Below are 57,671 nucleotides of genomic sequence, written 5' to 3' on the forward strand. Positions count from 1 at the left end.
GAAGTTGAAGCGCAGGTCGAAGGCAGGACTGCCGAGCCGCTCGAACACCACGCGCCGGATCAGGCAGTTGCCGCAGCCATAGATCACCGGGACCGGGCCGCTCGCAAGATAGGCCGGCGCGAATGCCGGATGGCGCTTGAGCCCGCCCTTGTGCTTGTCGTCGAAGTCAGGCCACACCGGCCCGCCGATGATGTCGGCGCCGGAGGTCTCGGCCGCCTGCACCATCCGCTCCAGCCAATCCGGCGCGGCGACCTCGTCGTCGTCGATCATCAGGAAATTCCTGGCGTTCGGGAAGGTCTCGAGCGCGGTCTCGAACGCCGCGTTGATCGCCTGGCAATTGCCCTGCCGGGGCTCGACGATGCAGATGCCGCTGAGACGCCCGGAGTTGAGGAATTCGGCCGCAACCGGCGCGCTTTCGCATCGTGCGGCATCGTTCTCGACCACGACGACCGCGAAGCCGCGTTCGGTGCGCTGCGCCGCGACGGATGCCAGCGTCAGCCGCAGGTGCTTCGGTCGGCGGAAGCTCGGAATGCAGATGACGGTTTCGACGGAGCAATCTAGCGCGGGCGAGGCAGTGACCCAGGCGCGTTCCACGGCGGCAAGCTCTGTCGACATCTCGATGCCCTCCTGGCAATCGCGATCCGCAAAGCGCGCATCATCCCGGCACGGATCGGAATGGGACATCGCCGTCCCAAAGTGACCGACACTGGCGGCAATACGGTCGCGGATCGAACGTTACGGCGACCTCATGGCAAAATCCGCTCCACAAGCGAGGCGCGTTACCGCGACTTCGTCACAAGGTTAATTTGAAGTCTAATGAAGCAATTTACGCGAGGAGACGGCCGCGCGAGAGCCATGGCTCGCGATCGCGGCTACGCCGTTAGCGAGTCCTTATGGTTAAGGGCGCGACGCGCGGGCGAGGCGCGCTTCAAGTCTCCGGCTGGCATCCAATTTGCTGATGAACCTATAAGTCGTCCATCGATCCGACCGCGGCAACGATAACAACCATCTGAGGTTCACCTTGAAAGCGCTCGACCTCGTCTCGCTCGGCACCAAGCATGTACGCAACGCCCTCTCGGAAGAGCTCTATCTGCGTACCGGACGCGACGTCACGCGCCCGGCCGCGATCTTCGCGGAGGTGGTCGAACGCTGCAATTACAAGTGCCGCTATTGCGACTACTGGCGCCGCCCGAACTATCGCGACGAGATGTCGATCGACGAATGGCAGCGCGCGCTCGCAAGCTTGAGGGAATTCATCGGCGCCTATCACGTCGAGTTCGCCGGTGGCGAGCCCTATATCAAGAAGGGCTTTCTCGATCTCTTGCGGTTCTGCCGCGACAACGACATCCATTGGGGCGTCACCACCAATGGCGGCGCCTATCTCAACAAGAAGATCGTCGCGCAAACCGTTGCGGCGCGACCGTTCAACATCAACATCTCGATCGATTCCACGGACCCCACCATCCACAATTATTCGCGCGGCGTCGAAAACTCCCTGAGCGACATCGTGCAGGGCATCCGCAATGTCGCCGAGCAGCGTCGCGCCGAAGGTCTGGACTTCCCGATCATCATCAAGCCGGTCGTGCACAAGCTCAACTTCCGTCGCCTGCCCGAGATGGTCGACTGGATCCAGCAGATCGGCGCCACCGCGCTGAGCTTCCAGCCGGTCGAGCAGGGCACGCAGGAGGTCGAGGACGAGCTGTGGATCGGCGAGAGCGAGATGGACGATCTCATCAAGGTCCGCGACGAGTTGCTGCGCCTGAAGCGCGCGGGCGCGCCGATCCTCAACGGCGAGGCCGTGCTGCGGGCCTGGCCGAACCATTTCCGCCGCGAGAAGGCGCCGAAGGAAGTGATGCCGTGCCGGGTCGGCATGCGGAACTACTTCATTCGTTCCGACGGCCGCCTCGAAGTGTGCTGGTTCTTCAAGCCGATCGGCAACGTCCGAACCCAGACCGCACGCGAGATCTGGTACAGCGAGGAAGCGCGGGCCCGCCGCAAGGAAACCATCGCGTGCGACAAGCTCTGCCTATTCACCTGCCTCGCCCAGCGCACCCTACAGGACAAGCTGAAGATGGGCCTGACGCTGCTGACCAACACCAAGGCAGCCTGACGCCGCAAGAGAGAAACAACAAAGCCCGATCGGTCCAGCGGACGGATCGGGCTCTTGCTTGAGCGGATGAACGCAGCCGGTCAGCCCGCAAACAATTTCCGAAACAGGCTGGCGGATTCCGGAAACTGGCCGTTGTCGATCTGCGTCGGCCACAGGCCATCGACATCGAAATAGGCCGCATAGGCGATGGCGGCCTGATTGGCGGCGAACCAGTCGTGCATCTGCTGCACGAAACTGGCGTTGTCGCCGGAATGGCCGACGCCCCATTCCGGATAGCTCATCAGCTTGCCGTGCTTTGCCGCGAACGCGCGTTGCCATTCCAGGCCGAACGGAGCCTTAAGATAGGAATTGGTCCAGCGCTCGGCCGCGCTACTCTCCGATTTGAAGTCGTAGACGTCGAGGCCGATGAAATCGACGACGTCATCGCCGGGATAGGCTGTAGCGGCCGGCATGTCCTGCGGCCCCCAGCCCGGGCACCAGTCGAACTTGAAGCTGCTTGAATGCCGACGGAAGATTCCCACCACACGGCGGAACGCCTTGACGTAGTCGTCCTCATGCCCCCCGGCGAACCAGCCCATGTTGGAGATGTTCATCTCCCAGCCGAGGCGAATGATCGCCTTCGGATGTGCTGCCGCGGTCGCGAGCGCGGCCGCCCCGAACTCGGCGTCGTGCGCGCCGCCGGCGACATCGGCGAGCGGCGTGCCGGTGATGGTGAGCGGCACCGACCAGACCACATTGCGCGCCGGATTGAGCTTCTTCCAGAGCCCGGGCACCCAATCCAGTTTGTGAAAATCCTCCCAGCTGGCCTGACCATAGAAGTCGACGCCGAGCACCGACGAGCGCGGCCGACCGAGCCATGTCTCCCAGGCCTGCAGCACGTGCTCGCGGCCGGTCTCGCCCCAGTTGACGAACGCACCGGCGAAGCGTGCTGAATTCGACCCAAGCCACGACCGGCCTGACGGAGCGGCGCGCGCAGTCGACAGTCCGCTCAGGGCAAGCGCCGCGACGGCGAAGACGCCGCGCCGCGTGAGTCCGCGATCAGTTGGCATGACGTGCTCCGACAAACTCGCGCGCAGCGCGCGTCCCAAAAGCGCACAGCGCCGACAGCGCGGCTGTCTCGAAATGGACTGATGGCGCCGCCTGCGGTCTGACCGCGCCGCTCGTCCGCTGGAAATGCCACCAAATCTGCATGCGCACCTGCCTGCGCCGACCATGTCGGCCTTCGAGCCAGCAACACTGCAATATCCGGGCAACGTCGCGATCCAGCGTCAAAATCGCGCAGCCGGACGTTTCCTTCCGATCCGTTAACCGATGCTGCGCGCCGCCATTTACCATTGCTTAACCATCAGCGCCGTCGATGGGGTCATCAAAATCCTCCGGCACCGATCTTGCTGAACTGGGGTTCAGGACAAGTCTGGCGGCCACGATGTTCCGCCTTGAAACGGTGACGCCGGAGAGAGTTACAAGATGAACCCTGTCGCGTTGCTGACCCCGACCTACGGGCGCGATCTGGAAATCTGCACGCTGCTCTGCGAGAGCGTCGATCGCCACGTCACGTCCTTCTCCAGGCATTATCTGCTGGTGCCGGATTGCGACCTGCCGCTGTTCGCGCCGCTCGCCAGCGAGCGCCGCATCATCATCCCCGCCTCCTCCTTCCTGCCCGACTGGCTGCGGCCGCTGCCGCGCGTGATCCAGCGCAAGCGCCGCCAGTTCTGGTGGTCGCTGCGCGCCAAGCCGGTGAACGGCTGGCACGTGCAACAGATCCTCAAGATCGCGGCGACGATCGCGCTGCCCTACGAGCGGTTCTGCATCCTGGATTCCGACATCGTGTTGTTCCGCGATTTCGATCTCGCGCGCTTCCAGTATCCGAACACGATCCCGCTCCTGAAAATGGCTGACGCCGTCACCGCCGACCAGCCGCGCCATTCGCGCTGGCTCGCGACCAGCCACCAGCTGATCGGCCTGCCGACGCCGCCGTTCCCGGCGCCTGACTTCATCGGGCACATCATCTTCTGGGACAAGCAGACCACCCGCGCGCTCGCCGAGCGGATCGAGGCCGTCACCGGCATGAGCTGGATCGAGGCGCTGTGCCGGACCCGCGAGTTTTCCGAATATCTGCTGTACGGCTTCTTCGTCGAGAACGATGAGGCGTCTGCCTTGCGTCACTCCATTGTGCCGAAGACGCAATGTGTCAGCTACTGGGATGATCCGACGCTGAGCAAGGACGAACTGACCCGGCTGCTGCTCCGTGCCAACAGGGACGACGTCGCGTTCTCGATCGCGTCGTTCTCGGGCACGCCAGTCGCGACGATTCGCGAGGTGGTGGCCGAGAGCGACGCCATCCTGGGCTCAATGGCGGCCACACGGCCTGCGGAGCTCGCCGCATCATGCTGATCGGACAGGCCAGCATCAATTTGACCGCAAACGTGCTCTCAGCGCTGCTCGGCCTGCTCAGCGTGTACATCTTCACGCGGCTGTTCGCGCCGCATGATTATGGCGTCTACCTGCTGGGTGTCGGCTTCGCCTCCGTCATCTCCGTCTTCCTGGTCGGCTGGTTTCGCAACCTGATCCTGAGCGGCCACGGCCGTGACGACGGCACCGATGTCCGCGGCCCGGTGGCGTCGGGCTATCTGATTTGCTGCCTCACCGCGCCGATCGCCTATCTGCTCGCCCGTCTCGTCGGCCTCGATGGGACCGCTGCGCTGGCCGCGGTCGTTCTCGCAATCGCGATCGGCCTGTTCGAGCTGACGCAGGACCTGCTGCGCGCCCGGCTGCAGGCACTCTCGGTGATGAAGGCGACGCTGGTCCGCGCCGGCGCCCTGCTCGGCTTCGGCGCCGTCGTCGCGCTGGTCAGCCCGACCGGCATCCTGCTGCTGCTCGCGGCCGCCGCGGCCTATCTTGTCGCCGTGATCGTGCAGTCGCGCCGCGCATGGCGCGGCACCATCGTGAGTTTCGACCGCACCGACCTGCGATCGCTGGCCCGCACCGGCCTGCCGTTGACCGTCTCGCTCACACTGCTTGCGATCTCGAGCGTGACCGACCGCTTCATGATCGCGAACCTGATCGGCGCCGCCGATGCCGGCAAATATGTCGCGGCGCTCGATCTGGTGCGCCAGACCCTGATGATGCCCGCGATGAGCATGGCCGCAGCGTTCTTCCCTATGGCCGTGCAAATCCAGACACGGCAGGGGGACGCCGCGGTCAGGAGCCACCTCGCCGACTGCCTCGAACTGCTCGCCGGCGTCACGCTGCCGGCCTGCCTCGGCTTTGCGCTGATCGCTCCGCATGTCGCCAACATCATCCTCGGCGTCGATTTTCGCGCGATCGCGGGCGAGATCATGCCGATCATCGGGATCGCCGTGCTGTTCCAGGTGCTGACGCAGCAATATCTGCATGCGAGCTTCCTGCTGTCAGGACGCAACTCCTTCTATCTGATCAACACCGCCTCGATCATCGCGGCGAATGTGATTCTGTCCTACGTGCTGGTCAGCCTTGACGGCACGGTCGGTGCGGCCTGGGCGCGGCTCGGCGCCGACATCACCGGCTTTGCCTGCGCCCTGATCCTGAGCCGCTTCGCTTTCCGAATTCCGATCCCGCTCGGCCGCCTCGCCTTGATCGTCATCGCCGCGCTCGCGATGGCGCTCACCGTAGGCGCGCTGGACCGCGCTCTGCACCTCGCCGATCTGCCTGCCAGCATCGTGCTGATCGGCGCGGGGTTCGCCGTCTACGCCGCGCTCTGCTGGCTGTTCGACATCGCGCGCCTGCGCGGCCGGCTGAAGCAGGGCCTCGCCATGTTCCGTACCAAATTCGCAAACAGCAATGTCGGGTGAGCCGATGAACAAATCCCTTGCGCTTGCTACACGTCCTGCCTCGCGCGCCGAAATCGCGGCGCCGGTTCCCGCTGAGATCCATCCGGAATCGCTGCTCGCCCTGCCGCCCGGCGAGGCCAAGCAGAGCCTGCTCACGGTCCACAGCATCCTTGAAGCCCGGTTGCCGGCCGGGCCGCTGTCGATCTACGAAGCCGGCGGCGGCTCGACCAGTTATTTGCCGCTCGGCGTGTTGCGCCGTGCGCATGTGACGGTCGTCGACATCGACGCCGATCAGATTCGCAACAACACCTATGCGCAGGAAGCCGTCCTGGGCGACATTCAGACCTATCGTTTCCCGCCGCAGCGATTCGACCTGATCATCTGCTACAACGTCATCGAGCACATTCCCGACGTGGAGGCCGTGCTGAGCGGATTCTGCGAGGCGCTGAAGCCGAACGGGCTGTTGCTGATCGGCGCGCCGAACCCGAAGTCGCTGTCGGGCATCGTCACGAAATACTCCCCGCACTGGTTCCACGTCTGGTTCTACCGCACCATCCGCGGCGAGAAGAATGCCGGGCTACCGGGCGAGGCGCCGTTCCCGACCCATTTCCATCCGATGGTGACGCTGACCAATCTCGAAGCGTTCGTCGCCGACCGCGGGCTGCAAGTCATCTACCGCAAGAAATACGAGAGCCCGCGCTATCCCGAGATGCGCCGGCGCAAGCCTGTTCTCGCGGCCGTGATCGACGCGGCGGCGAAGGCGATGAATGCATTGCTGCCGGGCAAGATCGACGTCCGGCACGGCGACTATCACGTGATCTTGCGGAAGCTCGGATCATGAACGCACTGTGGTCAGAAGCCAGGGTCAAGGTCAGCCATCGGCTGGCGATGCATGTGCAGGTCGAGCGTTTCCGCCTGAACAATGCGACGCCGATGGTGACCTTCACCTTTGATGATCTGCCGAAGAGCGCGGCGACGTTCGGCGCCGACATCCTGGAATCCTACGGCGCCCGCGGCACATTCTACGTGTCGGGCGGATTGGTCGGGCTCGACGCGCCGGACTGGAGCAGCGGCAGCGCCGACGATGTCGTCTCGCTACATCGCCGCGGCCACGAGATCGGTTGTCACACCTTCTCGCACCGCCGCGCCTGCGATCTCGACGAGACCTCGCTGGCCGCGGAGATCGCGCGCAACCGCACCTATTTCCATTCGCTCGATCCGACCATGCCGGTCGAGACCTTCGCCTACCCGTTCGGCTACGGCTCCTATGCTCGGAAGCACCAGCTGAAGTCCGAATTTCGCACCTGCCGCAGCATCGTGCCGGGCGTGAACAGCGGCGAGGTCGATCTGCAATTCCTCCGCGCCATGCCGCTGATCGACCGCCAGATGCCGCGCGAGCGGATCGACATGGCGTTCGCCGAGGCGGCAAACATGAACGGTTGGTTAATTTTCTACAGCCACGACGTCGCCGACGTGCCGAGCCTCTACGGCTGCTCGCCTGACCTGATGACTTACGCGCTGGAAGCCGCGGCGCGGCGCAATGTCCCTGTCTTGACGATGGCGGAGGCATTTCGATGCGGCCGCGCTTAAACCCTTTGTTTGCCTTTCTGGTGAATAGTCGGCGAATGAGTATGGTTAATTTTTCGTGTTGCGTTTTTTCCGCGCCGTCTCGTGCGCGTTGCGTGGCCCGAAAGAGTGCTCCTCAGCCGATGCGTGCGGCCATTCAGATGGAAGCTGGGGTCGATGCTTAGCTATGACCAGCCGATCAACCGGGCCAGTCCGGAGCCGCGCCGGGCCGCAATCCCGGCCGGCTTCAACGTGCTCGAACTGATCCGGTTGTTGTGGGCGCGCAAGGTCGCGATCGTCTCAGTCGCCCTGCTCTGCGCCTGCATCGCGGTCGCGATCGGCAAAAGCCTGACACCGAAATATACCGCGGGCGCGCAGCTCTATGTCGACCCGCGCGAGTTGCAGCTCGTCGAGCGCGAACTGACCCCGCGCGCCCAGGACGTCTCCGGCCTCTCGATGGTGGTCGAGAGCCAGTCGCGCCTGATCACGTCAAACAACGTGCTGCTGCAGGTGATCCGCGACACCAACCTGGTCAAGGATCCCGAGTTCGGCGGCGGCGCCGCGAGCAAGGGCCTGCTCGCAGCGCTGCTCGGCCTGTTCGGCATCGAGCCGCGGCAGACCGCGGAACAGCAACAGCAGATCGAGATGAACACGCTCGATACGCTGAACCGCCATATCAACGTCAAGAAGACCGATCGCACCTTCATCGTCGACATCGATGTGTGGTCGCACGACCCGGTCAAGGCGGCGATGCTCTCGAACGCGATCGCCAAGGCCTATCTCACCGAGTCCAAGAAGTCGCAGGCCGACGCTGCGCGGCGCGCCACTCGCGACCTGTCCGGCCGCCTGAAGGAGCTGCAGCAGCGCCTGCGCAACGCGGAAGAGGCACTCGCAACCTATAAGGCACAGAACAATTTCTTCGGCTCGCAGGATAATCTGCTCACCGACCAGCAGCTCTCGGTCGGCAACCAGCGCCTGGCCGGGGCACGCGCGCTGACGCTCGATGCCCAGGCCAAGTACGACCAGATCGAAGCCAGCCGCCGCGGCTCGATGGATCCGGGCGCGATTCCCGAAGCCCTGCAGTCGCCGACCATCGCCAATCTGCGCTCGCAATATGCCGATGTGAAGAAGCGGCAGGCCGAGCTGCAGGGCGAGCTCGGGCCACGGCATCCGGCGCTGCGTCAGATCGAACAGCAGGTCGAGGATCTGCGACGGACCATCAAGGAAGAGATCGACCGCGTCGCGCTGTCGGCGAAGAACGATTTGACCCGGGCACGCGACTACGAGGCCTCGCTCAACAAGGCGCTGGATGTCCAGAAGCATCAGAGCGTGCAGATGAGCCAGGCGTCGGTGCGGCTGCGCGACCTGGAACGTGAGGTCGATGCCAGCCGCGATGTGTACCAGTCCTTCCTCAAGCGCTCGCGCGAGACCGAGGAGCAGGAGAGCCTCAACACCTCCAGCGCGCGCGTGATCGGCGATGCCACGATCCCGCAGCAGCGGACCTTCCCGCCGGCGATGAGCCTGCTCGCGATGATCGGCTTCATGTTCGGCGGGCTCGCCGCCGCGGCCTGGATCGTTGCCGCCAGCCAGCTGGCGCCCGGCGCCGATCCGGTCCGCGCCAAGCTCCAGCCGAAGCAGGACGCCGCACCGGAACGGCAGCCCGTGATCGCCAAGGTGAAGCCGCCTGTGCAGGCACCGTCCGCGGCACAGCCGGCGGCCGTCGCGATCGACAAGCCCGTGATCGAGAAGCCGCTGATCGCCGAGCTGCAAGAGACCGACGTCATGCGCACGCTTGGCGGAATCCTGACCGGCGACCATCCTGCCGACGTCACGCATTTCGGCTGGCCGACGCTGCGCACCAGTTCGGCACTCGGCCCGTTCTCGAACACGATGCGCCAGATCCATGCAGCACTGGCTGCGGGAATTGCCCCCAAAGCCGTCCCCGTGCTGGCCGTGATCGGCACGGGCGACGACCCGGATCGCAGCGTCGTCGCGTTGAACATCGCCCTCGTCGCCGCGCGCGACGGCGCCCGTGTCCTGCTGATCGATGCCGACACCACCGCCCACGCCCTGACCGACTGCGTCGCGCATCCCGGCCAGAGCAAGCCGAGCCGCCTCGACTGGCTCACCATCGGCAGCAAGGCGTCCCGCGCCGTCAACACCGCAAACGGCATCGCGATCCTGCCGGCGATCAAGGACAATCCCGCCAAGGCCTGCGAGGCGATCCGGAAGGCGATTGCGCAGGCGCGCTCCGCCGGCGGCCATGACCTCGTGATTCTGGACGGGCCGTCCATGACGTGGGGTGCCGACGAACGGCGGCTGTTCGAGGTCGCCGACGGGTTGATCGCCGCGCTGCCGGTGGATCGCGACATCAACGCGTCGATGGAAGACATCATCGCCGCGCTCGGCGGAGCCGAACGCAAGCTCGCCGGCGTCGTTCTCAACGAATTGCAGTCCACCGTCGCAAGTCGGCAGCACGAAAAGCAGTATGCCTGAGCGACGCGCCGGCCGCGTCGCGTTGTGCTCCGCCCCTGCACCAGCGATCGCGAGTTGATCGTCAATGACACGACCGTCGATATCAGCCATCATCGCCGCAGCTTCCATCCTGCTGTGTGGCGCGGCACAAGCTTGCCCTGACCTGATCGCGGGCGTCCCGGCGGATCGGCTCAAAGCCCTGTCACGCGGCGTCAACGCCGATGGCTGGATCGCCGATCCGCGGTCAGCGCCGCCGCGCCGCCTGCTGCTGCAACTGCGCAAGGCCGGCATGACCCATATCCGGCTGCCGGTGCCCGCCGACTTCGTCATGCCGCGCTTCGCGGCGAAGGCGGATATCGACCGGCGCCTGCACACCGTCGACGCCGTGCTGAATACCCTGCTCGCGCTCGGCTATGCGGTGTCGGTCGACCTGCATTCGGGCGAGCGTTTCAATGCCCTGCAAAAGGACGATCCGCCCGGTGCGATGAGCGAAATGAAGAGCGCCTGGGGCGAACTTGCGCGGGTGATGCAGCGCTATCCCTCCGATCGTGTCTTTGCGGAGCTTTTGAACGAGCCTGACGTCGACGTCGCGCAATGGCAGGGCGAAGTCCGGGAGCTCGCCGGCTTCATTCGCCGGCTGCTCCCGCAGACGACGCTGATCACGGGGCCGGTCAACTGGCAGCGCGCGGATTCCCTGCCGGGCTTCACGCCGCTCGACGATCCGAACGTCGTCTACGCCATCCACTTCTACGATCCGATGGTGTTCACCCATCAGGCCCATTGGGATCCAGCCGAGCCGTTGCACGACATCACCGGATTGCCCTATCCGATCCGGGCCGACGATCCGAAGGTTCGAGAGTTGCGGGAGCGACTTGCCGCGCTCGACAAGCGCAGGGCGCTCGCCATGCTGGACAGGGCCATTCCCGACCGCGGCATCGACAAATGGCTCGCGCCGGCGGCCGCCTGGCAGCAGCAATATTCGCGTCCGATCATCATCAACGAATTCGGTGTGCTCAAGGCCGGCGCCCCGCGCGACAGCCGTCTGCGCTGGCTCGCCGGCGTGACGGACTACGCCCGGCAACATTGCTGGGGCTGGACCCATTGGGAAATGATGCAGGGCTTTGGCCCGGCCGACGCCGTCACCGGCAAGGCCGACCCCGAGACGCTGAAGGCGTTGCTCGGAACACGCTAGGGCCATCTCCGTTCCGATTGAATCGGAACGGGGCTCTAGCTTCCTGTTTTGACGCGTTTTCTTCACGCGAACCGGTATCCATCCCGGATCAAGTTCGGGACAGGCTTTCGCTCGAAAACGCTTTAGGCCGGTTGGTTAACCGATTCTTACACAATGCGCGGCTAGATCGGCCAGGCGAGTGTGGCACGCCACACATTACCTGGGTCAGAGCTCGTGCGCGCAGAGATAGCCCCGCGGCCGCTGTTGGCCGGCGACCTCGTTCCTGCACTCGGCATCGCCGTGGCATCGATCGCGTTCGCGCCGATCCTGCAGGCGGCCAACGCCGGGCTCGCAATCGTCGTCGAAGGCCTGATCGGCTGCGCCATCGTGCTTGCGGCGCCGGCCTATGCGCCGTCGATCGCCATCTTCATCATCTTCTTCCAGAATCTGTTCGTCTCGATTCTGTCGTCCTACATGACGACCGAGCAGGAGATGGATTTCGTCAAGGGCTACAATTTCCTCGTTTGCGCGATGATGTGGCTGGTCACGCTGGCGCTCTATGCGCTGCGCGAGCGCAAGCATTCGCCGGAGATCGACCGGATCATGAAGTGGGGGTTAGCTACCCTCGCGGTCGTGACGGCATATTTCCTGCTCGGCGCCGTGCAGGACTCGCATGCCGCACTGGTCTATCTGCGCAACATCGCGCTGCCGCTGTTTCTGTTTCAGCTGTCCCTGCTGACAGCCGCAACGTTCGAGATCCGCATCACGCCCTTCCTGGTGACCGTCGCCACGCTGCTGATCGTCTGCGGATATGTCGAACTGCTGTTCCGCGATTTCTGGCTCTCCATCACCAACGGCTACACGTTCTGGCACTTCGACGAGTTGAAGGCGAGCCGCTCCGGATCCTGGGAAGCCGAGATGCGCGCAACCGGCAACGTCCCGGTGGATCTGATCGACCGCTTCCGCTTCAGCTTTCTCAACAGCCCGCTGTTCGAGGATCTCGGACTCTCATCGTTGCTGCGCATCTTCGGGCCGAATATGAGCCCGATCAGCTTCGGCTACGGTGTGGCCTTCTCCATCCTGTTCCTGTTCGCGGTCGGATATCGCTGGCTGGCGCTGGCCGCGATCCCGCTGCTGATTTGCTGCAGCGTAAAGGGCGCACTCATCCTGGTCATCTTCGTAGGCCTGGCCTGGACGGCAACCTGGCTGCTCGGCGCAGCGATCACCCTTGCCGTCGCGCTCGTTGGGCTCGTGCTGTACGCCATCGCAGCCATCCGTATCGGACTCGAGATCGGCGATTTCCACGTGATCGGCTTCATGGGCGGGTGGGATGGCTTTCTGCAGAACCCGATCGGCCGCGGGCTTGGCGTCGGCGGCAATCTCTCCGAGGGTTACTTCTCGATCGACTGGAACGCCGCGCAGGCGGCCGGCACGATGGACGGCGCGGTGGAGAGCGCCGTTGGCGTCTTGCTCTACCAGATGGGCATCGGCGCAGTGGTGCCGCTCGGCTTCTTCTTCGCGATGGCGCTGAAGGCCTGGCGCCTTTACGCGTCCTCCGGAATTCTGATCCAGGGGCTGGCCGCGTTCGGCACGATGGTCGTGCTGGTGAACGGCATCTTCCAGGAAGAAGCCCTGTTTGCGCCGCCGGCGCTCGGGCTGTTGCTGTGCCTGACCGGGCTCGTGCTCGGCCATCATTTGCGCACGCAAGGCGACGAGGGGAACGCCTCCGCGCGATAGCGCAAGGCACGCAAGCAAAAGCCCGGCCGCACGGCGACCGGGCTTTTCTCGACTTGCGCCGTCAGAGCGCCTTGATCTGCACCTTGCGGAACTTGACCACGCCCGAACCATATTGGAGCGCGACATAGCCGTTGGCGTGCTTGGAGTCCTGGGCGTCGACAGTTTTCTGGCCGTTCAGCGTCACCACGAAATGCGGGCCCTGCGCCGTGATCTCGTAGACGTTCCACTTGCCCGCCGCCTTCGGCATCGGATCGACCTTGCCGACGTCGACGATCGCGCCGGTACCGTAGGTCGGATCCGGCCGCTTGTCGAAGATGTTGACCTCGTAGCAGACCTTGGAATCGATCACCTTGTTGCCTTCGCAGCGGATGAAGACGCCGCTGTTGGCGTCCTCGTCGGTCCAGAACTCGGCCCGGATCTGGAAGTCCTTGTATTGGGTCTTGCTGACGAGATAGGAGAGATCCTTGCCGTCGAGCTTGTCGGCGACCAGCGCGCCGTCCTTCATTTCCCAATTGGCCTTGCCGACCTCGTCCCAGTCGCCCTTCCTGGAGCTGTCGAGCAGCGTGACCCAGCCGTCATCGCCCGATGCGGTGGTGGAAAATTGCAGCGCGGCCGCACCGATCACAAGTCCCGCGGCAAGTATCGACAGATGCTTCTTCAAGGTCATCCTCCCGTTTTGGTCGGCGCGCAACCTATCATCGTCTGCAGTGGCGTAAATCCGTTTTTCATGTTGCAGCTGCGTTGTGTCACGGACTGATGTCGCAATCTTGAGAGCAGACATGCGCGGACGCGTCTTGTCCGGCGCAAGCGAGAGCGACTAGCATCGTGCAACATACGGGCGCGGCAGTTGCCCGACTGACGAGAAACTGATCTGGGAGAATGCAATGACGGCGTCGAACCGGGCCTGGCGATACCTGATGATGCCGCTGGGCCTTGTGATCTTGCCGGCGCTTGCCGGGATGCTGAGCGTCAGCTCCGCGGCCGAGCTCAATCCGGCCGCCGTCACCTACAAGCTGCCGGACCAGATTCCCTGGAGCCCGGCCGATGCGCGCGGCGCGCAGAATGCCGTCGTGGTCGGCGATCCGTCGAAGCCCGGCTTCTACATGGTCTACACCAAATGGACAGGGCAATCATTTCAGCCGTCCGCATTTCCATCCCAACGATCGCTACATCGTCGTGCTCAAGGGCACTTGGTGGGTCGGCTCGGGCCCGAAATTTGATCCCGATCACGGCACCGTGGCGATGCCGGCCGGAAGCTTCGTCACCCATTTCGGCAAGCAGGTGCATTGGGACGGCGCCAAGGACGAGGACGCCGTGCTGCTGATCATGGGCGAAGGTCCGGCCACCTCGACCGAAGTGGAACAGAAGTAGCCGCGTTGCGTGCGGTGGCGGCGATGCTATCATCGCGGCCCGAGGAAGGGCTTTTGATGCATCCCGCCGCCAAGCTGCAATTCGCCCGCATTGTCGACGAGTTCGCGCGCTGGCGCGCCATTCCCGAACCGGAACGGCCACCGGCGCCGGCCTGGTGGTGGGGCCCGGCGTTCGAGATGCGCGATGCCGTCGAACCGCTGCCGGCCGCGTGGAGCCGCCGGTTCCGCCTGCCCGACGGTGCGCGCTTTGCGGACGCATCGGTGGCACTGCGCCAGACGCTGGCCGGTCAGGCGACGCCATCCTGGCCGTATGATTTCTCGCGCATGATCGCCTCGACCGATTCCGACGTCCGCGACCTGCCGGTGCAGCCGTCAGACGACAGCGCGTTTCCGCCCTAGATCCGGCTCGGCCTCGCTCATCGCCGCCTCATCCAGCGCCGGCTGCAGCGGCGGCGACACCAGCGCCGGCGAAATCTTCAACAGCTCGGCGAGATCGCGCGGCGGCAGCGGCCGGCTGAACAGGAAGCCCTGCATCTCGTCGCAGGCATGCGCGCGCAGAAACTCCTGCTGCTCGGAGGTCTCGACGCCCTCGGCGACGATGGTCATGCCGAGCGCCTTGCCCATGCTGATGATCGCCTGCGCGATCGCCACGTCCTCGGAGTCATTAGGCAGGTCGCGCACGAAGGAGCGGTCGATCTTGATGGTGTCGATCGGGAACTGCTTCATCAGCGACATCGACGAATAGCCGGTGCCGAAATCGTCGATCGCCAGCCGGATGCCGCGGTTCTGGATCGCGTCGAGCACGCGGACCGCGCGCGTCACGTTGCGCATCACCATGCTCTCGGTCACCTCGAGCTGCAGCAGCGACGGCGGCATGCCGCTCGCCGCCAGCGCCTCGTCGATGTCGTCGAGCAGATGCGGATCGCCGAACTGCCGCGGCGAGAGGTTGACCGCCATGGTCACCGCCTTGAGCCCGCGATGCTGCCACGCCATGTTCTGCGCGCAGGCTTCCTTCAGCACCCAGCGGCCGATCGGCACGATCAGCCCGATTTCCTCGGCGAGCGGAATGAACTGCCCCGGCGAGACCTTGCCGAGTTCGGGATGGGTCCAGCGCAGCAGCGCCTCGACGCCGCTGATCTGACCGCTCGCCATGTCGATCTTCGGCTGATACTCGAGCGAGAACTGGTCGCGCTCCAGCGCGCGGCGCAGCGCGCTCTCCATCGTCAGGCGCTCGATCGACTGCGCCCTAACCTCGTTGGAGAAGAAGCGGAAGCCGTTCTTGCCATCCTCCTTGGCGAGATACATCGCCATGTCGGCATTCTTGGTCAGCGTCTGCACGTCGGAGCCGTCGGCCGGATACATCGCGATCCCGATCGAGGCCGTGGTGTGGCACTCATGCCCGCTGAGCTGCAGCGGCTGGCTGAGGGAGACCAGGAGATCGCCGGCAATACGCTCGACGTCGTGACGTTCGGTGGTCTCCTCGAGGATGACCACGAACTCGTCACCGCCGAGCCGCGCCACCACGTCGCTCGCGCGCAGGGATCCGCGCAGCCGCTCGGCGATGGCGACCAGCAGCATGTCGCCGGCGTCGTGGCCGAGCGAGTCGTTGATGATCTTGAAGCGGTCGAGATCGATGAACAGCACCGCGATCTGCCGGCGATGGCGGTCCGCCGCGGAGATCGCGTGACGCAGCATCTCGTTGAACGTCTCGCGGTTCGGCAGGTTGGTCAGGCTGTCGTGCGAGGCGAGATATTCGATGCGCTCGTCGGCCTTGTGCTTCTCGTCGGCGCGGTCGAAGCTTTCGAGCGCGAACGCCAGATTGTCGGCGAGGCGCTGCAGCAGTTCGGCGAACTCTGGCGTGAACGTGTCCTTCTCGATCGCGACGAAGATCATGACGCCGACCACCCGCCCGCTGACGATCAGCGGGAACGAGGCGCCGGACTGCGTTCCGTCGAGGCGAGCCCGCTCATGGAAAGCGGCGGTCTCGCTATCCGCAAAGTAGTCGTTGATGATGCAGGCCTTGCCGGAGCGGAACGCCCGGCCGCAGGCGCCGCGCCCCTCGGGATGCGCCTCGCTGGTCGAGAGCGTCACCTGGCGCGCGCCCTCCGCCGCCGGGCCCGCGATCGCAACCATCCGGAGATAGTCGCTTCCGGGCTGCGCCAGCACGATGGTGGTCGAGGTGAACTTGCCGCCGGTCGCCGCCGCCTCGCAGACCAATTGATAGAGCTCGGCGCGGGACTTCGCCCGCATGATCGCCTCATTGGTCGCGCTCAGCGCCGCGAACATCCGCGACAGCCGCTCCTTCTGCTCGTCGGCCCGCGCCTTCTCGTCGGCGCGGTCGAAATTGGCCAGCGCAAACGACACGTTTTCGGCGAGCCGCTGCAACAGCGCCATCATCTCGGGGCTGAACGTTCCGAATTCGCTGGACAGGAACACCAGCGCGCCGATCGCCTCGCCGTTCTTGAGCAGCGGCAGCGCCGCGCCGGACTTGCTGCCGCTGTCGCGGACGACCGGGTAGACGTGTGACTCAGGTCCGAAGTCGCTGAGATAATCGTTGCTGATGCACGGCCTTCGGGTGCGGATCGCAACGCCGGTCAGGGTTTGTCCCTCCGGACGGGTCGCGTCGGCCGACAGCAGAACCTCGCGCGCCCGCACCCGGTCGGGGCCGGAGGCCGCCACATTGTCCAGGAAGGCTTCGCCCGGGCGCACCAGCCTGATGGTGGCCGAGATGAACTGACCGCCGACCGCCGCAGCATCGCAGACCAGATCGAACAGCTCGCTGCGGGATTTCGCCCGCATGATCGCCTCGTTGGTCGCGCTCAGCGCCGCGAACATCCGCCGCAGCCGCTCCTTCTGCTCCTCGGTTCGCGCCTTCTCGTCGGCGCGCTCGAAACTGCCCAGCGCATAGGAGACGTTGTCGGCGAGCCGCTGCAACAGCTCGCCGAATTCAGACGAGAAAGTGTTGCGCTTGGCGGAGATGAACAGCATCACGCCGACCGGCTCATCGTCGACGATCAACGGAAATGCCGCGCCGGAACGCGCATCCTCGCGGTCGATGACGTCGCGGAACGGGTTGTTGGCGACGTCGCCCAGGAAATCATTGTTGATGCAGGCGCGTCGGGAACGGTAGGCCCTGCCGCAGACGCCGCGCCCTTCGGGCCGCGCCTCGCTGCGCGAGACGTTGAGGCGGCGCGCATTCTCCGCGGTCGGGCCCGCGACCGCCATCATCTCCAGGTAATCGTCGCCGGGCTTGGCGATCAGGATGCTGGTGGAATTGAAGCCGCCGCCATGCGCCGCCGCCGCGCAGACCAGCTCGAACATCTCGAGCCGCGACCTCGCACGCATGATCGCCTCGTTGGTCGCGCTCAGCGCCGCGAACATCCGCGACAGCCGTTCGCGCTCGGCATCGGCCCTGGCCTTCTCGGTGGCGCGGCCGAAATTGTCGAGCGCGACCGAGACGTTCTCGGCGATCCCGGCCAGCAGCGTGATGATCTCGGGGTCGCGCGCCCAGGAATTGCCGGTGAAGAAGATCAGGACGCCGACGCTCTTGCCGAACCGGGTGAGCGGCAGCGCGACGCAGGCCATCAGGCCGCTGCCGCGGGTTGGCGGCGCGCTCGCCGAGATCGGAATGTCGTGCTCGACGCACGGCCGCTGGGTCCGGAACGCCTCACCGCAGATGCCTTTGCCGTAGACATTGTCGGGATCGGCCGAGAAGCGTGTCTGCGTGATCAGCTCGAGCGCCTCGCCGGTGCCGGCGACGGGCTCGAGCCAGTGCGTGTCGGGTTCGGCCAGCAGCACCACCGTAGCGAAGGATTTTCCGCTGAACACCGCGGCATCGCAGACCCGCTGATAGAGATCGTGCTCGGTCTTGGCGCGAAGGATGGCCTCGTTGGTCGCGCTAATTGCGCCGAACATGCGGTTCAACCGGCGCATCGCCCGCTCGCCGCTCTTGCGCGAGGCCTCATGGTCGAAATTGTCGAGTGCGTAGGACACGTTTGCGGCCATGCGCTCCAGCAGCGAGACGATCTCCTCGCTGAGCGAATTGATCTCGCGCCGTGTCACCATGAAGACGCCGACGCTGCGTCCGTTGCAGACTAGCGGCATTGCCGCCGCCGCCCCGACGCCGGCCGCCGCGGCGCCGCGGCGCCAGGCCACTGAGCGGGCATCGTTGACATAGTCGTTGCTGACGCAGGCGCTCTGATCGCGGAATGCCCGCCCGGCAACGCCTTCCCCTTCCGGCGCGTTGGCGAGCGTGGAAATCGTGATGCTGCGCAGACGCGCGACATCGTCGCCGTAGCCGGCCGCGAAGGTCAGCAAACCGGTACCCGGCTCCAGCAAAAATACGGTCGCAGCCAGGAAGCCCCCGCTCGTGAACGCGGCTTCACAGACCTGTCCGTACAATTGTTCTGGTGATTTCGCGTACAGGATCGCTTCGTTGGTGGCACTCAACGCCGCAAATGTACGCCCGATGCTCGACTGCACGTTCCCTGAAGGCCCGGGGGCCAACCCCTCCAATCTGGCGGGGAACATTGCCCGCGAGAGGCCTAAGTGGTGGTTAGCGTATCCGGCAAGTTGCGCGACAAAGTAAACGGCTGACGAACGCGCCAAGCCGTTTTCAGGGATAATACGGACCCCCGTGTACCAGGCTGAGGCGGAGGGCCGCGAGGCGCGGATTGCCGCCCGGCCCGGGCCGTCGGAGCCGTCAAATTCCGCATCGCGACCGCGCCCGTTCCATTCGGTGAAATCACGCCTACGAGCACCCTGCTCCCGGTATGGCGGACCGGATTTTCTGGCCTTGCTCGGTAAGCCGCGCTTTGACAGCATGACGGCGACAACAGCAAGCAAGACCCGCGCATCACGCGGGCAGACCGCGAGGAAAGCCCCATGCCGATCGTCCAGGCCGACCGTCTCACGCGCATCGGCGCGGCGCTCCTCAGGGGCGCCGGCGCATCGGAGGAGGAGGCCAGCGCGGTCGCCTCCGGCTGCGTCAACGCCAACCTCGCCGGCCACGATTCCCACGGCGTGATCGCAATCCCGACCTATATCGACCGCATCAAGGCCGGCCACATCGTCCCCGGCGCCAAATGGACCGTCGTGCAGGAGACGCCGACCACGACCGTGATCGACGGTCATTGGGGGTTCGGCTTCCACGTCAACGCCAAGGCGATGGAGATGACCATCAACAAGGCGAAGACCGCCAATGTCGCGGCCTGCACCGTGTTCCGGCAGAGCCATGTCGGACGGCTCGCGCATTATCCGCTGATGGCGATGCGCGAGGGCATGATCGGGATCGCCGCCGCCGATTCCGGCCGCTCGCCGAAGCATGTCGCCCCGTTCGGCGGCCGCGAGGCCCGGCTCGGCACCAACCCGCTGTCGATCGCGGTGCCGTCCGATCTCGAGGCGCCGTTCTATCTGGATATGGCGACCTCGGCGGTCGCCGCCGGCAAGATCCAGCTCGCGGTGGCGCGCGGCGAGACCATCCCCAAGGGCTGGATCATCGATGCCGACGGGCGCGACACCACTGACCCTGCGGACTACCGCAAGGGCGGCGCGCTGCTGCCGCTCGGCGGCACCGAGGGTTACAAGGGTTCGGGCCTCGCCGCGATGGTCGAGGTGCTGTGCGGCCTGCTCACTGGCCTCGGATTCGGCGTCGAGCCGACCGGCCGGCACAATGACGGCTGCTTCATGGCGGTGTTCAACGTCGCCGCGTTCCGCCCGCTCAAGGACTTCAGACGCGAGGTCGCCGACTTCGCCCGCTATCTGAAATCGACCCCGCCGTCGGAGGGAAGCCGCGGCGTGTTCTACCCGGGCGAGATCGAGCATCTGCGCGAAGTCGAGCGGCGCAAGAGTGGCATCGAGATCGAGGACGCGACCTGGGAGAAGCTGAAGGCGCTCGCCGCCGATTACAAACTCACCGAAGAACTCGACCTGCGCTGACACGTCGGGCCACAGGAGAACGACATGACACGGCAAATGGCGCTGGTTGGCTTCCTGCAGGCGCAGAACTGCACCAATCTGCCGGGTTCCTGGCGTCACCCGGAATCGCGCGACGATTCGATGTCGGCGGACTACTACCAGGAGATCGCGCGCATCCTGGAGCGCGGCAAATTCCACATGGCGTTCTTCGACGACCGCCTGGCGATGCCCGACCGCTACAACAACGATCACGCCCACACCGTCGAATACGGCATCCGCTGCGTGAAGATGGATCCGATCGTGGTGCTGACCACGATGGGCATGGTCACGACCAAGCTCGGCCTCGCCTCGACCGCCTCCACCACCTATTTCGAGCCGTTCGACGTCGCCCGCCGCTTCGCCACGCTCGACCTGATGACGAACGGCCGCGCTGCCTGGAACGTGGTGACTTCGGTCAATGACGGCGAAGCGCTCAACATGGGCAAGGCGCAGCATCTCGAGCACGATCACCGCTACGATCGCGCCGACGAATTCATGGAGGTGGTGCTCGGCCACTGGGATTCCTGGGAAGACGGCGCGCTGGTGATCGACAAGACAAGCGGCCGGTTTGCCGATCCGACCAAGGTGAAGCGGCTCGACCACAAGGGCGAGTTCTTCGCCTCGCGCGGCCCGTTCACGGTGCCGCGCTCGCCGCAGGGCCACCCCGTCGTGATCCAGGCCGGCGCCTCCGGCCGCGGCCAGCGCTTTGCCGGGCGCTGGGGTGAGGTGATCTTCACCGCCTCGCGCAACCTCGCCAATGCCAAGCAAGGCTACGACGCGGTCCGCGCCGAGGCCGTCAAGGCGGGGCGCGATCCGGACCAGATGTTCCTCTGCAATTTGATCACGCCGATCGCCGGCGCCACCAAGGCCGAAGCCGAGGATCGCATGGCCGTGATCCAGAAGCTGCCGCTCGAGATCGACGCGCTGTCGCTGCTCGCCGAAGCGCTCAATTTCGATTTCGGTGCCAAGCCGATCGACGAGCCGCTGACGACCGAAGAATTGCAGGGCATGCAAGGCATGATCGGCATGCGCGACGGCGTGCTGCGCGCCTCCGGCAAGACCAATCCCTCGACCCGTGACTTCATCACCTTCTCCGGCCGCGCCCAGGTGCAGGACGCCATCGTTGGCGGTCCGAAGGAGATCGCCGACCGGCTGGAAGAAATGTTCGTCGGCCGCGGCTGCGACGGTTTTGTGGTCGCGGCGAGCTATGTGCCGGGCTCCTATGCCGACTTCGTCGATCACGTGGTGCCCGAGTTGCAAAAGCGCGGCCTGTTCCACAAGGATTACGCCGGCACCACGCTGCGCGAGAATCTCGGGCTCAAGCGCCCCGCCGCCGGCGCCTGGAAGATGCGCGCGCAAGCCGCCGCTGAATAAAGGGACATCATCATGCGTTGGCTGAAGTTCACCGCCGCAGGCACAACCTCCTGGGGCCTCGTCGAAGGCGACACCGTCATCACCGTCAACGGCGATCCGTTCGGTGACTGGAGCAGGACGTCGAAGAGCCACCAGCTCAGGGACGTCAAGATCGAGTTGCCGCTGATCCCGCGCACCTTCTACTGCGTCGGGCTGAACTATTTGAAGCACCTCAAGGAAGCCGCCGACAAGGCCGGCACGGTGCCGAACGTGCCCGACCGCCCCGAGATCGGCTACCGCGCGCAGAACGCGCTGATCGCCCATGACGATGATGTCGTGATCCCCGCAAGTGCGACCGAGAAGATCCATTACGAGGGCGAGCTCGTGGTCGTGATCGGCAAGAAGGTGAAGCATCTGACCGAAGCCAATGCGATGGACTGCGTGTTCGGCTATACGATCGGCAACGACGTCTCCGAGCGCAGCTGGCAGAAGGCCGATCGCGGGCTGTGGCGGTCGAAGAACGCCGACACCTTCAAGCCGATGGGCCCGTGGATCGAGACCGACGTCGATCTCGACTGCATGGAGACCGCGATCCGCGTCAACGGCAAGGAGACCGGCCGCTTCCACACCAACGACATGATCTTCGGCATCGTCCCCTTCCTGGTCGAACTGACGAAATATTTCACGCTGTCGCCCGGCGACGTGATCTGGATGGGCACCGACGGCGCCTCGCCGGACCTCAAGGATGGCGACGTGGTCGAGATCGATATCACCGGGATCGGGACATTGCGGAATCGGTTCGTGAAGGAGACGGTGTGAGGGCGGGTGGCTTGACCACCAGAGTCCATCGCGCACAATTGCTCGTCCCGTCATCCCCGCGCAAAGGCTTTGCCTTTGTCGCTGGAGGTGCGAGCCTTGCGGCGCACTTGCGGCGCTGGGCGAGCCTCGAAGGATGCACGGCCCCGCTGGTGGCCGTCGACCCTTCGAGACGGCCGCTTCGCGGCCTCCTCAGGGTGACGGTGGTAGAGCCCAAGTGCGCGCTTCCCTCCATCTCGTCGTCCCTGCGAAAGCAGGGACCCATAACCATAGGGTCGCGTTGTTGAAGTGAGCTGCGGCTCCGGCGTCGCTCAAAGAATTACCATTCGTGGTTATGGGTCCCGGGTCGCGCTTCGCTTGCCCGGGACGACACTGTGTGTGGTCGCTTGTGAGTCACACGTCCACATTCTCGCGACATGATTTGTCCGAGCTTTGCATTTCGTTTCGCCCTCTCTCGTGAAGAGGGCGCAGGGAAAGTCGTATCCGCGGCACGATGATAGGTATCGCTGCGCTCCACCCTTCCTACATTTAGGCTAGCGCGTAGCCCTTGGCCGGCTCTTCACGTGATCGATGAAGGCCCGCAGCTTCGGCATGATCTGGCGATGGCCGGGATAGTAGAGGAACACGCCCGGCGTCAGCGGCGCGAACGGCTCCAGCACGCGGACGAGCCTCTTCTCCTTCACGGCGCCAGCGATCAGGGGAGCCGGCACCTGCGCCAGTCCCACACCTTCGATGGCCGCGCCGACCAGCGTCGGGAAGTCATGGCCGATGAAGGATCCCGATACGGCAAGCTCGATCGAACGTCCCTGGTCGTTGAGCGACCACGGCGCCAGCCCGCCGTTCGATCGCCGCAGCCGCAGGCAGGTGTGCTCGCGCAAATCGTCCGGACGCCTGGGCCGGCCACGACGCGCCAGATAGTCCGGACTGCCGACGATGGCAAAAGGGAACGGCTTGGTCAGGCGCACCGCGACCATGTCGGGGTTGATGAACTGGCCCATCCTGATGCCGGCATCAAAACCCTCGGCGGCGATGTCGACCAGTTCCTCGCTGGCGGCGAGCTCGACCTCGATTTCGGGATAGGCCTTGCAGAATGAGGCGATCAGCGGCTCCAGCAGGATCGGCACCACTGAGCGCGGCACGGTGAGGCGCAACAGCCCGGCCGGCTTCTGCCCAAGTTCACGCGCCGCCCCGCTTGCGGCGACCAGCTCCTCGAAGGCAGGCCGTGCGCGCGCCAGGAATCGTTCGCCGGCTTCGGTCAGGCCGACGCTGCGGGTGGTGCGGATGAAGAGCACGGCGCCCACGCGGGCCTCGAGCGTGCGCACCGCCTGACTGATCGCCGACGGCGTCACCCCGAGCTCGGCGGCGGCGCGACGGAAACTGCGGTGCTGCGCGACGGCCAGGAACGCCTCGACCCCGTCAAGGGCACCGTGCCGGACTGTGAAGTTCTGCTTCATGGCCCGTCAACATTATCGCGAATAGTCGCCCACGGAAAGCGGTCGTACATCGGAGCCACAAGCAGCCGCACCGCGACGCGCGCTGCTCCATTCCACATCACGACATCCGTCGTGAGCGGAGACATGCGACCGATGAAAGCATTCCCTCACACCCTCCTCGCCCTCACCCTCACTTTGACAGGCGCCACTTCCATGACCGCTCCTTCCCTTGCCCAGGCACAAGCCACCTCCACCATCACCACCGGCGTGATGGTCATCCTCACCGTCAAGCCGGGCGTCACCCGCGAACAGGTGATGGCCGTGATGCCGGATGAAATCCGTCAGACCGTGCAGCTCTATCTCAATGGCAAGGTCCGCGAATGGTACTCGAAATCCGACGGGCGCGGCGTCGTCCTTTTGCTCGATGCCAAGGATACCGCCGAGGCGCACGCGATCATGGAGGGCCTGCCGCTCGCCAAGCAGGACCTGATGGACCACGACTATATCGCGGTCGGCCCGCTGCTGCCGCTCCGCCTGCTGTTGGCCAAGCCTTGAACGTCAAGGTCTTGAACGCAAGCCAACCGAACCGGATCGACAATCACCGAGGAAACCGACCGTGCCCCCCAGCTTCAACCTGCCATTCGTCCTCAGCGTCGCCGGCGCCTTCCTGACCAGTGCCGTGGTCGCCGTCACTTATGTCTGGCCCGCGCTCCGCGCGATGCCGCGTTATGACGCGTTGAGACTTCTCGCGGCTTTCCATGCGTTCAGGTTTTTAGGCATGAACTTCATGGTGGCCGGGTTCGTGTCTCCGCAGTTGAACGCGGATTTCGCCGGCCAGGTCGGCTGGGGTGATCTCATCGCTGCCGCCCTCGCGCTCATTGCCATGGCGGCACTGTCCTGGCGCTGGTCGATTGCCATTCCGATGGTCTGGATCTTCAACGTCTGGGGCACGCTGGATCTTCTCAACGCCTACTATATGGGCGTGAAGATCGGCGATCCCGGCCTGTTCGGCGCCGGCATCTATATTCCGGCGCTCTACGTGCCGCTGCTGCTGGTCAGCCATGTCATGGTGTTCATGATCCTAGCGCAGCGCGCATCAGCCGAGGCGCGGGATGGATCGAGCGACGCGGCACCGGTCAACCCATCCGCGGTCCGATGATGGGTTTCGCTTCCGCCTTCGCTCTTCGAGCCACGGCGGACAAGTCGCTCTAGCCATCCTACGGACCACCTCGACCGGTCATCCTGAGGTGCGAGCGCGAGCGAGCCTCAAAGGATGCACGGCCCGGCTGGTGGCCGTTCGCCCTTCGAGACGGCCGCTACGCGGCCTCCTCAGGGTGACGGGACGAAGAGTTGAGCCCGCGGCTCGGTTGCCGTCAGGCAGCACTTCCATCAAAACGGCAGCGCCACGCCGGTCTTGATCTCCTTCAGGATCACGTTGGTGCGGACGTGGCGGATGCCGGGGATGCGGAACATGAACTCGTCCAAGAATCTATTGTAGGCGTCCATGTCGCGCACGACGACGCGCAGATGATAGTCGGCGTCACCTGTTGTCGCGAAGCATTCCAGCACCTCGCGGCGCTTCATCACCCGCGCGACGAACTCGTCGACGAATTTGACGTCGTGCCGCTCCAGCGAGACGTGCAGGATCGCCGAGGTCGCAAAGCCCGCCTGCTGGCGCGCGACCAGCGCGGAATAGCCGGAGATGACGCCGGACTCCTCAAGCGCGCGGACCCGGCGCCAGCACGCCGAGGTCGACATGCCGACGGTCTCCGCAAGCTGCTGGTTGGTGGCGCGGCCATCCCTCTGCAGCTCGGCGAGGATTTTTTCGTCTTGCTCTTCAACCATTGGGCAACTCTCGTTTCGGTAGAAAATACCGATACTCCTTCAATTTCGGAATAATCTACCACAATTGGTCCTCGCAGAGAATAGATGGGTAAGACCTACCAGGCATCCGGGCATAGCGTTGTCGGATCAGACATTGCGATTCCAGGAGGCTCAGTCATGGGCCAGATGCCGCTGCTCGACGCCTACCAGCTCTCCGAGCGCTACAGCCGCGAACGCGGCCGCGTCTTCCTCACCGGCACGCAGGCGATCGTCCGCATCGCGCTCGACCAGATCAGGCGCGACCGCGCCGCAGGCCTCAACACCGCGGGCTTCATCTCCGGCTATCGCGGCTCGCCGCTCGGCGGCGTCGATCTCGAACTGTGGAAGATCGGCGAGCGGCTGAAGCAGAGCCGCATCGAATTCCTGCCCGCGGTCAACGAGGACCTCGCGGCAACGGCCGTGCTCGGCTCGCAGCAGGTCGAGACGCAAAAAGACCGCGAGGTCGATGGCGTGTTCGGGCTGTGGTACGGCAAGGGCCCCGGCGTCGATCGCTCCGGCGATGCGCTGAAGCACGGCAATGCCTATGGCTCCTCGCCGCATGGCGGCGTGCTGGTCGTGGCCGGCGACGACCATGGCTGCGTGTCGTCCTCGATGCCGCACCAGTCGGATGTCGCCTTCATGAGCTGGTTCATGCCGACGCTGCATCCGGCCGATGTCGGCGAATATCTTGCCTTCGGCGAGTATGGCTATGCGCTGAGCCGCTTCTCCGGGATGTGGGTCGGCTTCAAGGCGATCTCGGAGATCGTGGAATCCGGCGCCTCGGTCGAGCTTGCGCCGCCGCGCGTCTTCGCGCTGCCGGAGTTCGTGCCGCCGCCCGGCGGCTTGCATTATCGCTGGCCCGATCTGCCGGGGCCGCAGATCGAGGAGCGGCTGGAGGCCAAGAAGCATGCGGTCTACGCTTTCGCAAAAGCTAATCCGATCGACCGCCGCATCTACGACATCAGGAACGCGACCTACGGCATCGTCACCACGGGCAAGGCGCATCTCGATCTGATGGAAGCGCTGCGGCTGGTCGGCCTCGATGAAGCCGCCTGCCGCCGCTTCGGCATCGACATCTACAAGGTCGGCATGGTGTGGCCGTTGGCGCTGCACGATGCGATGGAGTTCGTGAAGGGCAAGCGCGAGATCCTGGTGGTCGAGGAGAAGCGCGGCATCATCGAGAGCCAGTTCAAGGAGTATTTCTACGACTATCCCGGCTCCAAGCCGGAGCGGATGGTCGGCAAGCATGACGAGCGAGGGGCGCGGCTGATCTCCTGGATCGGCGAGTTGTCGCCGCTGATGCTGGCCGACGTGCTGGCGCGGCGGCTCGATCCGATGTTCCCCGAGCTGCAACTCGCGCGCCGCGTCGCCGCGCTCGCGCCGGAACGGGATCGCACGATCGCAGTGCCGGGCGCGACGCGGACGCCGTACTTTTGCTCGGGCTGCCCGCACAATACGTCGACGAAGGTGCCTGAAGGATCGAAGGCGCTGGCCGGCATCGGCTGCCACTTCATGGCGAGCTGGATGGACCGCGAGACCTCGTCGCTGATCCAGATGGGCGGAGAAGGCGTCAACTGGGCGGCATCGTCGAGATTCACCGGCAACAGCCATGTGTTCCAGAATCTCGGCGAAGGCACCTACTATCACTCGGGCTCGATGGCGATCCGGCAGGCGATCGCGGCCAAGGCCAACATCACCTACAAGATCCTGTTCAACGACGCGGTGGCGATGACCGGCGGCCAGCCGGTCGACGGCCCGGTCAGCGTGCAGGCGATCGCGCACAGTGTCCGCGCCGAGGGCGTTTCGCGGATCGCGCTGGTCTCCGATGAGCCTAAGCAGTTCTCGCCGTCGGATTTGCCCGGAGGCGTCACCATCCATCCGCGCGAGGAGATGGACGCCGTGCAGCGCGAGCTGCGCGAGATATCAGGCGTCACCGTACTGATCTATCAGCAGACCTGCGCCACCGAGAAGCGCCGGCGGCGCAAGCGCGGACAGATCAAGGATCCCGCGCGTTTCGCCTATATCAACGACCTCGTTTGCGAGGGCTGCGGCGACTGCTCGGTGGAATCCAACTGCCTCAGCGTCGAGCCGAAAGAGACGCCGCTCGGCCGCAAGCGCAAGATCAACCTCTCGACCTGCAACAAGGACTTTTCCTGTCTCAACGGCTTCTGCCCGAGCTTTGTCACCATCGAGGGCGGCAAGCGGCGGGCGAAGGGCGCAAGCGCGATCGATCCGCTCGCACGTGCCGCTGCGCTGCCCGCGCCAGAGCTTGCGCCGCTCGACAAGCCCTACGATCTGCTGGTCACCGGCGTCGGCGGCACCGGCGTCATCACGGTCGGCGCGCTGATCGCGATGGCCGCGCATCTCGAGGGCCGCGGCGTCTCGGTGCTCGACTTCACCGGCTTTGCGCAGAAGTTCGGCCCGGTGCTGAGCTATCTGCGACTTGCCGCGGCGCCCGGGGCGCTGCACCAGGTGCGGATCGACCAAGGCTCAGCCGACGCGCTGATCGGCTGCGACCTCGTGGTCAGCTCGTCGGCCAAGGCCTCCGGGACCTATCGCAGGGGCATGCGCGCCGCGGTGAATTTGGCTGAAATGCCGACCGGCGATGTGGTGCGCTTTCGCGACGCCGACCTCGCCTCGCCGGTGCGGCTGCGCGCCATCGAGCGGGTGATCGGATCAGGCAACCTCACCGCGATCGACGCCAATGCGCTGGCCGAGCGGCTGCTCGGCGACAGCGTGTACGCCAACATCATGATGCTCGGCTTCGCCTGGCAGCAGGGCCTGGTGCCGGTCTCGCTCGACGCGCTGACCCGCGCGATCGAGCTCAACGGCGTCACGGTCGAGCGCAACAGGCAGGCGCTGGCCTGGGGCCGGCTAGCCTTTGCCGACCCGGATTTCTTGCCGAAGGCCGAGAATGCCGACGCCAACGCGCCCGAGACGCTCGACCAAATGATCGCGCGGCGCGCCGATTTCCTGCGCGATTACCAGGACGAGGCCTATGCCGCGCGCTATCGCGCGACAGTCGATCGGGTGCGGCGTGCCGAGGTGGCGCTCGGCAGCGACCGCGAACAAGGTGCGCTCCCTCTCCCGCTTGCGGGGGAGGGTTGGGGTGGGGGTTTCTCCACGAGTCGTATCGCGGAGAGAGCCCTCACCCCTAACGCATCTATCGATGCGTTACGGCCTCCCCCGCAAGCGGGAGAGGCCGACCGAGCTCGCGGCGAGGCTAAACTCCCCCTGACCGACGCCGTGGCGCGGTCGCTGTTCAAGCTGATGGCGTACAAGGACGAGTATGAGGTGGCGCGGCTGCATATGCAGACGGGCTTCCTCGACGAGCTCAGCAAAGAATTCGATGGCGACTTCACGGTACAGTACCATCTTGCGCCGCCGTTGCTGCCGGGCCGCCACGATGCCCGCGGACGACCGCGCAAGCGCGCGTTCGGCCAGTGGATCCAGACGCCGCTGCGGTTGCTGGCACGGCTGAAGGGGCTGCGCGGCACGCCGTTCGATGTGTTCGGTTACACCGCGGAGCGCCGTGCCGAGCGGGCGCTGATCGGCTGGTACCAGACGCTGATCGATACGATCATCGGCAATCTCGACAAGACCCGCCTGCCCGATTTCGTCGCGATTGCAAAAGCGCCGATGGAGATCCGCGGCTATGGGCCGGTGAAGGACGCCGCGATCGACAAGACCAAGGCGGAAGTCACGCGGCTGACCGCGCGACTTGTCGCCATCCCACCAGATGCCGGCGACGGCTCAGGCCGCCGCGCTGCGCTTGGCGGGTGATATCAGGCCGACCACGACCGTCGCCGCCACAGCGACCACGATGTTGAGCACGAGCGCGCCGAGGCCGACATAAAAGGTGTAGCTGGAACCGCCGAGCGAGATGCTGGCGAGCGGCTTCAGTCCGTTGCTCCATGACGTGTACGTGCCCCAGCCGATGCCGATCGCCCAGCCGAGCAGCAGGCCCTCGGCTCGGAACTAGACGGTGAACAGGCCGAACACCAGCGCCGGCAGCGTCTGCACGATCCAGAGGCCGCCGAGCAGTTGCAGGTCGAGCGCATATTGCGTCGGCAGGAACAGGATGAAGGCGAGCGCGCCGACCTTCACCACCAGCGAGGTGATCTTGGCGACCGACGCCTCACCGGCATGCGAGATGTCCGGATTGACGTAGGACTTCCAGACATTGCGGGTGCCGGCGTCCCGTCATCAACGACCCCAGGAGCTGTTCGTTGCGTCTAGAATCACAGTTGCTCATGGCGATGCTAAAAGGTGTGATCGCTGTGCTGTGCATGCCGCCTATTCGGCCTTGATGCCGGCGTCCTGGATCACCTTGCGCCAGCGCGCCTCCTCGCCGGCAAAGTAGCGGTCGAGCTCGGCCGGCGGCTGGGCCACCATCACGAGGCCCTCATTGACGCTGAGCCTCTTGAAGGCCTCCGCCTGCACGGCCTTGGCCGCGGACTTGTTGAGGCGGTCGATGACCTCTGACGGCGTGTTTGCTGGCGCGTAAAGGCCGTACCAGGATTCCGCGGCGTAGCCGGATACGCCGGCTTCCGAGACCGTCGGCAGTTGCGGGAACGAGGCCGAACGCTCGGCCGAAGTGACTCCGATCGCGCGCAGCTGCCCAGCCTCGACCAGCGAGGCGCAGCTTGCGACCGTGGTGAACATCACCTGGATCTGGCCGCCCATCAGGTCCGTGATCGCGGGCGCCGCGCCCTTGTAGGGAACGGTGGTGAGATTGACGGATGCCATGTGCTTGAACAACTCGCCGGCCAGATGCGCCGAGGTGCCGGTGCCATAGGTCCCGTAGGAGAGCTTTTCCGGATCGGCCTTCGCGGCCGCGATCAGGTCTGCGATCGACTTGATCGGCGAAGCCGGATTGACCACCACGACGTTGAACGAGCGCGCCACCAGCGCCACGGGCGCAAAGTCCTTGTGTGCGTCATAGGGCAGCTTGCGGTAAAGGCTCGGATTGACGGCGTTGGCGAAGGTCGCCATCAGCAGCGTGTAGCCGTCGGCCGGACTGGTCGCGACGCTCTGGGTGCCGATGATGGTGCCCGCCCCCGGCTTGTTCTCGATGATGATTGTGACGCCGAGATCCTTCTGCATCTCCTGCGCCAGCGTGCGCGCGACGACATCGGTGCCGCCCCCCGGCGCGAACGGCACCACGATTTTCACGATATGGTCGGGATAGCCGGCGAGCGCCGGCGCCTGCAGCAGCACATTTGCTGCGATCGCGAACAGGATGGTGGTCAGGTATCGCAACATCATCAACGGCCCCGGCGCAGCTGCTGCGTCCTTCATACACGCAGTGGCCATGCAAGGGATGCCGGGCGGTCATGACGCGCTATTAGTCCCGTCATCCTGAGGTGCGAGCGGAGCGAGCCTCGAAGGATGAACGGCCCGGCTGGTGGCCGTCGATCCTTCGAGGCTCGCAAGAGCTCGCACCTCAGGATGACGGAGATAGATTTGGGAGCGTAGCGTTAGCAAGCTCGAACACACCGCTCCTCACGAATACGGATTGATCAGCTTCTGCTGCTCGGTGGCGTGATGCACCAGGAGGTCGATGAAGGTGCGGACCTTGGCCGAGAGATGATGGCGGTGCGGATAGACCGCGTTCATCGTCAGCTCGACCGGCCGGTACTCCGGCAACAGCCGGACCAATTCGCCTGACTCCAGCTCGTCGCGGACCAGGAAGCCAGCCGCCAAGTAAACGCCGACGCCCGCCATTGCGGCGAGCTTCAGCGTCTCGCCGCTGTTGGAGATCAGATTGCCCGAGGCCCGGACCGATGCCGGCGCGCCCTTGCGGTCGACGAAGCGCCATTCGTCGAAGGGATAGCTGATGTGACGGATACAGTTGCGATCAGTGAGGTCGGCGAGCTGCTCGGGCTTGCCGTGCTGCGCGATGTAGCTGTGCGAGCAGCACAGCACGTGCCGCCAGGTTGCGATGTTGCGCACGATCAGGCTGGAATCGGGCGGCGGGATCATCCTCACCGCGAGATCGAAATTCTCGTCGATCAGGTCGACATTGCGCTCGCCAATCGCGAGATCGACCTTGACGTCGGGATACGTCGCCAGGAACTCGACGACCGCGGGCGAGAGGAACTGCACGACATGGGTGTTGGTGTAGATGCGCAGCGTGCCGCGCGGCACCGATTGCTGCGCACTGGCGACTTCATCGGCCTGCTCGATATCGGCGAGGATCTGGACGCAGCGGTCGTAATAGGCCTGGCCGATTTCGGTGAGGCTGACCTTGCGCGTGGTGCGGTTGAGCAGCCGCGCGCCGAGCCGGTCCTCCAGCGACTGCACATGGTTGCTCACCATGGTGGTGGACATGTTGAGCTTGCGGCCGGCCGCGGAAAAACCGCCGGAATCCACGACCCGGACGAAGGCGGTCAGGCTGGTCAGGCGATCCATTCGGCAGGTCCGGATTATCAGCGCTGGCTTGATAATGCTTCCAGTTTTATCGGGATTATCACAGCCGGGAGGATATTGCATCTAGGGGGCCTGGCAGGCGCCCTTTCTGGAAGGACGCAGATTTCGACCAGGAGGACGCCATGTCGACCACGACCTATATCCCTGAAGAATCAGCTAAAATTGGTCTTCGCCCGTCCCGCAAGGCGATCAAGCGGGTGGCGCTCGGCCTCGCCGCGGGACTGGGCATCATCGCCGCCGCCGACTTCGGCTACGACTACCTCACCACCGGCCGCTACCTCGAATCGACCGACGACGCCTATGTCAAGGCGGACTCCACGATCGTCGCGCCGAAAGTGTCGGGCTACATCGCCCGCGTGCTGGTCACCGACAACCAGCCGGTGAAGGCCGGCCAGTTGCTGACCCAGATCGATGATCGTGACTACCGCACGGCGCTCGGCCAGGCCAAGGCCGATGTCGACGCCGCTGGAGCCTCGGTGCGAAATCTCGATGCCCAGCTCGAGCTGCAACAGCCAATCATCGATCAGAGCACCGCCGATGTCGAAGCCGCCGAGGCCAATCTGAAATTCGCGCAGGAAGAACAGACCCGCTACGACGGGCTGATGAAGTCCGGCTCCGGCACCATTCAGCGTGCGCAGCAGACTGACGCGGCTCTGCGCGCCAACACCGCGCAGCTGCAGCACGCCAAGTCGGCGCTGTCGGCGGCGCAGCGCAAGGTCGACGTGTTGACCACGCAGCGTGCCCAGGCTGTTGCGCAGGCCGACCGGGCCCGCGCGGTCGAGCAGCAGGCCGAGCTCAATTTGTCCTACACGAAAATCACCGCGCCGGTCGATGGCACGGTCGGCGCCCGGACGCTCCGCGTCGGGCAATATGTGCAGGCCGGCACCCAGCTGATGGCGGTGGTGCCGCTCGATGCGGTCTATGTGGTCGCCAATTTCAAGGAGACGCAGCTGACCAATGTGCGCAACGGCCAGCCGGTCGAGCTCACCGTCGACAGCTTCCGCGGCACCACGCTGAAGGGCCATGTCGACAGCCTGTCGCCGGCCAGCGGTCTCGAATTCGCGCTGCTGCCGCCCGACAACGCCACCGGCAATTTCACCAAGATCGTGCAGCGCGTGCCGGTCAAGATCGTGCTCGACGACCGCAGCCTCACCGGCCTCTTGCGCCCCGGCATGTCGGCGATCCCGACCGTCAACACCAAGGCGACCGTGCTGGCCGATCATGAAGAGAAGCGGCGGCTGGCATCAGTGACGCGGCCGAGTGGCGGGTAGCGCTTAAACACTCTTCGATTCAATTGACGCGATCGATCACCGCATCGGTGGTCGATCGCGTTTTTGCTATGCCCCCTACGTCGTGTTCTTCGTGCCGCGATCACCGGCGACAGGGCTCCCTCCCCCCTGCGGGGGAGGGTTGGGGAGAGGGGTGCCGCTTGCTCTGACGTCAGACGGATCGCGACTGCCGCTAGTAACGCGTCAGCAGGATTGAAGCGGCTCGCGTAGTCTCCGGCACCAATGCCCGGGGCACCCCCTCCCCACCCTCCCCCGCAAGGGGAGAGGGAGCCTGAGAGGCGTGCTCACCTCACGAACCAATCGCCTGCGCGAGCTGAGCCCGTGTTGCAGTGGCCGCTGCCGCAGTCACGAGCGCAAACCACAGCGCGATTATCAATTACAAGAGGACAATCCTTCCAGTCTTTCCCGGATTATCGAAACCGGCCGCCTAATGCATCTTGCGCGGGCAAGCAGGAAACACTCCGATGACCGCGCTCCAGCCCACCGCCAATGCAGCCGACGCTGCTACCCTCACCGCGCCCGCAACGCCGGCTGTGCCTGCGATCCCGACCAAGACCTGGATCGCGGTGATCGGCGCCACGCTCGGGGCGTTCATGGCGGTGCTCAACATCCAGATCGTCAACGCCTCGCTCGCCGACGTGCAGGGCGCGATCGGCGCCGGGATCGACGATGGCGGCTGGATCTCGACCTCGTACCTGATCGCCGAGATCGTGGTGATCCCGCTCTCCGGCTGGCTCGCGCAGGTGTTTTCGGTGCGCATCTATCTGCTCACCAATGCGTTCCTGTTCCTGGTGTTCTCCGCGGCGTGTGCGCTGGCGCAGGACCTGCCGCAGATGATCGCGCTGCGCGCCATCCAGGGTTTTACCGGCGGCGTGCTGATCCCGATGGCGTTCACGCTGATCATCACGCTGCTGCCGAAGGCGAAGCAGCCGATCGGGCTTGCGCTGTTCGCGCTGTCGGCGACGTTCGCACCGGCGATCGGCCCGACCATCGGCGGCTATCTGACCGAGAACTGGGGCTGGCAGTACATCTTCTATGTCAACCTGGTGCCCGGTGCCGTGATGATCGGGATGCTGTACGTCTCGCTCGATCCGAGCCCGATGAAGCTGTCGCTGATCCGCCAGGGCGACTGGCTCGGCATCATCACCATGGCGATCGGGCTTGCCGCGTTGCAGACCGTGCTGGAAGAAGGCAACAAGGACGACTGGTTCGGCTCGCCCTTCATCGTCCGCCTGTCGGTGATCGCCGCCGTCGCGCTGACAGCCTTCCTGATCGTCGAATTCACCGTCGAGAAGCCGCTGCTCAATCTGCGCCTGCTCGCCCGCCGCAATTTCGGCTTCGGCATGCTGGCCAACCTCCTGCTCGGCATCGCGCTGTACGGCTCGGTGTTCATCCTGCCGCAGTATCTGGCGCGCATCCAGGGCTACAACGCCGAGCAGATCGGCATGGTGCTGGCCTGGACCGGCCTGCCGCAGCTGCTGCTGATCCCGCTGGTGCCGCGGCTGATGCAGCGCTTCGATCCCCGCATCATCATCGGCATCGGTTTTGCGGTCTTCGCCGGCTCCAACTTCATGAACATCTTCATGACCAACGATTACGCCACCGATCAGCTGTTCTGGCCCAACGTGGTCCGCGCCATCGGCCAGGCCCTTGTGATGGCTCCACTGTCGGCGGTCGCGACCGCGGGCATCGAGATGGAGAACGCCGGTTCCGCCTCCGCTCTGTTCAACATGATGCGGAACCTCGGCGGCGCCGTCGGCATCGCGGTGCTGCAGACGCTCTTGACCAAGCGCGAGCAGTATCACTCCAATGTGCTGATGCAGTCCGTCTCGCTGCTGGAGCAGGCCACCCGCACCCGGATCGAGCAGATGACGCAGTATTTCATGAATCACGGCGTCACCGATCAGGCCGCCGCCGCCCACCGCGCCATCGCCGCGATCGGCAACGTCGTGCAGAAGCAGGCCTACATCCTCGCCTTCAGCGACACCTTCTATCTGCTCGGTGTGGCGCTGATCATAGCGCTGGCTGCGACACTCTTCCTCAAGAAGCCGGGCCAGCTTGCTGGCGGCGGTGCACATTAACTACCCTGACCCCAACCAAGGAGAACGACCATGAAGCCCCGCATGAATTTCTACCAGGCCGCACCCGAGACGATCAAAGCGCTGGTCGCGGTGGAAACCCAGATCACTGCGAGCGGTCTCGAGCAATCGCTGATCGAACTGGTCAAGACCCGCGCATCGCAGATCAACGGCTGCGCCTATTGCATCAACATGCACACCGAGGACGCCCGCAAGCACGGCGAGACCGAGCAGCGCCTCTATCTGCTGAACGCCTGGCGCGAGTCGCCGCTGTACTCCGAGCGCGAGCGCGCGGCGCTGGCCTGGACCGAAGCGCTGACGCTGGTATCAGAAACGCACGCGCCCGACGCCGACTATGAAGCTGTGCGCGCACAGTTCTCGGACAGCGAGCTCGTCAACCTGACCACGCTGATCGGCGCCATCAACGCCTGGAATCGGATCGCCATCGGCTTCCGCGCGGTGCATCCGGTGAAGGTGAAGGTCGCGGCGTAAGGGGCGGCCGCAACCCTTCTCCGTCATCCTGAGGTGCGAGCTCTCGCGAGCCTCGAAGGATGCACGGCCCCGCCGGTGGCCGTCGACCCTTCGAGGGCCGCTAAAGAAGCGGCCACCTCAGGGTGACGGGTTTGGCCTTTGCGCTAGCAGCAAGCCATCTATCGAAGCGCGATGGCTTGCCGGGTCAAGCCCGGCAATGACGGATCAAACCGCCGTCGCGCGCGCGAACTCGACATAGATCTCGCGCAGGCGGTCGGTGATCGGGCCGACCTTGCCGGTGCCGACCTTCTTGCCGTCGATCGCGACCACGCCCTGCACGAACACCGAGGCGCTGGTGATGAAGGCTTCCTTCGCGGCGAGCGCTTCCTCGACCGTGAAGGCGCGTTCCTCGATGCGAAGCTGGCGCTCCTCGGCGAGCTTGACCACCGCCTTGCGGGTGCAGCCGGGCAGGATCTCGTTGCCGTTCTGCCGGGTCACGATGACGTCGTCCTGGGTGACGATGAAGGACGAGGACGAGCCGCCCTCGGTGACCTTGCCGTCCTCGATCATCCAGGCCTCGCCGGCGCCGGCCGCGGCCGCCGCCTGCTTGGCCAGCACCTGCGCCAGTAGCGCCACGCTCTTGATGTCGCGCCGCTCCCAGCGGATGTCGGGCACCGTGATGACGTTGATGCCGGTCTTGGCCGAGGGCGCGTTGATGATGTCCTTTTCCGAGGTGAACATCACCAGCGTCGGCTTGACGTCGGCCTTCGGGAACGGGAAGTCGCGCCCCTTGTCTGCGCCGCGGGTGACCTCAAGATAGACCATGCCGTTGACGAGGTTATTGCGCGCAACGAGCTCCTTCTGGATCGCCTCGATCCGCTCCAGCGTCTCCGGCAGCGCGAGCTGGATCTCGCCGACCGAACGCTTGAGCCGCGCCAGATGCGAGGCGTTGTCGATCAGCTTGCCCTCGAGCACCGCGGCCACCTCGTAGATGCCGTCGGCAAACAGGAATCCGCGGTCGAACACCGAGACCTTGGCCTCGGAATGCGGCACGAACGAACCGTTGACGTAAGCGATCTTTTCCACGCGAGTTCTCCTGCGGACGAAGGACTAGTTTCAGGCCTTCGTATACGCAAATTGTTAACGGGGATAAACCCCGGCCGCCGTCATTCCGGGATGGTCCGAAGGACCAGACCCGGAATCTCGAGATTCCCCGGTGCGCAATTGCGCACCTGAGGTTCGATGCTTCGCATCGCGCCGGAATGACGGCTGAGAGATCAGTGCTGCAAGATCTTCGACAAGAACTTCTGCGCGCGGTCGCTGCGGGGCTTGCCGAAGAAGTCGACCTTCTTGGCGTCCTCGACGATCTCGCCGCGGTCCATGAAAATGACGCGGTCGGCGACCTTGTTGGCAAAGCCCATTTCGTGGGTCACGACCATCATGGTCATGCCCTCGCTGGCGAGGTCGACCATCACGTCGAGCACTTCGCTGATCATCTCGGGGTCGAGCGCCGAGGTCGGCTCGTCGAACAGCATGGCGATCGGGTTCATCGCGAGCGCGCGAGCGATCGCGACGCGCTGCTGCTGGCCGCCGGACAATTCTGCGGGGAATTTCTTGGCGTGATCCTTCAGCCCGACGCGATCGAGCAGCTTCATGGCGGTGACCACGGCGTCGTCATGCTTGCGTCCCAGCACCTTCTCCTGGGCGAGGCAGAGATTGTCGATGATCCGCAAGTGCGGAAACAGCTCGAAGTGCTGGAACACCATGCCGACGCGCGAGCGCAGCTTCGGCAAATCGGTCTTGGGGTCGTTTACCTTGATGCCGTCGAGGATGATGTCGCCGCCCTGGATCGGCTCCAGCGCGTTGACGCATTTGATCAGGGTCGACTTGCCCGAACCGGACGGGCCGCAGACCACCACCACCTCGCCCTTGGCGACACTGGTGGTGCAGTCCTTCAGCGCCTGGAAGCTCGGCCCGTACCATTTGTTGACGTGATTGATCTCGATCATGATGGCTCAACTTGTTTGTTCAGCGAACAATGGCAATACGCGCCTGCAGGCGCCGGACGAAGAACGACGCGACACAGGAAACGACGAAGTAGACCAGCGCGGCGAACAGGTACATTTCGACCAGACGGCCGTCGCGCTGCGCGACCTTGCTGGCGGCGCCGAGGAAATCCGGGATCGACAGCACGTAGACCAGCGAGGTGTCCTGGAACAGCACGATGGTCTGCGTCAGCAGCACCGGCAGCATGTTGCGGAATGCCTGCGGCAGCACGACGTAGCGCATGGTCTGGCTGTAGGTCAGGCCGAGCGCGTTGGCGGCGGCCGGCTGGCCGCGCGAGATCGACTGGATGCCGGCGCGCATGATCTCGGAGAAATAGGCCGCCTCGAAGATGATGAAGGTGATCAGCGAGGAGGCGAATGCGCCGACCGTGATCGGCCGCGACGCACCGGTCACCCACTGCCCGATATAGGGGACCAGGAAGTAGAACCAGAAGATCACCAGCACCAGCGGCAGCGAGCGGATGAAGTCGACATAGAAGCCGGCGATGCGCCCGAGCACCTTGTAGCTCGACAACCGCATCAGGGCGATCAGGGTGCCGAACACGAGGCCGCCGAACGCGGCGAGCGCCGTCAGGGTCAGCGTGAAGCGCATGCCCTCGAAGAACAGATAGGGCAGCGAGCGGCGGATGACGTCGAAATCGAAACTGCCGAGCATGGTCATTTGCCCGTGATGTAGCCGGGGATCGCGACGTAGCGCTCGAGGAAGCGCATCGCGGTCACCACGACGAAATTGAGGAGAAGATAAAGCACGGTGGCCGCCGTGAAGGCCTCGAACACCTGGAAGGAGAATTCCTGCATCGAACGGGCCTGGCCGGTCAGCTCGATCAGGCCGATGGTGATGGCGACCGCGCTGTTCTTGATGGTATTGAGGAATTCGGATGTCAGCGGCGGCAGGATGATGCGGAACGCCATCGGCAGCAGCACGTAGCGATAGGTCTGCAGCGTGGTTAAGCCCAACGCCGTTGCGGCCTGCTTCTGGCCGCGCGGCAGCGAGCCGATGCCGGCCTGCAATTGCACGGCAACGCGCGCCGACATGAAGAAGCCGACACCGATCGCGGCGGTCCAGAACGGCGCATTCGGCAGCTGCTTCATCCAGAGCCCGGCAGCCCTCGGCAAAAGTTCGGGCAGCACGAAGAACCACAGGAACAGCTGCACCAAGAGCGGCATGTTGCGGAAGAACTCGACCCAGCAGAAGCCGATCCACGACGCGGTCTTCGACGGCAGCGTGCGCAGCACGCCGACCACGGAGCCGAACACCAGCGCGATGATCCAGGCGAGCACCGACACCTTGATGGTGACCACCAGTCCCGCCAGCAACATGTCGAGATAGGTGCCGGTCCCCATCGGGTTCGGCTCGAGAAAGATGTGCCAGTTCCAATTGTAGTTCACAGGTCCCCCGCGCTCCCGCGCCAATCACGCATTACGCCGACATCACGCGCGGCGTCTACGTCGCGCTTGGCGACTATGCAAATGTCCGGCCATTCTCCTCCAAAAATGGCCGGACATACTTAACTCTCAGGACCCGCCGCCGAGAGGCGACGGGTCAAACGCAGCATTACGATCAGTTGACCAGATACGCATCCGGATCGGGCGAGTCCGACGGCTTGGTGAACTGCTTCTTCAGCTCCGGCCCGAGCGGCACGTTGAGGTTCAGGCCCTTCGGCGGGATCTTCTGGTTGAACCACTTGGCGTAGATCTTCTCACCCTCGGCGCTGGTGTAGAGCGCGGCGGTGGCGGCATCGACGACCTTCTTGAACGGTGCGTCATCCTTGCGCAGCATGATGCCGTAGGGCTCCGGCTTGGAGAACGCGTCCTTGGAGATGACGTAGTCGTCCGGCGACTTCGAGCCGGCGACCAGGCTCGCGAGCAGGATGTCGTCCATCACGAAGGCCACGGCACGATCGGTCTCGACCATCAGGAAGGCCTCGGCATGATCCTTGGCCGGGATGATGTTGACGCTCAGCCCGCGCGCGAGGTTGGCCTCGGTGAGCTGCTTGATATTGGTGGTGCCGGCGGTCGAGACCACCGTCTTGCCCTTCAGGTCGTCGATCGAATTAATCTTGCTCGCCTTCTTGGTGACGTAGCGGCTCGCGGTCAGGAAGTGCGAGTTGGTGAAGGCGACCTGCTTCTGGCGCTCGGCATTGTTGGTGGTCGAGCCGCACTCGAGGTCGACGGTGCCGTTGGCCATCAGCGGAATGCGCGTCGCCGAGGTCACCGGGTTGAGCTTGACCTCGAGCTTGTCGAGCTTCAGCTCCTTCTTCACGGCATCGACGATCTTGTAGCAGATGTCCATGGCGTAGCCGATCGGCTTCTGGTTGTCGTCGAGATAGGAGAACGGGATCGAGGAATCGCGGTAGCCGAGCGTGATCGCGCCGGTGTCCTTGATGTTCTTCAGCGTTCCGGTCAGATCCTCTGCCTGCGCCTGGCTCGCGCCGAGCGCGGCGGCGAGCGCGAAGCCGATGAGATAGTTGCGTGTCATACGTCTACTCCTTGCGTGGAAACGATCGATTTACTGCATGAGAATGTCGGCGAGGACGGGTGCGATATAGCGGCGAAACTGTTCGGGATTCTCGCTCATCGGAAAATGACCGAGCTTCTCCATGATCGTAACGCTGGCGCCCCCTATTGCCGCTGCCGTCCGCCTCGTGTCCTCAGGCGTGCAGGAGAAATCATACTCGCCCGTGAGCAGGTACAGCTTGCATACTTTAGTATCGATTGACGCGACCCGACCGCGCAGGTCGCCATCGACACGGTAGAAATACAGGTCGCCCTTGAACACGCCGGGGCCGCCCTGCTTGTAGGCCCACAGCGTTTCCATCCGCGCAGGCTGCGGGCTCTGCGGGGCAATGAGCCCGGACACCAGCGCAGCGCAGACTTCGCCGCCGTGGACGTCCGGACGGTTCAGCCAGTTCGTATCATACCACGGCGCCTGGAAATCGGCGGCCTCGAGCCCGATCAGCGCGCGGAATTCGGCGGCATGTTCGATCGCGAGGTTGAGCACGATGCGGCCGCCGATCGAGCAGCCCATCACGACAGGCTTCTCCAGCCGCAGCGCACGGCAAAAGGCGCGGATGGTCTCGGTGTAGCGCGCAGTGGTGAGTTGGTATTCATCGCCGGTCCAGCTCATCGGCGGATTCGACTTGCCATGCCAGGGCATATCGAAGGCAATGATGCGGAAATTTTCGGCAAATTGCGCGTCATCGAGCAGATGCCGCCACTGCCGCGCGTCGGCGCCCGCCGTGTGCAGGCAGACCAGCGGGATGCCCTTGCCGTTCTCCTCGAAATAGATCCGGTGCAGTTCGCCGCCGATCTCGACGTGAACGTAGCGGCCGACCATCGGCTCGATATGACCGTTCATGGGACGGCCGCTCATGATAGGACCGCCGCAAAATGCTGCCGCGGCAGCGCCAGCAGGTCCTTGAAATATTGCAGATGCGCCATGAAGGGATGCAAATCGCCTTCCAGCACCGCCTCGCCACGCTTGGTCAGCGCCAGCAGATCGTGCCAGCCGGGTTTCGGCTCGACCTGCCAAAAGACGGCCCAGGCCTGCGGCGTCGCGCGATAGGAGAAGCGCCACGAGCGCATCAGGACCGGCGATGGCGTGAGCTCGACGATGCGGCCGCTGCGGATCGCGGCATGAAACGGCCGCGCCATCTCCCCGATCAGGCAGTCGCAATCGAGCAGCCGTCCCCGCGAGACCAGCGAAGGTGCCTGGTCGAGCAATGCGGCAAGGCCGGCAAACGCCCTCGTCACAGCGTCGTCGGTGGCGTCAGGCGATAGCGTCATCTGTCGGGCGGCGTTCCTGCAGCGGGGCGGCACCATGATGACGGCAAGCGCGCGATCCCGCAAGGCACCGATGCCCTTGGGTTCCCTGGATTATTCGCTTGACCAAACGCGGCTTGCGAGTCCATGGCGCGGACCTCCGCGCCCTCCCCGCACGCCTTGTTCACTGCTGTCTGAGCGGCGTAGAATGGCTGTGCCCCGCACGGCCCCACAAAATGACCCGGATCAGCATCCGCTTTCGCCGCTCGCATTGAAGATCAGGATCGCGCTCCGCGAGACGGGCGCGCGCTTCGAGACTGCGCCCTTCACCCAGGCCGCAACCAGGCCGAAAGAGAGCAAGTCATGACGGCAGATCAAAACGCCCTGATTCTTCACCAATACGACATCTCGCCGTACTCGGAAAAAATCCGCGGCGCGCTCGGCCTCAAGGGCCTCACCTGGTGGGCCTGCAACCAGCCGTCGATCATGCCCAAGCCCGAACTGATCGCGCTGACGGGAGGATACCGCCGCATCCCGGTGCTTCAGATCGGCCGCGACGTCTATTGTGATAGCGAGCTCATTCTGGACGAGATCGAGCGCCGCTTTCCCGCCCCGTCGATCTTTGCATGCGGCCGAGCCACCGCGGAGACCTATCGTCTGTGGGCGGACGAGAAGCTGTTTCCGACGGTCGTGGGCTTGCTGTTCTCAGGAGATTGGGATGTCAGCGAGGCCTTCATCGCCGACCGCTCGGCGCTGCGGGGCCGGCCGTTCGATCCCGAGGCGTTCCGCGCGGCAGTACCTGGCTTGACCGAAGCGCTGCATCGGCACTTGAGGCTGCTGGAGATGCAGCTTGAGAACGGCAATGCCTTTCTGGCGGGCGAGCAACCGGGTGCAGCCGATCTTCAGGTCTTCCACAATGTCGCGTTCATTCGCTGGGGGAAGGGGCGTACGACAGCGTTGCTGGACCAGCATCCGGGCCTGCGCGCCTGGGAGGCGAAAATGCGCGCGATTGGACATGGCATACGCCATGACATCGGCAAGGACGACGCGCTCAGAGTAGCCCGCGAAGCACCGGTGTCTGCGGCCGTTGGCGGCGCACGCGTGAGCTACCAGATCAACGACGCCAATTCGCCGCCGATTGCGGGCAGATTGGTTGCGGAGGACCCGCAGCGGGTGTCGATCCTGCTGGAAAATCCGTTTGCCGGCACCGTCGTGGTCCACCTGCCGACGACCGGCGGCCGGCTGCACCGCCTCGACTGAACCGCTTGCGTTCCTGACAAAGCGCGACGTTGATCTTGCGCGGGTTTGCTTGGTGCTCACCGCGCCAGCCCGGCGCTCGCGTGGCGTTGGATGAAGGGGCTCTGCGGAAAGTCGAGCTGCAGCCGCGTCGACGCTGTGCTCCCTCGCCCCGTTCTTACGGGGAGAGGGTTGGGGTGAGGGGCTGCCTCCGCGAGTCGTGCACGCCGTCGGACCTGTACCCCCTCACCCGGAGCGCATCTGACGATGCGTCATAGCCGAAGCTTCGCTTCGGCGTCTCTTTTTACGAACGGCCGCCTAAGGCGGCCTATGCCTCTCCCCGCAAGCGGGGCGAGGTGAAGCCCCGGCTAACCCGCCTTCACCACACGCCCGTTCTTCGGCGCCTGGGCCATCGCACGGGCCAGCACCTGGGCTTCCTTCTTCAGCATGTCGGCGAGCTCGCCTTCGCGGCGGCGGATGCGATCGCTCGCGGCACCGATCGAGAGCGCGGCGACCACCTCGCCGGCATCGTCGCGGACGGGAACGCCGACGCCGCCCATGCCGGGGAATGCGGCGTCGATCAGCACGGTGTGGCCGGCCTTGCGCGCCACGGCGATCCGCTCGCGCAGGAATTTTGGCGTGATGCGCGGCGATTTCGCGAGCCGCGGCACGATCACCTCGATCACGGCCTCGATCTCGGCATCCGGCAGCCAGACCAGAAGCGCCAACGCGCCGGCGCCGACGCCGAGCGGACGGCGGCTGCCGATCTGCAGATAATTCGGCTGCAGCGGATGGCTGCCAACCGAGCGCGCCAGATAAAGCGCCTCGACACCGGAGCGCACCGACAACAATGCCGTATCGGCTGAGCGCTCCGACAGCCGCAACAGGCTCGGCTGCGCCAGCTCAGCGATGTCGACCGAACGCCGCGCGCCGACCGCCATCACCCGCGCCTCCTGGCCGAGCTCATAGGTCTTGGCGCCGGCGACCCTGGAGACAAAACCTTCCTCGATCAGCGAATTGAGGATGCGCAGCGCGGTCGCCTTGTTCAGCGAGGTGGTGTCGGCGATGTCGGTGAGCCGCAGCGGCGAGCGCTGCGCCAGCACGCGCAGGATCGCGCAGACCTTCTGGATCGCGTTGAACTTGTCGGGTTGGCCCGGCTCCGGCGGTGGCCTCTTGCGGCTGGTCCGTGCGGTCGCAGTCGTGGAGGCGTTCATGCCTTGGCCTTCCTTGCCCTCAATCCGAATTCTGAACCGGACACGACCAATGGAACGCGTCCGGCGAAGCGTCATCCTAAAACGGATGACGCTCGCCGGACATCGTATACTTTCGTCAGATGAAACTTTGATTTCAACTATCTACGCTGCTGTGCAGCAACAAAGATTTTCGAATTTCGCATCACGAAATCAAGCCAACCGCAAGGATGCACGGCCCCGGTGGTGGCCGTCGACCCTTCGAGACGCCGCTTCGCGGCTCCTCAGGGTGACGGGGAAAAATGCAGATGCCCGGGTCGTCTCGCGAAGCCGCGCTTCGCGCTTTGGCCCGGGCATGACGAAAGCAAAAATACGGGCGAGCCCTTCAACCCTTACGCGCCGTCTCGCCGAGATCCCAGAACAGGCCGGCCATGATGGTCAGCGCCTCCTCGGTCACCGGCAGCAGGATGTGCTCGTCGGGGGCGTGCTGCGAGCAGCCCGGATAGGAATGCGGCACCCAGATCGTCGGCAGGCCGAGGCCTTCGGAGAACACGTCGTTCGGCAGCGAGCCGCCGAAGTTCGGCAGCACCGCCGGCGCCTTGCCGGTGGTGGTGCGGATCGAGTTCGCCGCCCAGTCGATCCACGGGCTGTCCATGTCGGTGCGCGAGGCGCCAAAGCGCTGCGCGCCCGAGACTTCGACCATCGGGAAACCGTTGTTGTGCAGATAGTCGCGCACCCCATCGATCACTTCGAGATATCTTGTGCCGACCACGAAGCGGAGCTGCAGCACCGCGTTCGCCTTGCCGGGAATGGCATTGGCCGGCTTGTCGATATTGCCCGACGACATCGCCAGCACTTCCAGCGTGTTCCAGGCATAGAGCCGCTCGGCCGCGGTCAGGCCCTCCTCGCCCCAATCCTCCGCCAGCTGCGGTTCGTCCGCCGTCGGCTCGACCTTGACGTCGGCCAGCGCGGCGCGAACGCGGTTGGAGATCGGCGGCGGTTTGAGGATCTCGAGCTTCATGCGGCCCTTGCCGTCGACCAGGCTCGCGATCGCGTTGGCCAGGATCGTGGCGGGATTGGCCAGCACGCCGCCCCAATTGCCGGAATGATTGCCGCCCTCGCGCAGATTGACATCGAGATGGATGCGGTTGCCGCCGCGGCAGCCGAGGAAGATGGTCGGCCGCTCCGCCGACAGCCGCGGCCCGTCGGAGGCAATGAACAGATCGGCCTTCAGCTCCTCGCGATGCGCTTCGCAGACCTCGCGCAGATCGGGCGAGCCGATCTCCTCGCCGGTCTCGATGATGAATTTGGCGTTGAAGCCGAGCTTGCCGCCGCGCGCCTGCTTCACCGCGCGCAGCGCCGCCATGTTGATCGAGTGCTGGCCCTTGTTGTCGGCGGTGCCGCGGCCATAGACGCGATCGCCCCTGACCGTGGTCTGCCAGGGATTGAATCCGTCGCGCCATTCGCCGACCATGCCGTCGACAACATCGCCGTGACCGTAGGTCAGCACGGTCGGCCGCGCGGCGTCTTCCTGGTAGTCGGCGATCAGATAGGGCCCGCGGCCGGTCGGCGATTCGATCAGCCGGGTCTTGAAATCGAGCTCGGCGAAGGCCGGCTGCAGATTCTCCACCAGATAGGCGCGCAGCGCACCGGCCTTGTCGGCATTCAGGCTCTCGGTCTGGTAGCCGACCCTGCGGTCCAGCTCCCGCAGGAACTGTCCCGATTGAAAATGCTCTCGCACCGTTGCGATTGCGTCGGCCCGTGTCGCCATGATTGTTCCTTCGTCCGGTCCCGTCTTGGCATGATCCCGCCGGACAGCTGTGTTGCACATCCGGATCATGCTCTGGAGAGGCGCAACCTATCGGGATCGGATCACGTCCGGAAGGGCGTGAAATGCGAATGGGCCTTGCCAAAACGTGGGAAGTCGCAACAAGTTGATGCAGGGACGCCCGGCATCCGACCGGGCAGCAATCGAAGCGACGCGCTCAAGGTTTCGACAATGACAAAGCAAATCCGGCTCAACGCCTTTGCCATGAATTGCGTGGCGCATCAGTCGCCGGGGTTGTGGACTCATCCGCGCGACCGCACCAAGGACTACAACAAGCTGTCCTACTGGATCGATCTGGCGAAGACGCTGGAACGCGGGCGGTTCGACGGGCTGTTCCTTGCCGACGTGCTCGGCGTCTATGACGTCTATGCCGGCAATCCGGATGCGGCGCTGCGCAACGCGGCGCAGACCCCGGCCAACGAGCCCTTGATGCTGATCCCGGCGATGGCCGCGGTGACCGAAAATCTCGGCTTCGGCGTCACCAGCAATCTGTCCTTCGAGCCGCCCTACCCGTTCGCCCGGCGGATGTCGACCCTCGACCATCTGACCGGCGGCCGGGTCGGCTGGAACGTGGTGACCGGCTATCTCGATTCCGCCGCGCGCGGCGCCGGCAAGGACAAGCAGACCGCGCATGACGACCGCTACGAGCTCGCCGACGAATATATGGAGCTGGTCTACAAGCTCTGGGAAGGCAGCTGGGAGGACGACGCCGCGATCCGCGACGTCGCGCGCGGCATCTTCACCGATCCGAGCAAGGTGCATCGCGTCGAGCACGAAGGCAGCAACTACCGGCTCAACGCGATCCATCTGTCGGAGCCGTCGCCACAGCGCACGCCGGTGCTCTACCAGGCCGGCACCTCGCCGCGCGGCCGGCAGTTCGCTGCCGAGCACGCCGAATGCGTGTTTATGTCGGGGCCTTCAGCGAAAGTGATTGGCCCGCGGGTCTCCGCGATCCGCGAGCTCGCCGCCGAAAAAGGCCGCAACCCGGCCGAGATCCTGATGTTCTCGATGATGTGCGTCGTGGTGGCGCCGACCGAGGCCGAGGCCAAGGCAAAGTACGCCGAGTATCGCAGCCATATCAGCCATGAGGGCGCGCTGGCGCTGATGTCGGGCTGGACCGGCGTCGACTTCTCGACCTATTCGCTCGACCAGGAGGTGCGGCATGTCCAGAACGACGCCGGCCGCTCCGCGATGGACAATGTCACCCGCGCCGATCCCGATCGGGTCTGGACCGTGCGCGAGGTCGCCGAGCATGTCGGCATCGGCGGCGCCGGTCCGGTGGCGGTCGGCTCGCCCGAGCAGGTCGCCGACAAGATCGAGCAATGGTTCGAGGACACCGACGTCGACGGCCTCAACGTCGCGTTCGCGATCTCGCCCGGCGATTTCGAGGATATCGCCGACATGCTGGTGCCGGAGCTGACCAAACGCGGCCGCTACAAGCGGGAGTATGCCAAGGGCACGCTGCGCGAGAAGCTGTTCGGCGCGGGGCGCGCAAGGCTCGACGCGACGCATCCGGCGACCCGGTATCGGGTGAAGCCGCGGGAAGCGGCAGAGTAGACACTGTTCGTCCCGTCATCCTGAGGTGCGAGCTCTTGCGAGCCTCGAAGGATCGACGGCCACCGGCCGGGCCGTCGACCCTTCGAGACGCGCTTCGCGCTCCTCAGGGTGACGGTGAGAAAGCAATCGCGCGTCGTACGCTCAATTCACCGAATTGCTCACCATCACCTCGATCAGCTTCGCGCCCGGCCTGCTGAACGCGGACTTCATCACGCCCTTCAGGTCCTGCGGGTCGGTGACCTTGATCGCCTCGAGCCCGAGCGCGCGCGCGACGCCGGTGAAATCGACCGGCGGATCGATGAAATCCATGCCGACGTAATTGTCGTCGCCATGGAAGGCGAGCAGGCGCTGCTTGATGATGCGGTAGCCGCCATTATTGACGATGACGAAGGTCAGCGGCAGCTTGTGGTTGGCCGCGGTCCACAGCGACTGGATCGAATACATCGACGAGCCGTCGCCGGAATAGCACACCACCGGGCGCTGCGGATTGGCGAGGCTAACGCCGACCGCGGCCGGCAGGCCCCAGCCGATGCCGCCGGAGGCGAGCGCGTGATAGCCGTAGCGGTCGCGATGCGGCCGCAAGCCGATGATCTGGCGCGACGAGGTCAGCCCCTCGTCGACCAGGATCGCATTGTCGGGCATCGCCTCCACGACCTGCAGCGCAAGCCAATCCGGATCGATCGGTGATTTCTGGCTCGCCTTCGAGATCTGCTCGACCAGCGCCTTGCGCTTCGCCGCCCAGTTCTTCGTCGACAATGCCGCGAGGCCCTGCTTCGCGCGCGTCTCCAGCGCGCCGCCGCCGAGTTCCTTCAACGCCGGCACCAGCGCGCGCAGCGTTTCCTTGACGTCGGCCTTGACCGCGATCTCGGCGCCATAATTCCTGGCTAGATCGCTGTCGACCAGCCCGACCTGCACGATCGAGAGCCCGTCCGGCAGCGGATCGACCTCGCTGTAGACAGACATCCGCAGGGGATCGCCGCCGAGCGCGATCAACAGATCATGCGGCGCCAGCACGTCGCGGGCGACCTTCTGCAGCCGCGCGATCGCACCCATGAAGCTCGGGCTTTCGGAGAGGAAATGCGAACCATAGGGCGTCGGCGATTGCCAGGCCGGACAGCCCAGCGTCTCGGCCAGATCGGCGGCCTCGCGCAGCGCATCGCTCTTCACGATCTCGTCGCCGACGACGATCACCGGACGCTCCGCTTTCAGGATTCGCGCGGCCAGTGCCTTCAGCGAATCCTCCGCCGGCCGGACGCGGGTATCGATGCGGGTGGAGCGTCCGAGCTCGATGCCGGCCTCGGCATTGAGGATGTCGCCGGGCAGCGAGATGAACACCGGCCCGGTCGGCGGCGTGGTCGCGATCTTGGCGGCGCGGCGCACGATGCGCGGCAGGTCTTCGAGGCGCGTCACCTCGACCGCCCATTTCACCAGCGGCGTTGCCATCTGCACCAGCGGGCCAAACAGCACCGGCTCGGTCAAGCCGTGGCCCTGCTCCTGCTGGCCGGCGGTGAGGATCAGCGGCGTGCCGGTGAAGCTTGCATTGTAGAGCGAGCCCATCGCATTGCCGAGGCCCGGCGCGACGTGGACATTGCAGGCCACCAGCTTGCCGGAAGCGCGGCTGAAACCGTCAGCCATCGCGACCACCAGGCTCTCCTGCATCGCCATCACATAGGTGAGGTCGGGATGGTCCTTCAGCGCATGCATGATCGGCAGTTCGGTGGTGCCGGGATTGCCGAACAGATGGGTGACGCCTTCATCCTTCAGCAGCGCCAGAAATGCCGAACGGCCGGTGATGCGATTCTTCATGTTCCCTCCAGGCCTGCCGGCGCGTTGGCCGACGGGACCAGAGCAGATGACCAAACTTGCGCTGTGGGAGCAATCGAGCCGCCGGTCATGGCTGCATTCCGCAGGCGCGCGCCTGAGGCAAAACGCTCTCTAGAACAACCCCTCGCGATCGCTGCGCTTCTTCTTTTTAGAGCGCTGCCAGACCACGCCGGGATAGCCCTTCAGCGGCACCAGCGGCTCGCCCGCATAGGCCCATTCCTGCAGCTCCTCGATCGCGATGTGATAGAGCGGCTGCCGGCCGGTGCGGCCGGAGAACAGCGCGCGGGGGATGTTGACCATGTGCGGCGAACGTGCGCGTTGGTAGGAAATCGGCGTGCCGCAATTGGCGCAGAAGCTGCGCACCGTTTTGCTGGCGGCATCCTCGTAGCGCGAGAGCTCGCTCTCGCCTTGCGTGATACGGAAGCGCTTCTTCCAGCTGCCGACATAGGTCGCATAGGCCGCGCCATGGGCGCGGCGGCTGGCGGCGGTGTGATCGTGCCAGGCCCAGCGCGCCGGCACGTCGATCTCGAACCGCACCTTGCCGCACAGGCATTGCCCAGCCGCGGGCTTTGCCAGTGCGACGGGTTTTGGCTTCTTGCTCGACGCGAACTCGTCGTCTTCCGGAAACATCGGGATGCGCTCCATTTGCTCACCATCATTGCGAGGAGCGAAGCGACGACGCAATCCATCTCTCCGCGCACCGGGAAATATGGATTGCTTCGCTTCGCTCGCAATGACGAAGATGGAACCATTGTAGCCCGGATGCAGCGAAGCGAAATCCGGGAACGGGTGATCCGCAGATGCAACCGCCCGGATTGCGCTGCGCTGCATCCGGGCTACGGCTACGGAGCCTTACGCCTGCGCCAGCTCGTCGTGGACGGGATAATCCGTGTAGCCCTTCTCCTCGCCGGCGTAGAAGGTCGGGCGATGATACGGGGTGAGCGGATAGCCGCGCTGCAGGCGGCGCGGCAGGTCGGGGTTGGAGATGAAGTAGCGGCCGAAGGCGATCGCGTCGGCATGACCTTCGGCGAGCGCGCGCTCCGCGCTGTCGCCGACAAAGTTGCCGGCTGATATCAGCACACCGCTCCACATCGGGCGGTACAGCACCATCGCCGACGGTACGTCCTGCCAGTTGACGTCGGCGCGGCCGGTGCCCGACGCGCGCGGCTCGATGAAATGCAGATAGGCGAGCCCGAGCTTGTCCAGCGCCTTGATGGCGTGGCTGTAGAGCGGCATCGGATCGGCCTCGCCACTGCCATTGGCGATGCCGTAGGGCGACAGCCGCACGCCGACGCGGTTGGCGCCCCACACCTCGGTCACCGCCTGCGTCACTTCCATCAGGAAGCGGACGCGGTTCTCGATCGATCCGCCATATTGGTCGGTGCGCAGATTGCTGCGCGATTGCAGGAACTGCTCGATCAGATAGCCATTGGCGCCGTGGATCTCGACGCCGTCGAAGCCGGCGGCGAGCGCGTTCTTCGCGCCCTCGCGGTAGGCCTCGACCATCAGGGCGACCTCGCCGGTCTCGAGCGCGCGCGGCGTCTCGTAGTCGACCACCTTGCCGTCAGCCGTCATCGCCCTGAACTCGGGCGGGATCGCCACCGCCGACGGCGCCACCGGCAGCGCACCGTCGGGCTGGAACGAGGAATGCGAGACGCGGCCGACGTGCCAGAGCTGCAGGAAGATCAAGCCGCCCTTGGCGTGCACCGCATCCACCACCTCGCGCCAGCCCGCGATCTGGGCCTCGCTGTAGATGCCGGGGACGCCGGGATTGCCGAAGCCGGTGGCGACCACGGGTGAGGCTTCCGCGATGAGCAGGCCGCCCGGCGTGGCGCGCTGCGCATAATATTCCGCGTTCAGCGGCCGCGGCGCGAGACTCGGCCGCGCCGCCCGCATCCGCGTCAAAGGCGCCATCACGACACGGTGCTTCAGCTCATAGGGCCCAACCTTGAGCGGCGAAAATAGCGACGAAGAACTCATGCCTACCCCGATTATTCTTTGTAATAGACCGTTATCTCACGGGTTCATCTTGTTCGCAAAAGCAGGTAGTGGCAATCTATCGAACAGACTAGCAGGCTTGCCATGTCGAAACAGAGCGCCACATTGCTCCCCTCGTTAAGCGTCCGCATCGATCTCGATGCCGAAGACCGGATCGGGCCGGGCAAGATTCTGCTCCTCGAACGGATCAAGGAGTGCGGCTCGATCTCGGCTGCCGGGCGCGCCATGGACATGAGCTACAAGCGCGCCTGGGACCTGGTCGACGAGATCAACCGCATCTGCCGGCAGGCGGCCGTCGAGCGGCAGACCGGCGGCAAGAATGGCGGCGGCGCGGTGCTGACCCCGTTCGGCCTCTCCCTGGTGGCGCGCTACCGCAAGATCGAGCGCGATGCGGCGACCGCCGTGCGCAAGGATCTCGAGGCCCTGCGCAGCGACATCGGCAAGCCGAAGAAGGCCGCGGGTCGGTAGATGCAAGAACCGGCGGCCGGCGCAGGGGCGCGCTGCGAAAATATCGAAAACAACCCCATGCAAAGTAGCCGGCGGCGGCCGGCGTTCGACAAGGCAACTTGACACGTCGGGCAAATCAGGGATATTCTTCTACTATTCCGAAATCATGCAGGCGTTGGGGTGAGGGGCTTCTCTCCGCGCATGAGCTATTGGCGAGACCTGTACCCCCTCACCCGGATTGCATCTGGCGATGCAATCCGACCTCTCCCCGCAAGCGGGGAGAGGTAAGAAAAAAGCGAGCGCTAACCCGTCTTGATCCAGACCGCCTTGACGTTGAGATATTCCTCGACGTGCTGCTTGCCGGACTCGCGGCCGTAGCCGCTCATCTTGTAGCCGCCGAACGGCACCGCCGGATCCATCGCCTGGTAGCAATTGACCCAGACCGAGCCGGCGCGCAGCGCCTTGGCGACCTGGTGCGCCTTGCTGACATTGGTGGTCCAGACGCCGGAGCCGAGGCCGAAGGTGGTAGCGTTGGCGCGCTTGATCAGCTCGTCCGGATCCTTGAACGAGATCGCCGAGATCACCGGGCCGAAGATCTCCTCCTGCGCGATGCGCATGTTGTCCTGCACATTGGCAAACACCGTCGGCTGCACGAAATAGCCCTTCGACAGCGCGCCCTCGGTGAGGCGGCCGCCGCCGGCGAGCGCCTTGGCGCCTTCCTTCTGGCCGATGTCGAGATAGCCGGACACCCGCTCCATCTGCTGCTGCGACACCAGCGGGCCGATCTGGGTGTTGGGATCGAGGCCGTTGCCGACCTGCAGCTTCTTGCCGAACTCGGCGACACGGCCGACGAACTCGTCATAGACCTTCTGCTCGACGAACAGCCGCGTGCCGGCGCTGCAGATCTGGCCGGAATTGGCGAACACCGCCATCGCCGCACCCGGCACCGCCGCGTCGAGATCGGCATCGGCGAACACGATGTCCGGCGACTTGCCGCCGAGCTCGAGCGAGACGCGCTTGAGGTTGCCGGCCGAGGCGCGGATGATCGACTGGCCCGTGATGTGCGAGCCGGTGAAGGCGACCTTGTCGACATCCGGATGCGAAGCGAGCGCGGCGCCCGCGGTCTCGCCATAGCCCGGCACGACGTTGACGACGCCGAGCGGGATGCCGGCCTCCATGCAGAGCTCGCCGATGCGCAGCGAGGTCAGCGGCGATTCCTCCGCCGGCTTCAGCACCACGGTGCAGCCGGTCGCGATCGCAGGGCCGATCTTCCAGATCGAGGCGGTCAGCGGCCCGTTCCACGGGATGATGGCGCCGACCACGCCGATCGGTTCCTTCAGCGTGTAGGAGAAGATCTCGCCGGGCAGCGAGTTCTCGATGGTCTCGCCGTGGATCGCGGTCGCCTGTCCGGCATAGTAGCGCAGCATGCCGAGCGCGCGCAGCTTGTTGCCGCGGGTGCGGCTGATCGGCGCGCCCATGTCGAGCGTGTCGAGCTGGGACAATTCCTCGAAATTGGCTTCGACCAGCTCGGCGAGCTTGAGCAGCAGGTTCTGCCGTTCGAACGGCTTGACCTTGCTCCACGGCCCTTCGAAGGCGCGGCGCGCCGCCGCGACCGCACGGTTGATGTCCTCGGCATCGCCCTCGGCGACGGTCGCGAGCAACTCGCCGGTCGCGGGATTGTGTGTCTCAAACTTCTTGCCGGAGGCGGCGTCGACCCATTTGCCGTCGATCAGCATCTTCTTGTAGGAGCCATCGGCATAAGGATGGCGCGTGATCGGAATAGCCTGCGAAACAGCCATGTTTGCACTCCCTGTAAAATGTCGGCTGAGGTCTTTTGGAAGCGTTATATCGGCGATTCTACAGCGCAGGCGCGAAACCGTAAAGCGCAGCCGGCGTTGTCGAGGGCGGCACGCATGAAAACCTCCCATGCGCCAGCGCATATGGTTCGCGCGCTATGATAGGATTTGAACGTCAGCCACACATGTGTCCGGAGACCGCCGATGCCCCACCCCGTGATATCAGCCAATCATGTTGCCGTGATCACCGGCGGCGCGTCCGGCATCGGGCTTGCCGCCGCGTTGCGGTTCGCCGAGGCCAGTATGAAGGTGTGCATCGCCGATCTCGGTGATGACAGGCTGAAGGCGGCTGCGACAAAACTGTCATCTGCAGCGCCGGGCGGCGCAGCCGATATCATGACGGCTGCTGTCGACGTCAGCCGCGCGGAGGCGGTCGCGGAGCTCGAGGCCAGTGTCGCCAGGAAATTCGGCGGCACCGATATCCTGATGAACAATGCCGGCATCCAGCCCGGCAGCGCGATGTTCGGGCCGGCGGACAATTGGCAGCGCATCCTTGGCGTCAATCTGTGGGGCGTGATCAACGGCACGCAGGCCTTTGCGCCCAACATGATCAAGCGCGGCCGGCCGGGGCTGATCATCAACACCGGCTCCAAGCAGGGCATCACCACGCCGCCGGGCGATCCTGCCTACAACGTCTCCAAGGCCGGTGTGAAGGCGTTCACCGAGGCGCTCCAACATGAATTGCGCAACACCGACGGCTGCAGGATATCAGCGCATCTGCTGATCCCGGGTTTCGTCTTCACCGGGCTGACCGCGCGCGGCCGCACTGAGAAGCCGGCCGGCGCCTGGACGGCAGAGCAGACCGTCGACTTCATGATCGAGCGCCTCGATGGCGGCGATTTCTATGTCCTCTGCCCCGACAATGACGTGCCGCGCGCGCTCGACGAACGCCGCATCCTCTGGGCCGCCGGCGACATCGTCGAGAACCGCCCGCCGCTGTCGCGCTGGCATCCGGATTTCGGCGACGCGTTCGCCGCATTCGTGAAGGGGGAGTAAGAGGCAGGGAATCGTAGGTGGGTAGAGCGAAGCGAAACCCATCATCTCTCCTGCGGCCCGCTATCTGATGGGTATCGCTTCGCTCCACCGATCGGCTATTTATCCCGTCATCCTGAGGTGCGAGCGGAGCGAGCCTCGAAGGATGCACGGCCCGGCCGGTGGCCGTCGATCCTTCGAGACGCGCGCAAAAGCGCGCTCCTCAGGATGACGGTGATAGTCCGGAGCGTGGGTTGGCCGAGCGTAACCCACCAACCCTCCGCGTAACGAAAGAAGACGGTGGGTTACGGCTTCGCCTAACCCACCCTACGCACCTTGCTCAATTCGCCCGCACCCGCACCGGTGTCGCCGGCTGCGCCACCAGCGCCTCGCCGAGCTCGCTCTGCTGGGCGCGCGGGATCGAAAAGCAGACGCTGAAGCCGTCCGATGTCTTGAGCGTCACCATGCCCTGGGCCGGATCGGTCGACTGTTCGATCACCCATGAATCCAGCGGATAGGCGTAACGCAGGGTCTGGTCGCCGAAGCGGGTCTGCAGCGCCTTGCTGATCAGCCCGGGCAGCGTCATGACCAGCGCGCCGACCTGGTTGATCGACAGGCGGATGGTTGCGGGGTCGCCCTTGCCGTCCACGAAGCCAAGCGAAATGGCGCAGCCGTCGGGCGCGACCTCGCAGGTGGTGAGCTCCTGGGTTTCGATCTGCATACCGGCACTCCGGATCATCGTTATATTCCATTCAATATATCGCTGGGACGGCCAGCGTCCAGCCCCAATGTATCCTGCGACCCATCCGGCGCAGTCGCGCGCGGCGTTAGAATAGATTGAAGCTCGCGGCTGCCCCGTTGACGCTGGGCCGGCAACCGCGAATAAATCACCACAAAGATCAGGCTGATTTTTTCTTCGTCATTTTCCAGAGAATTGACTCGGTTCGGCAGTGAGGGGCGGGCCGTGGATGGCCGTGGCTTCCTTCCTGCGACCGTGATATACACACGGATATAGCGAGGCCTATAAGGGCCCGTTTGACCAGGGAGAGCAAAGCCTATGAGTGATTACAAGCTTCTCATCGACGGCAAGATGGTACCCGGCGACCAGACCATGCCGGTGCTCAATCCGGCGACCGAAGAGGTGGTGGCGCAGTGCCCGCGCGCCTCCAAGGACCAGCTCGACAAGGCAGTCGCCGCCGCGAAAGCCGCCTACCCCGCCTGGGCCGCGACCCCGATGGAAGAGCGCCGCAAGCTCATCATCAAGATGGCCGAGGCGATCGAGGCCAACACCAACGAGCTCGCCCACATCCTGACCAGCGAGCAGGGTAAGCCGCTCGCGGATGCCACCGGCGAGGTCATGGGCATGGCCGGCTTCTTCCGCTATCTGGGCTCGCTCGATCTGCCGATGCGCGTGGTCGAGAATTCCGGCGACCGCAAGGTCGAGGCCTACCGCCGCCCGCTCGGCGTGGTCGGCGCGATCATTCCCTGGAACTATCCGCTCCTGATCCTTGCGTTCAAGCTGCCGTCGGCGCTGCTCGCCGGCAACACGCTGGTGGTGAAGCCCGCGCCCACCACGCCGCTGGCCTCGCTGCGCTTTGCCGAGCTGGTCAAGGACATCCTGCCGAAGGGTGTGCTCAACTTCATCGCCGATGCCAATGATCTCGGCGATCACATGACCAAGCACCCGGACATCCGCAAGATCTCCTTCACCGGCTCGACGGCGACCGGCCAGAAGGTGATGGCGAGCGCATCGCAGACCCTGAAGCGGATTACGCTCGAGCTCGGCGGCAACGATGCCGGCATCGTGCTCGACGACGTCGATCCGAAGAAGGTCGCGCCCGGCATCTTCGAAGGCGCGTTCCAGAACTCCGGCCAGGTCTGCCTCGCCATCAAGCGGCTCTATGTCCACGAGTCGGTCTATGACGAAATCTGCAACGAGCTGGTCGCGATCGCCAAGAACACAGTGGTCGATGACGGCTCCAAGCAGGGCACCAAGCTGGGTCCGCTGCAGAACAAGATGCAGTACGAGAAGGTGAAGGCGTTCCTCGACGATGCCCGCAAGAACGGCAACGTGATCGCCGGCGGCGCCGCGATGGACCGTCCCGGCTACTTCATCGAGCCGACCATCGTGCGCGACATCAAGGAAGGCTCCAAGCTGGTCGACGAGGAGCAGTTCGGTCCGGTGCTGCCGGTCATCAAGTACTCCGACAAGGATGACGTGATCCGCCGCGCCAACGCCACCACCTACGGCCTCGGCGCGTCGGTGTGGTCGTCGGATATCAAGCGCGCGCATGAGATCGCGACCCAGATCGAGGCCGGCACGGTGTGGATCAACAAGCACCTCGACATGGCCCCGAACATTCCGTTCGGCGGCGCCAAGCAGTCGGGCATCGGCACCGAGTTTGCCGAGGAAGGCCTCGCCGAATTCACCCAGCTGCAGATCATCAATGGCCCGCCGGCCGCCTGATCGCCCAACATGCGGCCGCGACGCCCTGGCGCCGCGGTCGCCTCCCCGTCCACAACGAACAGAGCCCATCATGTTCGACGCCCAATGCGATCTTGCTGCCCTGGTCTATGACGGGCACGACGATCCCGATGCCATCCTGCGCGACTTCGCCTGTCATCTGAAGGCGCAGGGCGCGCGCGTGGTCGGCATGGTGCAGACCGGCCAATGCGCGGATTCCAGCCTGTCGGCCGTGCTGGTCCATAGCGGCGAGACGCTGCTGCTGGCGCAGCCGCCGAGCCCAAGTACCACGAGCCCTGGTGCCAGCGGCTGCAAGCTCGATCTGTCGCGGCTGCAGGATGCCGGCCTCCGGGTCGCCGACGCGCTGGCGGCCGGCGCCGATCTCGTCATCATCAATCGCTTCGGCAAGCGGGAACGCGACGGCAAGGGCCTTGGCTATCTGATCGAGCGTGCGCTCGACGCCGATATCCCCGTCGTGATCGCGGTGTCGCGCTCGAGCTTTGCCGACTGGGTCACGTTCGCCGGCGGCATGAGCGTAAAGCT

Annotated in this window: 48 protein-coding genes and 1 pseudogene (2 of these 49 running past the window's edge); 26 read left to right on the plus strand and 23 right to left on the minus strand. The window is 64.9% G+C overall.

Annotation, left to right across the window (positions count from 1 at the left end; genetic code table 11):
* Positions 1–615, minus strand: partial view of a glycosyltransferase family 2 protein gene (locus tag WDM24_RS34600; protein WP_338828950.1) — the 5' portion only. 381 nt of this gene lie to the left of the window's left edge; 615 of the gene's 996 nt are visible here — the first part of the coding sequence; the start codon lies at positions 613–615; its stop codon lies beyond the left edge, outside the window.
* A gap of 406 nt (positions 616–1,021) precedes the next feature.
* Here WDM24_RS34600 and WDM24_RS34605 point away from each other — a divergent pair, with 406 nt between their 5' ends.
* The gene (locus WDM24_RS34605) at positions 1,022–2,110 is read left to right on the plus strand and encodes a radical SAM protein (protein ID WP_338828951.1); all 1,089 of its coding nucleotides are present in this window, start codon (positions 1,022–1,024) and stop codon (positions 2,108–2,110) included.
* Between the two features lie 80 nt (positions 2,111–2,190).
* On the opposite strand, the gene WDM24_RS34610 is transcribed toward WDM24_RS34605, so the two are convergent.
* Positions 2,191–3,159 carry a hypothetical protein gene (locus tag WDM24_RS34610; protein WP_338828952.1) on the minus strand — a complete coding sequence of 323 codons (969 nt, stop codon included), beginning with the start codon at positions 3,157–3,159 and terminating at the stop codon, positions 2,191–2,193.
* Positions 3,160–3,577: 418 nt separating this feature from the next.
* Between WDM24_RS34610 and WDM24_RS34615 the strand changes: the two genes are divergently transcribed.
* From WDM24_RS34615 to WDM24_RS34645, 7 genes are all read left to right on the plus strand, one after another.
* Entirely contained in the window at positions 3,578–4,504 is a 927-nt protein-coding gene (locus WDM24_RS34615; protein WP_166298813.1) for a DUF6492 family protein, read from the plus strand.
* Positions 4,498–5,940: a lipopolysaccharide biosynthesis protein gene (locus WDM24_RS34620; RefSeq protein WP_338828953.1), complete on the plus strand. Its 1,443-nt coding sequence runs from the start codon at positions 4,498–4,500 to the stop codon at positions 5,938–5,940. The genes WDM24_RS34615 and WDM24_RS34620 overlap by 7 nt, the downstream gene beginning before the upstream one ends.
* A 4-nt stretch (positions 5,941–5,944) precedes the next feature.
* Positions 5,945–6,760: a class I SAM-dependent methyltransferase gene (locus tag WDM24_RS34625; RefSeq protein WP_338828954.1), complete on the plus strand. Its 816-nt coding sequence runs from the start codon at positions 5,945–5,947 to the stop codon at positions 6,758–6,760.
* Positions 6,757–7,509 carry a polysaccharide deacetylase family protein gene (locus WDM24_RS34630; protein WP_166298816.1) on the plus strand — a complete coding sequence of 251 codons (753 nt, stop codon included), beginning with the start codon at positions 6,757–6,759 and terminating at the stop codon, positions 7,507–7,509. Before WDM24_RS34625 ends, WDM24_RS34630 begins: the two co-directional genes overlap by 4 nt.
* Before the next feature lie 153 nt (positions 7,510–7,662).
* On the plus strand, positions 7,663–9,981 hold the full coding sequence (locus WDM24_RS34635; RefSeq protein ID WP_338828955.1) for an exopolysaccharide transport family protein: 2,319 nt from the start codon (positions 7,663–7,665) through the stop codon (positions 9,979–9,981).
* A 64-nt stretch (positions 9,982–10,045) separates the two neighbouring features.
* On the plus strand, positions 10,046–11,152 hold the full coding sequence (locus WDM24_RS34640) for a glycoside hydrolase family 5 protein (protein WP_338828956.1): 1,107 nt from the start codon (positions 10,046–10,048) through the stop codon (positions 11,150–11,152).
* Between the two features lie 213 nt (positions 11,153–11,365).
* On the plus strand, positions 11,366–12,868 hold the full coding sequence (locus WDM24_RS34645; protein WP_224741384.1) for a hypothetical protein: 1,503 nt from the start codon (positions 11,366–11,368) through the stop codon (positions 12,866–12,868).
* Positions 12,869–12,929: 61 nt separating this feature from the next.
* Here WDM24_RS34645 and WDM24_RS34650 read toward each other — a convergent pair whose 3' ends face one another.
* Positions 12,930–13,529, minus strand: a complete 600-nt coding sequence (locus WDM24_RS34650; protein WP_414645647.1) for a 3-keto-disaccharide hydrolase — start codon at positions 13,527–13,529, stop codon at positions 12,930–12,932.
* A 223-nt stretch (positions 13,530–13,752) separates the two neighbouring features.
* Between WDM24_RS34650 and WDM24_RS34655 the strand changes: the two genes are divergently transcribed.
* The 3 genes from WDM24_RS34655 to WDM24_RS34665 are packed head-to-tail and all read left to right on the plus strand — an operon-like array spanning position 13,753 to position 14,637.
* Positions 13,753–14,088, plus strand: a complete 336-nt coding sequence (locus WDM24_RS34655) for a hypothetical protein (RefSeq protein ID WP_338828957.1) — start codon at positions 13,753–13,755, stop codon at positions 14,086–14,088.
* A gap of 16 nt (positions 14,089–14,104) precedes the next feature.
* A complete protein-coding gene (locus WDM24_RS34660; RefSeq protein WP_338828958.1) occupies positions 14,105–14,239 on the plus strand; it encodes a hypothetical protein in 135 nt (44 codons plus the stop codon).
* Positions 14,240–14,295: 56 nt separating this feature from the next.
* Positions 14,296–14,637 carry a hypothetical protein gene (locus WDM24_RS34665; RefSeq protein WP_338828959.1) on the plus strand — a complete coding sequence of 114 codons (342 nt, stop codon included), beginning with the start codon at positions 14,296–14,298 and terminating at the stop codon, positions 14,635–14,637.
* Here the strand turns inward: WDM24_RS34665 and WDM24_RS34670 are convergent.
* The gene (locus WDM24_RS34670) at positions 14,611–18,720 is read right to left on the minus strand and encodes a bifunctional diguanylate cyclase/phosphodiesterase (protein WP_338828960.1); all 4,110 of its coding nucleotides are present in this window, start codon (positions 18,718–18,720) and stop codon (positions 14,611–14,613) included. The genes WDM24_RS34665 and WDM24_RS34670 overlap by 27 nt on opposite strands.
* Before the next feature lie 402 nt (positions 18,721–19,122).
* Here WDM24_RS34670 and WDM24_RS34675 point away from each other — a divergent pair, with 402 nt between their 5' ends.
* From WDM24_RS34675 to WDM24_RS34685, 3 genes are read left to right on the plus strand one after another with little or no spacing between them, the layout of a single operon-like run.
* Positions 19,123–20,175 carry an Ldh family oxidoreductase gene (locus WDM24_RS34675; RefSeq protein ID WP_338691928.1) on the plus strand — a complete coding sequence of 351 codons (1,053 nt, stop codon included), beginning with the start codon at positions 19,123–19,125 and terminating at the stop codon, positions 20,173–20,175.
* A 24-nt stretch (positions 20,176–20,199) separates the two neighbouring features.
* Positions 20,200–21,567, plus strand: coding sequence for an LLM class flavin-dependent oxidoreductase (locus WDM24_RS34680; RefSeq protein WP_166298820.1), 1,368 nt, complete (start codon positions 20,200–20,202; stop codon positions 21,565–21,567).
* 12 nt (positions 21,568–21,579) lie between these two features.
* Complete coding sequence (locus tag WDM24_RS34685; RefSeq protein WP_338828961.1) at positions 21,580–22,365, plus strand: fumarylacetoacetate hydrolase family protein; 786 nt, start codon at positions 21,580–21,582, stop codon at positions 22,363–22,365.
* A 530-nt stretch (positions 22,366–22,895) separates the two neighbouring features.
* On the opposite strand, the gene WDM24_RS34690 is transcribed toward WDM24_RS34685, so the two are convergent.
* A complete protein-coding gene (locus WDM24_RS34690; protein WP_338828962.1) occupies positions 22,896–23,816 on the minus strand; it encodes a LysR substrate-binding domain-containing protein in 921 nt (306 codons plus the stop codon).
* A 192-nt stretch (positions 23,817–24,008) separates the two neighbouring features.
* Here WDM24_RS34690 and WDM24_RS34695 point away from each other — a divergent pair, with 192 nt between their 5' ends.
* The gene (locus WDM24_RS34695; protein ID WP_224741382.1) at positions 24,009–24,350 is read left to right on the plus strand and encodes a muconolactone Delta-isomerase family protein; all 342 of its coding nucleotides are present in this window, start codon (positions 24,009–24,011) and stop codon (positions 24,348–24,350) included.
* Between the two features lie 61 nt (positions 24,351–24,411).
* Entirely contained in the window at positions 24,412–24,954 is a 543-nt protein-coding gene (locus WDM24_RS34700) for a hypothetical protein (RefSeq protein ID WP_338828963.1), read from the plus strand.
* Positions 24,955–25,184: 230 nt separating this feature from the next.
* Here the strand turns inward: WDM24_RS34700 and WDM24_RS34705 are convergent, their stop codons facing one another.
* Positions 25,185–25,640, minus strand: a complete 456-nt coding sequence (locus tag WDM24_RS34705) for an Lrp/AsnC family transcriptional regulator (RefSeq protein WP_166298824.1) — start codon at positions 25,638–25,640, stop codon at positions 25,185–25,187.
* Positions 25,641–25,796: 156 nt separating this feature from the next.
* Here WDM24_RS34705 and WDM24_RS34710 point away from each other — a divergent pair, with 156 nt between their 5' ends.
* Positions 25,797–29,441, plus strand: coding sequence for an indolepyruvate ferredoxin oxidoreductase family protein (locus WDM24_RS34710; RefSeq protein WP_338828964.1), 3,645 nt, complete (start codon positions 25,797–25,799; stop codon positions 29,439–29,441).
* Here WDM24_RS34710 and WDM24_RS34715 read toward each other — a convergent pair.
* The 3 genes and pseudogenes from WDM24_RS34715 to WDM24_RS34725 all read right to left on the minus strand — a co-directional run.
* Positions 29,412–29,849: pseudogene (locus WDM24_RS34715) on the minus strand (sodium:solute symporter); the annotation flags it as partial. The gene WDM24_RS34710 and the pseudogene WDM24_RS34715 overlap by 30 nt on opposite strands.
* Positions 29,850–29,954: 105 nt before the next feature.
* Complete coding sequence (locus WDM24_RS34720) at positions 29,955–30,926, minus strand: tripartite tricarboxylate transporter substrate binding protein (RefSeq protein WP_338828965.1); 972 nt, start codon at positions 30,924–30,926, stop codon at positions 29,955–29,957.
* 237 nt (positions 30,927–31,163) lie between these two features.
* Complete coding sequence (locus WDM24_RS34725; protein WP_166298826.1) at positions 31,164–32,072, minus strand: LysR family transcriptional regulator; 909 nt, start codon at positions 32,070–32,072, stop codon at positions 31,164–31,166.
* Between the two features lie 140 nt (positions 32,073–32,212).
* Here WDM24_RS34725 and WDM24_RS34730 point away from each other — a divergent pair, with 140 nt between their 5' ends.
* The 3 genes from WDM24_RS34730 to WDM24_RS34740 all read left to right on the plus strand — a co-directional run bounded on the left by WDM24_RS34730 (position 32,213) and on the right by WDM24_RS34740 (position 35,949).
* Entirely contained in the window at positions 32,213–33,361 is a 1,149-nt protein-coding gene (locus WDM24_RS34730) for an HlyD family secretion protein (protein ID WP_338828966.1), read from the plus strand.
* A 482-nt stretch (positions 33,362–33,843) separates the two neighbouring features.
* Positions 33,844–35,460 carry an MDR family MFS transporter gene (locus WDM24_RS34735; RefSeq protein ID WP_338828967.1) on the plus strand — a complete coding sequence of 539 codons (1,617 nt, stop codon included), beginning with the start codon at positions 33,844–33,846 and terminating at the stop codon, positions 35,458–35,460.
* Positions 35,461–35,490: 30 nt separating this feature from the next.
* A complete protein-coding gene (locus tag WDM24_RS34740; protein ID WP_029079321.1) occupies positions 35,491–35,949 on the plus strand; it encodes a carboxymuconolactone decarboxylase family protein in 459 nt (152 codons plus the stop codon).
* A gap of 204 nt (positions 35,950–36,153) precedes the next feature.
* On the opposite strand, the gene WDM24_RS34745 is transcribed toward WDM24_RS34740, so the two are convergent.
* The 7 genes from WDM24_RS34745 to WDM24_RS34775 all read right to left on the minus strand — a co-directional run bounded on the left by WDM24_RS34745 (position 36,154) and on the right by WDM24_RS34775 (position 41,780).
* Positions 36,154–37,014 (minus strand): D-amino-acid transaminase, encoded by an 861-nt coding sequence (locus WDM24_RS34745; RefSeq protein ID WP_338691939.1) that lies wholly within the window; start codon positions 37,012–37,014, stop codon positions 36,154–36,156.
* 191 nt (positions 37,015–37,205) lie between these two features.
* The gene (locus tag WDM24_RS34750) at positions 37,206–37,937 is read right to left on the minus strand and encodes an amino acid ABC transporter ATP-binding protein (protein ID WP_166298831.1); all 732 of its coding nucleotides are present in this window, start codon (positions 37,935–37,937) and stop codon (positions 37,206–37,208) included.
* Positions 37,938–37,956: 19 nt separating this feature from the next.
* Complete coding sequence (locus WDM24_RS34755) at positions 37,957–38,649, minus strand: amino acid ABC transporter permease (RefSeq protein WP_029079324.1); 693 nt, start codon at positions 38,647–38,649, stop codon at positions 37,957–37,959.
* A 2-nt stretch (positions 38,650–38,651) separates the two neighbouring features.
* Positions 38,652–39,383, minus strand: a complete 732-nt coding sequence (locus tag WDM24_RS34760) for an amino acid ABC transporter permease (protein WP_166298832.1) — start codon at positions 39,381–39,383, stop codon at positions 38,652–38,654.
* A 172-nt stretch (positions 39,384–39,555) separates the two neighbouring features.
* Complete coding sequence (locus WDM24_RS34765) at positions 39,556–40,473, minus strand: amino acid ABC transporter substrate-binding protein (protein WP_338691941.1); 918 nt, start codon at positions 40,471–40,473, stop codon at positions 39,556–39,558.
* 30 nt (positions 40,474–40,503) lie between these two features.
* Positions 40,504–41,367, minus strand: a complete 864-nt coding sequence (locus WDM24_RS34770) for an alpha/beta hydrolase (protein ID WP_338691942.1) — start codon at positions 41,365–41,367, stop codon at positions 40,504–40,506.
* Positions 41,364–41,780, minus strand: coding sequence for a hypothetical protein (locus WDM24_RS34775; protein WP_338691943.1), 417 nt, complete (start codon positions 41,778–41,780; stop codon positions 41,364–41,366). The genes WDM24_RS34770 and WDM24_RS34775 overlap by 4 nt, the downstream gene beginning before the upstream one ends.
* Before the next feature lie 339 nt (positions 41,781–42,119).
* Between WDM24_RS34775 and WDM24_RS34780 the strand changes: the two genes are divergently transcribed.
* A complete protein-coding gene (locus WDM24_RS34780) occupies positions 42,120–43,016 on the plus strand; it encodes a glutathione S-transferase family protein (RefSeq protein WP_338691944.1) in 897 nt (298 codons plus the stop codon).
* Positions 43,017–43,360: 344 nt separating this feature from the next.
* Here WDM24_RS34780 and WDM24_RS34785 read toward each other — a convergent pair whose 3' ends face one another.
* The gene (locus WDM24_RS34785) at positions 43,361–44,206 is read right to left on the minus strand and encodes an IclR family transcriptional regulator (protein ID WP_338691945.1); all 846 of its coding nucleotides are present in this window, start codon (positions 44,204–44,206) and stop codon (positions 43,361–43,363) included.
* A 361-nt stretch (positions 44,207–44,567) separates the two neighbouring features.
* Positions 44,568–45,953: a M20 family metallopeptidase gene (locus tag WDM24_RS34790; RefSeq protein ID WP_338828968.1), complete on the minus strand. Its 1,386-nt coding sequence runs from the start codon at positions 45,951–45,953 to the stop codon at positions 44,568–44,570.
* 228 nt (positions 45,954–46,181) lie between these two features.
* On the opposite strand from WDM24_RS34790, the gene WDM24_RS34795 reads away from it, so the two are divergent.
* Positions 46,182–47,567: an LLM class flavin-dependent oxidoreductase gene (locus WDM24_RS34795; protein ID WP_338828969.1), complete on the plus strand. Its 1,386-nt coding sequence runs from the start codon at positions 46,182–46,184 to the stop codon at positions 47,565–47,567.
* 141 nt (positions 47,568–47,708) lie between these two features.
* Here WDM24_RS34795 and WDM24_RS34800 read toward each other — a convergent pair whose 3' ends face one another.
* The 3 genes from WDM24_RS34800 to WDM24_RS34810 form a co-directional block, all read right to left on the minus strand.
* Complete coding sequence (locus tag WDM24_RS34800; RefSeq protein WP_338828970.1) at positions 47,709–49,373, minus strand: thiamine pyrophosphate-binding protein; 1,665 nt, start codon at positions 49,371–49,373, stop codon at positions 47,709–47,711.
* A 129-nt stretch (positions 49,374–49,502) separates the two neighbouring features.
* Positions 49,503–50,021, minus strand: a complete 519-nt coding sequence (locus WDM24_RS34805) for a GFA family protein (protein WP_338828971.1) — start codon at positions 50,019–50,021, stop codon at positions 49,503–49,505.
* A 222-nt stretch (positions 50,022–50,243) separates the two neighbouring features.
* Positions 50,244–51,371, minus strand: a complete 1,128-nt coding sequence (locus tag WDM24_RS34810) for an alkene reductase (protein ID WP_338828972.1) — start codon at positions 51,369–51,371, stop codon at positions 50,244–50,246.
* Between the two features lie 102 nt (positions 51,372–51,473).
* Between WDM24_RS34810 and WDM24_RS34815 the strand changes: the two genes are divergently transcribed.
* On the plus strand, positions 51,474–51,857 hold the full coding sequence (locus WDM24_RS34815; protein WP_166210251.1) for a winged helix-turn-helix domain-containing protein: 384 nt from the start codon (positions 51,474–51,476) through the stop codon (positions 51,855–51,857).
* Between the two features lie 281 nt (positions 51,858–52,138).
* Here WDM24_RS34815 and WDM24_RS34820 read toward each other — a convergent pair whose 3' ends face one another.
* On the minus strand, positions 52,139–53,635 hold the full coding sequence (locus WDM24_RS34820; RefSeq protein ID WP_338828973.1) for an aldehyde dehydrogenase family protein: 1,497 nt from the start codon (positions 53,633–53,635) through the stop codon (positions 52,139–52,141).
* A 201-nt stretch (positions 53,636–53,836) separates the two neighbouring features.
* On the opposite strand from WDM24_RS34820, the gene WDM24_RS34825 reads away from it, so the two are divergent.
* Positions 53,837–54,688 carry an SDR family NAD(P)-dependent oxidoreductase gene (locus WDM24_RS34825; protein ID WP_338828974.1) on the plus strand — a complete coding sequence of 284 codons (852 nt, stop codon included), beginning with the start codon at positions 53,837–53,839 and terminating at the stop codon, positions 54,686–54,688.
* Between the two features lie 316 nt (positions 54,689–55,004).
* On the opposite strand, the gene WDM24_RS34830 is transcribed toward WDM24_RS34825, so the two are convergent.
* Positions 55,005–55,385, minus strand: a complete 381-nt coding sequence (locus WDM24_RS34830) for a hypothetical protein (RefSeq protein WP_338828975.1) — start codon at positions 55,383–55,385, stop codon at positions 55,005–55,007.
* 336 nt (positions 55,386–55,721) lie between these two features.
* Between WDM24_RS34830 and WDM24_RS34835 the strand changes: the two genes are divergently transcribed.
* Together WDM24_RS34835 and WDM24_RS34840 are read left to right on the plus strand one after the other, a co-directional pair.
* Complete coding sequence (locus tag WDM24_RS34835) at positions 55,722–57,131, plus strand: aldehyde dehydrogenase family protein (RefSeq protein ID WP_029079340.1); 1,410 nt, start codon at positions 55,722–55,724, stop codon at positions 57,129–57,131.
* 70 nt (positions 57,132–57,201) lie between these two features.
* Positions 57,202–57,671: the 5' portion of a DUF2478 domain-containing protein gene (locus WDM24_RS34840; protein ID WP_338828976.1), read on the plus strand. Its footprint extends 106 nt past the window's final position; the window shows 470 of its 576 coding nt (coding positions 1–470); the start codon lies at positions 57,202–57,204; its stop codon lies beyond the right edge, outside the window.

This window comes from Bradyrhizobium sp. 27S5, from assembly GCF_037217225.1.
In the GTDB taxonomy this organism is placed as follows: Bacteria; Pseudomonadota; Alphaproteobacteria; order Rhizobiales; family Xanthobacteraceae; genus Bradyrhizobium; species Bradyrhizobium septentrionale.

What these genes read in the sequence shown, in the direction of transcription:
- WDM24_RS34620 (WP_338828953.1), top strand. Translation starts at nt 4,498, where the DNA reads ATGCTGATCGGACAGGCCAGCATCAATTTGACCGCAAACGTGCTCTCA.
- WDM24_RS34690 (WP_338828962.1), bottom strand. Translation starts at nt 23,816, where the DNA reads ATGAAGCAGAACTTCACAGTCCGGCACGGTGCCCTTGACGGGGTCGAG.
- WDM24_RS34785 (WP_338691945.1), bottom strand. Translation starts at nt 44,206, where the DNA reads ATGAACGCCTCCACGACTGCGACCGCACGGACCAGCCGCAAGAGGCCA.
- WDM24_RS34635 (WP_338828955.1), top strand. Translation starts at nt 7,663, where the DNA reads ATGCTTAGCTATGACCAGCCGATCAACCGGGCCAGTCCGGAGCCGCGC.
- WDM24_RS34720 (WP_338828965.1), bottom strand. Translation starts at nt 30,926, where the DNA reads ATGATGTTGCGATACCTGACCACCATCCTGTTCGCGATCGCAGCAAAT.
- WDM24_RS34815 (WP_166210251.1), top strand. Translation starts at nt 51,474, where the DNA reads ATGTCGAAACAGAGCGCCACATTGCTCCCCTCGTTAAGCGTCCGCATC.
- WDM24_RS34800 (WP_338828970.1), bottom strand. Translation starts at nt 49,373, where the DNA reads ATGAAGAATCGCATCACCGGCCGTTCGGCATTTCTGGCGCTGCTGAAG.
- WDM24_RS34780 (WP_338691944.1), top strand. Translation starts at nt 42,120, where the DNA reads ATGACGGCAGATCAAAACGCCCTGATTCTTCACCAATACGACATCTCG.
- WDM24_RS34695 (WP_224741382.1), top strand. Translation starts at nt 24,009, where the DNA reads ATGACCGCTCCTTCCCTTGCCCAGGCACAAGCCACCTCCACCATCACC.
- WDM24_RS34655 (WP_338828957.1), top strand. Translation starts at nt 13,753, where the DNA reads ATGACGGCGTCGAACCGGGCCTGGCGATACCTGATGATGCCGCTGGGC.
- WDM24_RS34615 (WP_166298813.1), top strand. Translation starts at nt 3,578, where the DNA reads ATGAACCCTGTCGCGTTGCTGACCCCGACCTACGGGCGCGATCTGGAA.
- WDM24_RS34740 (WP_029079321.1), top strand. Translation starts at nt 35,491, where the DNA reads ATGAAGCCCCGCATGAATTTCTACCAGGCCGCACCCGAGACGATCAAA.
- WDM24_RS34775 (WP_338691943.1), bottom strand. Translation starts at nt 41,780, where the DNA reads ATGACGCTATCGCCTGACGCCACCGACGACGCTGTGACGAGGGCGTTT.
- WDM24_RS34805 (WP_338828971.1), bottom strand. Translation starts at nt 50,021, where the DNA reads ATGTTTCCGGAAGACGACGAGTTCGCGTCGAGCAAGAAGCCAAAACCC.
- WDM24_RS34610 (WP_338828952.1), bottom strand. Translation starts at nt 3,159, where the DNA reads ATGCCAACTGATCGCGGACTCACGCGGCGCGGCGTCTTCGCCGTCGCG.
- WDM24_RS34630 (WP_166298816.1), top strand. Translation starts at nt 6,757, where the DNA reads ATGAACGCACTGTGGTCAGAAGCCAGGGTCAAGGTCAGCCATCGGCTG.
- WDM24_RS34625 (WP_338828954.1), top strand. Translation starts at nt 5,945, where the DNA reads ATGAACAAATCCCTTGCGCTTGCTACACGTCCTGCCTCGCGCGCCGAA.
- WDM24_RS34835 (WP_029079340.1), top strand. Translation starts at nt 55,722, where the DNA reads ATGAGTGATTACAAGCTTCTCATCGACGGCAAGATGGTACCCGGCGAC.
- WDM24_RS34750 (WP_166298831.1), bottom strand. Translation starts at nt 37,937, where the DNA reads ATGATCGAGATCAATCACGTCAACAAATGGTACGGGCCGAGCTTCCAG.
- WDM24_RS34820 (WP_338828973.1), bottom strand. Translation starts at nt 53,635, where the DNA reads ATGGCTGTTTCGCAGGCTATTCCGATCACGCGCCATCCTTATGCCGAT.
- WDM24_RS34640 (WP_338828956.1), top strand. Translation starts at nt 10,046, where the DNA reads ATGACACGACCGTCGATATCAGCCATCATCGCCGCAGCTTCCATCCTG.
- WDM24_RS34755 (WP_029079324.1), bottom strand. Translation starts at nt 38,649, where the DNA reads ATGCTCGGCAGTTTCGATTTCGACGTCATCCGCCGCTCGCTGCCCTAT.
- WDM24_RS34710 (WP_338828964.1), top strand. Translation starts at nt 25,797, where the DNA reads ATGGGCCAGATGCCGCTGCTCGACGCCTACCAGCTCTCCGAGCGCTAC.
- WDM24_RS34680 (WP_166298820.1), top strand. Translation starts at nt 20,200, where the DNA reads ATGACACGGCAAATGGCGCTGGTTGGCTTCCTGCAGGCGCAGAACTGC.
- WDM24_RS34685 (WP_338828961.1), top strand. Translation starts at nt 21,580, where the DNA reads ATGCGTTGGCTGAAGTTCACCGCCGCAGGCACAACCTCCTGGGGCCTC.
- WDM24_RS34830 (WP_338828975.1), bottom strand. Translation starts at nt 55,385, where the DNA reads ATGCAGATCGAAACCCAGGAGCTCACCACCTGCGAGGTCGCGCCCGAC.
- WDM24_RS34665 (WP_338828959.1), top strand. Translation starts at nt 14,296, where the DNA reads ATGCATCCCGCCGCCAAGCTGCAATTCGCCCGCATTGTCGACGAGTTC.
- WDM24_RS34795 (WP_338828969.1), top strand. Translation starts at nt 46,182, where the DNA reads ATGACAAAGCAAATCCGGCTCAACGCCTTTGCCATGAATTGCGTGGCG.
- WDM24_RS34675 (WP_338691928.1), top strand. Translation starts at nt 19,123, where the DNA reads ATGCCGATCGTCCAGGCCGACCGTCTCACGCGCATCGGCGCGGCGCTC.
- WDM24_RS34705 (WP_166298824.1), bottom strand. Translation starts at nt 25,640, where the DNA reads ATGGTTGAAGAGCAAGACGAAAAAATCCTCGCCGAGCTGCAGAGGGAT.
- WDM24_RS34770 (WP_338691942.1), bottom strand. Translation starts at nt 41,367, where the DNA reads ATGAGCGGCCGTCCCATGAACGGTCATATCGAGCCGATGGTCGGCCGC.
- WDM24_RS34810 (WP_338828972.1), bottom strand. Translation starts at nt 51,371, where the DNA reads ATGAGTTCTTCGTCGCTATTTTCGCCGCTCAAGGTTGGGCCCTATGAG.
- WDM24_RS34735 (WP_338828967.1), top strand. Translation starts at nt 33,844, where the DNA reads ATGACCGCGCTCCAGCCCACCGCCAATGCAGCCGACGCTGCTACCCTC.
- WDM24_RS34725 (WP_166298826.1), bottom strand. Translation starts at nt 32,072, where the DNA reads ATGGATCGCCTGACCAGCCTGACCGCCTTCGTCCGGGTCGTGGATTCC.
- WDM24_RS34825 (WP_338828974.1), top strand. Translation starts at nt 53,837, where the DNA reads ATGCCCCACCCCGTGATATCAGCCAATCATGTTGCCGTGATCACCGGC.
- WDM24_RS34730 (WP_338828966.1), top strand. Translation starts at nt 32,213, where the DNA reads ATGTCGACCACGACCTATATCCCTGAAGAATCAGCTAAAATTGGTCTT.
- WDM24_RS34765 (WP_338691941.1), bottom strand. Translation starts at nt 40,473, where the DNA reads ATGACACGCAACTATCTCATCGGCTTCGCGCTCGCCGCCGCGCTCGGC.
- WDM24_RS34790 (WP_338828968.1), bottom strand. Translation starts at nt 45,953, where the DNA reads ATGGCGACACGGGCCGACGCAATCGCAACGGTGCGAGAGCATTTTCAA.